Raw genomic sequence first — 57,671 nt, 5'->3', positions numbered from 1 at the left:
TCGGCACCGGGCATCCTGACCGCCGACATGGTCAAGACCATGGCGCCGGATCCGGTGATCTTCGCGCTGGCCAACCCGACCCCGGAAATCATGCCGGAGGTGGCGCGCGCTGCGCGTCCGGACGCGATCATCGGCACCGGCCGTTCGGACTACCCGAACCAGGTCAACAACGTGCTGTGCTTCCCGTATCTGTTCCGTGGTGCGCTGGACGTGGGTGCGACTGCGATCAACGAGGAAATGAAGATCGCCTGCGTGCGTGCCATCGCTGCACTGGCACGCCGTGCAGCCACCGACATGGGCTCGGCCTACGGCGGCGAGACCCCGAGCTTCGGCCGTGAATACCTGATCCCGCGTCCGTTCGACCGCCGCCTGCTGGTGGAACTGTCGGCCGCCGTGGCCCAGGCCGCGATGGATTCGGGCGTGGCCTCGCGCCCGATCGAGGACATGGGCGCCTACCGCGACAAGCTGGCCCAGTTCGTCTACCGCACCAGCCTGATGATGAAGCCGGTGTACGACCGCGCGCGCAGCGACAAGCAGCGCGTGGTGTACGCCGAGGGCGAAGAGGAAGTGGTGCTGCAGGCGGTACAGAACGTGGTCGATGACGGCCTGGCGCATCCGATCCTGATCGGCCGCCCGGAAGTGATCGAGTCGCGCATCGAGCGCCTCGGCCTGCGCCTGAAGATCGGCGAGAACGTTGAAGTCACCAACATCAACGACGACCCGCGCTTCAACGAATACTGGCAGTACTACCACGGCCTGACCGGCCGTCGTGGCGTGACCGTGGCCGCGGCGAAGAACCTGATGCGTTCGCGCCCGACCCTGATCGCAGCGGTGATGGTCGCCCGTGGCGAAGCCGATGCGATGCTGACCGGCATCGTCGGCCGCTTCCACAAGAAGCTGGGCTACGTGCGCAGCGTGCTGCCGCTGGAGCCGAAGGTCACCTCGACCTCGGCGATGACCGGCGTGATCAACCAGCAGGGCGTGTTCTTCTTCGTCGATACCCACGTGCAGGAAGATCCGACCGCCGAGCAGCTGTGCGAGGCGACCCTGCAGGCGGCCTATCGCATGAAGCTGTTCGGCATCGAGCCGAAGGTGGCGCTGCTGTCGCACTCCAACTTCGGCAGCCATGATTCGAAGGATGCGCTGAAGATGCGCCAGGTGCGCGAGCTGCTGCTCAAGCGCAACCCGCGCCTGAACGTGGATGGCGAAATGCAGGGCGACACCGCATGGGATGAAGCGCTGCGCCAGAAGCTGCTGCCGGGCTCGACCCTGCAGGGCCGCGCCAACCTGTTCGTGCTGCCGAACCTGGAAGCGGCCAACATCGCCTACAACCTGGTGCGCGTGTTCACCGACGGCGTGGCGATCGGCCCGATCCTGATGGGCGTGAACAAGCCGGTGCACATCCTGACCACCAGCGCGACCTCGCGCCGGATCCTGAACATGACCGCCATTGCGGCGGTCGATGCGCAGATCCGCAAGCAGATCGAAGCGGAAAAGAAGGCGTAAGCCTTCGTTCCGCTGCGATCTGCAGAAACGCGCCCTTCGGGGCGCGTTTCGTTTCCGCCCAGCGGAAACCGGATCGGGTAGCGCCGGGCCATGCCCGGCGAGCGCGCAGCGCGGCGCTTCTCGCATTCCGCCGGGCATGGCCCGGCGCTACCCGATGAATTGCAGTCCGGCGGTCATTTCCCTGCAACGCCGCTGCGGCCCAATACGCCCACGCGGCCCGGCCGTGGGAAGGGACCGGACCGGCCTTCCCACCCTGGGCCCGACCAACTTCCCATCGGCGAGGGTGTCATGCGCAATCGAGTGACGCGGCGGTACTTCCAGCAGCTGTTCGCGCTGTACGCCGGTTTCGTGCAGTCGCGCTGAGGCGCCGGCGACAGCGTGGGCGTCAGCGCCGCTTGCCGCGGCGTGCAGGGGCCGGCGGTGGAGCGTCGGAACGCGGCTTGGCGTACTGCGCCCACAGCGCCGGCAGTGCCTTGCCGGTGTGCTTCTGCCACAGCGCCGGTGCATAGCGGCCGTCGCGCAGGGCCTTGTCCAGTGCCAGCACCAGGCCTGGATGTTCGGCGTCGGCCCATTTCAGGAACGCACCGGTGACACGGTAGCCGCTGTCGAAGTTCTGCCCCTTCTCGACCTTGCCCGGCAGTGCCCAGCCCGCAGCGGCATTGTCCATGCCGTAGCGGTCGCGTGCGTAGTCGGCGATGCCCTCCACCAGCCAACCCGGCACCCGTGCGTCGCCATAGCCCGGATAGCCCTGCACGATGTGCATGGCCTCATGGGTGACCAGGTCGATGTCGTTGGGGTGCTGCGCCAGCCAACCCGGATTGATGGTGATCGTTGCGGCCTGGTCCTTGTCACCGACGAAGGCGATCCCGGTGTAGGCCGGGTCGATCACGATGCGCACCATCGACGGCGCGGCCGGGTGGAAGTCCGCACGTTCGCGCAGGTAGGCGAAGTAGAACGTATCGATCACCCGCTTGCGCTGCGGCGCGGCCAGCGCGCCACGGGCGTCCTGGTAGTTCAGCGTCACGCCGTCGCGGGTCAGCTGCGCATCAAAGGCCTGGGTCTGGCCGAAGCTGGAGAAGGAAAGGGCAACAAGGGCCAGAGGCAGCAGACGGTAGCGCATGGGGCTCATTGTACGGCGCTGGGCGCCAACAGTTCGATCTCCGCCAGCGGCAGCCGGCCCGGTGCGGCCAGGCGCAGCCGATACTCGCTGTAACGACCGGGTTTGGCGATGCGGAACGGTCGGGTCTGGCGGGCAGACTCGAAGGCTTCGCCGCTGCGCTGGTCGAGCACGATCCAGCGGCCGTTGCCACTGCGCGCTTCCAGCGTCCATTCGCCGCCCTGGATGCGGCCGTCACCGCTGGTGAGCGTGTACATGGTCGGCACGCCGTCGCCCAGGCCGGTCAGTGCGATGGTTGCGCCGCCGCCCAGGCCGACGGTCGTGGCGGCATCGTCGTCGACCAGCGCTGGCAGGGCGCGACCATCGGCCAGCGTCGCCTTGGCGCCACTGCCGAGCAGGTCGTGCAGCAGCTGCGGGCGCTGGCCCCGCGCGGTCAGCGAGCGCGGCACATCGTCCACGCCGCTGCCCCAGCGCGACGGCTGCGGCCCCATCACGAAGTCCAGCGTCGCGCCCTTGGCGATCAGCTCGTGCGGCACCCAGGTCTTCGTCCACGGCTTGCCATTGATCTTCAGCGACTGCACGTAGACGTTCTCGCGTGAGTTGTTGGCCGCGTTCACGGTCAGCACCGCACCGCCCTGCAGTTCCACCCTCGCATGTTCGAACGCCGGTGAACCGATCACGTACTCCGGGGCGCCCATGCGCAGCGGATACAGGCCCAGCGAGGCCAGCACGTACCACGCGGAGGTCTCGCCGTTGTCCTCGTCGCCCGGATAGCCCTGGCCGATCTCGCTGCCCACATACAGCCGCGACAGGATCTCGCGCACGTGCTGCTGGGTCTTCCACGGCTGCCCGGCGTACAGGTACATCCATGGGATGTGGTGCGCCGGCTGGTTGCTGTGCGCGTACATGCCCATGCGCACATCGCGCGCTTCGGTCATCTCGTGGATGGTGCCGCCGTAGGATCCGGCAAACGCGGGGTCGGCGGTTTCCGGGGTGGAGAAGAAGGCATCCAGCTTCGCTGCCAGCTTGTCACGGCCACCATAGAGCGCGGCGAGTCCTTCGCCATCGTGGGCGGCGGTGAAGGCGAAGGTCCAGCCATTGGATTCGGTGTAGTCGTGGCCCCACACGCGCGGGTCGTAGGCCTTGGCGTCCACGCGCCACTGGCCATCGGCCTTGCGGCCCTGGAAGAAGCCGGCGGCCGGATCGAACATCGTCGCGTAGCTGGCGGCGCGATGGCGGAAGTAGTCGGCCTCGGTGCTGTAGCGGTCGCGTGCGGCCGGCGTGGTCGCGCGCTTGGCCAGGGCCTCGGCCATGTTGGCGATGCCGAAGTCATTCAGTGCGCCTTCCATCGTCCACGACATGCCTTCGTGCACGTCCGCGCTGGCGTAGCCACGGAAGGTCGAGCGGTCCATGCCCTTGCGGCCGACATGGCGGTCGGGGGGGACCACGGTCGCGTTCTTCAGCGCGGCCGCGTAGGCCTCTGCCGGATCGAAGCCACCGACGCCTTTCAGCCACGCATCTGCAAATGCCACGTCCGAGCTGGTACCGACCATCAGGTCGGCGTAGCCCGGCGACGACCAGCGTGCGATCCAGCCACCGGCACGGTACTGCTCGATGAAACCCTGCACCATCTGCCCGGCATCGTCGGGCGTGAACAGCGCATAGGCTGGCCAGGTAGTGCGGAAGGTGTCCCAGAAGCCGTTGTTGACGAATACCTTGCCATCGCGCACGCCGGTGAAGCTGCGGTTCGCGCTGCCCTCGGTGTTGTCGTCGCTGGCGCTGGCCTGGTTGGCGTAGCGCCAGTCAGGCGCGGCCGCGCTGCCGGCATTCTCGTGGCCGGAGTTGGGATACAGGTACAGCCGGTACAGGCTGGAATACAAGGTGGTCTTCTGGTCGTCACTGGCATTGCCGATGTCGAAGCGGGCCAGGCGCGCGTCCCATGCATCCTGCGCACGGCCGGCCACGCTTTCCAGCGTGTCGGCGGCGGCGATTTCCAGCGCCAGGTTGTGACGCGCCTGTTCCACCGAGATCAGCGAGGTGGCGATACGCATCGTCACCTGCCGGTCGCTGCCGGCATTGAACTTGATGTAACCGGTCGGGCGGCCGGTGTCGAGGCGGCCGCTGCTGCGCCACGGCTTGTCGAAGCTGGCCACCACGTACATGCGGCTGGCGCCGTTGGACAGGCCACTGCGCGTATCGGTGTAGCCGCTGAGGGTCTGCGTGGCCGTGTCCAGGGTCAGGCCGCCACGCGCATCGACATTGTCGAACAGCAGGTTGGCGTCGCCGCCCTCGGGGAACTCGAAGCGGAACAGCGCGGCATGGTCGGTCGGTGCGATGGCAGCAGCGATGCCATTGTCGAAGCGCACGTCGTAGCGGTAGGGGCGCGCGCTTTCATGACGGCGGTCGAACGACAGCGCGCGCTTGCGGCGGTCGGCGTCCGGCACGCCACGGCTGGCCGAGGGCATCACCTGGAAGGTCTGGCGGTCGCCCATCCACGGGCTGGGCTGGTGGCTCAGTGCCAGCGCCTGCAGCTGCGGGCGGTTCTGCGCATCGTTCTGTTCGTTCCAGCGGTACAGCCAGTTCAGTGCGCCGGCGTCGGTCACCGGGGTCCAGAAGTTGAACCCGTGCGGCACCGCCGTGGCCGGGAAATTGTTGCCGCGCGAGAAGGTGCCGTTGGCCTGGGTGCCGCGGGTGGTCAGCACCCAGTCGGAGACGCGCTGCGGCCGCTGCCGCGGTTGGGCATCCAGGCGCACGTCATCAATCCAGCCAGAGACCGGCGCGCCCTCGGCGCTGGCCACCTCCAGCTCGATCGCCACCACGCGGCGGCCCTTCAGCGTGGGCACGTCGCCCAGCCGCACCGCCTTGCGGGCCCACTGTTGCGGGTACAGCGTCTTCGATTCGCCCTGCGCGCGCGCGCCGATCGCCACGCCATGCTGGTCGCGTGCCGCACCGGCCGAAACGCGGCTGCCATCGTCCAGCAGCAGGTCCAGCGATACATAGGTCGAGGCGACGGTGTCCTTGCCGACGATTTCCGGCAGCACCAGCCACGACAGCGTGGTATCGGCCTCGATGGGCAGGTCGGCCTTGAACAGTTCGCGCCGCGCGCTGCCGCCTTCGCTGCTGTAGCGCAGCGCATGCAGGCCGCTGTAGCCGGCATTGCGCTTGGCGGCGTAGGGCGCGGCCGGTCCATTGCCGATCGTGACCTGAAGCGCACCGGTGGCCTGCGCCGGGACAGGTTCGCCCGGTTCGAACGAGGTCTGCAGCCCCTGCGCCAGCACCGGCATCGCAGGGGTCGCACAGGCCAGGGCCAGGGCGAGCGGAAGCAGGGCGCGGCGCGGATCGGACAGGGTCATGCAAGGGTCTCCCGGAAGGGCTGGCGGCGGGCGAACCCGCATCGGCGGACACCACGGACAGCATCGCTCCGCCCGCCAGGCTGGCAGTGGAAGAGGCGATGCCGGTCCGGTGGGGGCGGGCCATGCGATCGGGTTGGATTGGGTGGGTCGGGGTGCGACCTGGCCCGATCCTGCAACAGCCGCCGCGCGCTGGCAAGTGCCATTTAGTTCGATCCAAATGCGGGAAATATCGCTGGAGTCGATTCTGGCGAGCGAACCTGCCGGAACGACCGCGAAATCCCCGGAATCACCGCCGCCCGGCGTGCGGCGGGGAGATGCGAGGCATCGGCGGCGGCGTGCAAAGGCCCGTTGCGGGGCAATGTCGTTGCGGCCCAGATGCTAGAATCACAGGCCTCGCAACCCGTTCACCGAATCCGCCATGAGCCATACCGCCACCGCGCCCGCCAACGCCGAGAAGCGCTACACCGTGCACCGCAGCGATCTGCCGTTGAGCTGCCCGACCCCGGAAATGGCGCTGTGGAACTCGCATCCGCGCGTGTACCTGCCGATCGAGGACGAGCCCAACGGCGAAGCGCAGTGCCCGTACTGCGGGTCCATGTTCGTGCTGGCCGACTAAACGGCGGCCCCTTCGATGCGCCGATTGACCGTGGTGCAGTTGCTGCCGGCGCTGCACTCCGGTGGTGTCGAGCGCTCGACCCTGGAAATCGCTGCGGCCCTGGTTGCCGCCGGCCATCGCGCGCTGGTGGTGTCTGCCGGCGGCCGCCTGGTGCAGCCGCTGCTGGACAGCGGTGCCGAGCACCTCACCCTGGATATCGGCCGCAAGTCGCTGCTGACCCTGCGCCATCTGCCGACCCTGCGCCGGCTGTTTGCCGAAGTTGGTGCGGACATCGTGCATGCCCGTTCGCGGCTGCCGGCCTGGTTGGGCCTGTACGCGATCCGCGCCATGCCCGCCGCACAGCGCCCGCATTGGGTGACCACCGTGCACGGGTTGAACTCGCCCAGCCGCTACAGCGCGGTGATGACCAGTGGCGAACGCGTGATCTGCGTGTCCAACACCGTGCGTGCCTACGTGCAACGCCATTACCCGACGGTGCCGGAAGAAAAACTGCGGGTCGTACCGAGAGGTGTCGACGTCAACCAGTTCCCGCGCGTGGCGCGCGCCGACCGCCGTCCGCGGCTGGCCCTGGCGGCCGACTACCCGTGGCTGGCGCAGGTTGAGGGCCCGCTGCTGCTGCTGCCGGGGCGCGGCACCCGACTGAAGGGCCACGCCCACGCGCTGCAGCTGCTGGCCGACGTGCGTGCCGCCGGCGTGCCTGCCCAGCTGTGGATGCTGGGCACCGACGAACCCGGGCGCGAGGCCTATGTGGCTGGCCTGCGCCGCCAGGCCGCGGCGCTGGGCGTGGCCGAGGCCGTACAGATCAGCACGCCTACCGTCCGCATCGCCCAGGCCTACGCCGCCAGCGATCTGGTGCTGCAGCTGTCGGACAAGCCGGAAGCCTTTGGCCGCACCGTGCTCGAGGCGCTGTCGGTCGGCCGCCCGGTGCTGGGCTGGGACCACGGTGGCGTCGGCGAACTGCTGCAGCAGCTGCAGCCCAGCGGTGCGGTGCCGCTGGGCGACGCGCACGCGCTGGGTGAACGTGCGCTGGCCCTGCTGGCGCAGCCGCCGTCCCTGCCGACCCGCATCCCGTTTACCCTGCAGGCCATGCAGCGCGACACCCTCCGCCTCTATGCCGATCTCGCCGGCTGACCCCGCTGCCATCGTGCGCGACGACCGTGCCGGGCGCTGGGCGCCCTGGTGGGTGCTGGCGTACGTGGCGATGTGGCCGCTGCCGGGCATTGCCGAAACCGTGCTGGGCCTTGGCGCGGTCTATGCTGCCGCGCGCATGGTGATGCGCCGGCTGCAGCGCCGCCCGCACCTGTTGAGCACGGCGGCGTGGGCGCTGACCTCGATCCTGTTCCTCGGCTACTGGCTGCCGCAGGCGTTTTCGGCCATCGATGCGATCGACCCTTCGGCCTCGTGGACCAAGGCGGCCGCCGGACTGCGCTACCTGCCCTTCATGTGGCTGGTGGCGATCGCGGTGGCCACGCCGGAACGGCGGCGCTTGACCTTCGGTGGCCTGGCGCTGATCACCGGCGTGTGGACGCTGGACGCGCTGGTGCAGGCGCTGGCTGGCACCAGCCCGTGGTTCTGGTCGCTGGAACACCTGAAGCTGGCCGTGAGTGGCCAGGCGCTGTGCCCGGCCGACGAAGCCGCACTGGCCGACCGCCTCAGTGGCGCGCTTGGGCCCTGCAATCTGAAATTCGGCCAGGTGCTCGCCAGCCTGTCACCGTTCCTGCTGCTGCCGATGGCGCGGCGTTTCGGCAATGCAGGGTGGTTGCTCGCCGCTGCGACACTGGGGTGCGTGCTGCTGCTGGCAGGTTCGCGCGCCTCGTGGATCACCTTTGTGCTGGTGCTGGCCTACAGCGGCGTGCGCCAGTTCGGCTGGAAGCGGCTGTTCCTGCTGGCCCTGGTGGCAACGCTGGGCACGGCTGGACTGGCAGCGGGCGTGCCGCAGCTGCGCGAGCGTGTCGCGCGCACGGCGCAGGCATGGAACGAAGACGGGCAGGGCGTTGACGAGGCGCTTTCGGGGCGCGCGCGCATCTGGACCGCGGCGGTGTGCATGATCGAGGAGCATCCGGTCAACGGTGTCGGTGCGCGCGGCTTCCGCGATGCGTATCCGGCCTGCGTGTCAGATGAGGGCCCCGCCGTGTGGGGCAACCAACCGGCGTTGCACGCCCACCAGATCGTGCTGGAAATCCTTGCCGAGACCGGCGTTCTGGGCCTGCTGCTGTGGTTGGCGGCGGTGGCGCAGGCCTGGCGGGCCTGGCGCTATGCCCCGGCGGCTGCACGTGATCGCGCCCGGCCGGCGATGCTGGCGCTGGCGGTCACGGTGTTCCCGCTCAATACGCACCTGGCGTTCTATTCCGCTTTCTGGGGTGGCCTGACGGTGCTGCTGGCTGCGTTGTTCGCCGGCAGCCTGCTGGCGCGGGACGCGGGCGACACGCCGACGGTGGTCTGATCGTCCATCCACCCATGGCGCGGCTCTACTGCATGTACCGAACGGAGCGTGCTTTGGTAGATCCACGCCATGCGTGGATGGAGCATTCCCGACGCAAATACCGGTCAACCACCACTACCGGTGTTTCCATGCGTATCGCACGCTGGAGGCATGGCCAGTCCCAGACTTCGCTACGGTCGGTATTCCCGATCCGGCAACGTGTACTCATTGACCACAGCAACCTTCGGCCGCGAACCGTTGTTCGCCGCTGCGGCAAACGTGGCGATCCTTATCGACACACTGCGCTTCGTAGAGCGCAAGGGCTTCAGCCATAGCCTCGCCTGGGTGGTTCATGCCCGACCATCTGCACTGGCTGATGGAGCTGCGCGGAGGAACCCTGGCCGAGTGCGTGGCCCTGCTCAAATCACGCAGCAGCCGACTGCTGAACCGACGATTGGAGCGACAAGGGCCGCTGTGGCAGCGCGGTTACCACGATCACGCCGTACGCAGCGATGAATCCCTTCATGAGAAGGCGATGTACATCATGGCCAACCCGGTCCGTGCGGGCCTGGCCAGCACGTTGGGTGAGTGCCCGCACGCATGGTGCCGTTGGCCGTTGTAGGTGCCGCCATGCGTGGATGAAACCCTCCCGCCGCACCGCTATTTGTAGAAATCACTCCGGCCGCCGGGCTGGCGCTTGAAGCGGCGGTGGATCCACAGGTACTGGTCGGGAGCCTCTCGCACCATCGCTTCGATGGCCTGGTTGACCCGGGTGGTATCGGCTTCCACATCCTCGCTGGGGAAGTTCTCCAGCGGCGCGCCGATCTTCAGGAAGTACTTTCCGCCTTCGCGCCGGTGGAAGTACGGAATCACCGCACAGCCGGTCATGCGCGCCAGCTGATGGGTGGCGGTGATGGTCGAAGCGGTGTGGCCGAAGAACGGCACGAATACGGTGTCTTTGCCCCGCATGTCCTGGTCTGGCGCGTACCAGAGGAAGCCGCCCTTCTTCAGGTGGCGCACGGTCGCGCGGATGTCCTCGTTGGCGAACATCGCCTTGGCATAGCGCAGGCGGCCGAACTTGACCGCCCACTCGTACACCGGGTTCTTGTGCTTGCGGTACATGCCGGAAAGATCGACGTAGTCGCACAGCAGGCGGCCGCACATCTCCAGGGTCATGAAGTGGCCGGAGACCAGCAGGACGCCGCGGCCTTCGGCCTGCATCTGCCGCAGGTGTTCCAGGCCTTCGACCCGTACCTGCGGGCGGATGCTGTCGATGCTGCCCCACCAGGCGCGGATGCACTCGAACACGCCGACGCCCAGCGCATCGAAACTGTCGCGCACCAGGCGCTGCCGCCACGCTTCGTCCTTCTCGGGGAAGCACAGCTGCAGGTTGACCTCGGCGGCGCGGCGGCGGCTGCCGAGCAGGCGCCAGGTGATCCAGCCGACGCCCCGGCCCAGCGCGCGCTGCAGCATCCACGGCAGGCGGGCGATGGCGAAGGCGCCGAACATGGCGGCGAACATCGGCCAGTTGCGCGGATCGCGCAGCGACGGGCGGACGGCGGTGGAGGCATCTGACATGGGGCCATTCTACCAAGGCGGCCGCGTGTCTTTCCCGGGGGGCTCCCGTATCCTTGCCGCATGCGTAAAGACCCTGTCGAATGGATCCTGCGCGGCCTGTACTCGGTCGTGCTCTATATCCTGCTGCCGATCACCGTGTACCACCTGGTCTGGCGCGGTTTCCGGGTCCGTGAGTACTTCCGGCGCTGGGACGAACGCTACGCCTCCTATCCGCAGCCGACCGGCCAGCCACGGGTGTGGCTGCACGCGGTCTCGGTGGGCGAGGTCAATGCCGCCGCGCCGCTGGTCAATGCCCTGCGCCAGCAGCGCCCGGACATCCGCTGGGTCATCACCACCATCACTCCGACCGGCTCCGAGCGCGTGCGTGCGCTCTGGGGCGACGCGCTGGACCATGTCTACCTGCCGTACGACGTGCCGGGCAGCGTCAACCGCTTCCTCGGCCATTTCCAGCCCAGCCTGGCGCTGATCCTGGAAACCGAGTTGTGGCCGAACATGCTGTTCGGCTGCCGTGACCGTGGTGTTCCGGTCTACATCCTCAATGCCCGGTTGTCGGCGCGTTCGCTGCGCGGCTACCGGCTGCTGGCCGCATTGATCCGCCGCGCCCTGCGCACCGTCACCTGCGTGGCCGCGCAGTCGCAGGACGATGCCGAGCGCTTCGTGCAGCTGGGGGCGGAGCCCGGCCAGGTGCAGGCACTGGGCAACCTGAAGTTCGACATCACCACGCCGGACGTGCAGGGCTTCGTCGAACAGTTCCATGCACGGGTGCCGGGCGCGCGCCCGGTATGGATCGCCGCCAGTACCCATGACGGCGAAGAGCAGACGGTGATCGACCTGCACCGCCGCCTGCGCCAGCAGCATCCGGATCTGCTGCTGCTGTGGGCACCGCGCCATCCCGAACGTTTCCCCAAGGTGGAAGCGCTGGCGCGCGAACAGGGCTGGAGCGTGGCGACCCGCCGCGTGGACCAGTGGCCGCACGCCGCCACAGACGTGTTCGTCATCGATACCCTCGGCGAGCTGATGCCGTTCTACGCCTGCGCCCAGGTCGCCTTCGTCGGCGGCAGCCTGCAGGCCATCGGTGGCCACAACCTGCTGGAGCCCGCTGCGATGGGAACCGCGGCGGTGACCGGCCCGCACCTGCACAACTTCGCGGAAATCTCCCGGCGCATGCGCGAGGCCGGTGCGCTGCTGATCGGCGAAGATGCGCAGGCGGTGGGCGACCTGCTGCAGCATCTGCTTGAAGATGCGCAGGCCCGCGAGGACATGGCGCGTGCGGGCTGCACGTTGGTCAGCAATGGCCGTGGCGCGCTGCAGCGCACGCTTGCGCTGGTCGCACCGCACCTGCCACCGGCACGCGATTGATCCCGGCAGCGCGGCGTCGGCGGCGCTGCGCTGCGTTGTCGTGATCAACTTCATCAATTCTGCTTAGCGACGATTTTTCTGTCGTTGCTGGACCGACCCTGCCGATGGCAGCGTGCCTGCCATCACATCGTGGCGCACGCAGCACCGATTCTGATTCCGCAGGACGACGCAGGCTGCCAGCCTGCTGTCGACCGCGCTTGGGCGGATATCAAGGGAACTTGCGATGGACGGCGACAGGGGCAGGGACGGCACCGGTGGGGCGCGCTTGGGGATGGACCACCTGGCTGTGGTGGCACTGACGTTGCTGGTGGGCGGCAGCGTGATCGCGCTGGTGGGCCAGCACACGGCGGCACAGGCTGGCCCCGCCATCGTACTGAGCCTGTTGCTGGCCGCACTGGGGGCTGGCCTGGTGCTGTGCTGCCTGCAGGATCTGGTGCTGCGACTGCCGGCGGCCGATGGCCTGTACGGGCTGCTGGCCGCCAGCTGGGGGCCACGGGTGGCCGTCGTTCTGGGCACGATCCTGTTGCTTGAGCTGACGGCGACCACGGCGGGCGCGGCACAGTCCATGGCCCGCCATGTACATGCGGTGCTGGCTACCGGAGGCCTCCATGCCAATGACTGGCTGCCCGTGCAGATAGCGGCGGCCGTGGGCCTGCTGACGTTGAGCGCGCTCGCGTTGCTGCCGCCGCGGGGTGTGGCCCTTGCGGCCTGTGCGCTGCTGACGGTGAAGATCGGTGTGGGGGTGTTGCTGCTGGCGCTGGCGGCACGTCACGTGCACTACGGGCATTGGATTCCCTGGCTGCCTCCGGCGACCGCGCCGTATCGCTTCGGGCTGGGGGGCGTGCTGGCGGCTGCGGTGCCGCTGCTGGGCATATTTGCCAGCGTGGGCCTGGCACTGGGCTTTCCTGCGCTGCGCCGCCAGGGTGCGATGTGGCAGCCGGCGGTGCTGGCGCTGGTCTCGTTGCTGGCGATGCTGCTGCTGATCGTGCTGGCAGCATTGCAGGCCGGGCTGGTCGAGTTTTCCGCGCTCGCCAGTACCCGGCCACTGGCCGTGGCGCTGCAGGTGCACCCCCAGCTGCAGTGGATGCTGCCATTGTTGCCCCTGGCCGGGGCAGCGGGCCTGGCCGCCCTGCAGTTGGTGCTGCTGATGCTGGCCGTCCGGTTGGCCACATCGTTGTGGCTCCGCGCAGCTGACGCGGCGGGACGATCCCGCACGCGCCTGAGCGCAATGGTGGTTGCGCTGCCGGCGGTGATGCTGGTGTTGTGGCTGCCGCAGGGCACCTTGCCGGCGCTGCCGGGTCCGGCAACGCTGGTGGTGATGGCGGCGCTGTGCCTGGCGGTGCTGCGGCGGCGTCGGGATGACACCCGGCAAGGCGCAGCCGGCTGCGGGCTGATGATGTCGATGCTGGCCCCCTTGGCAGCCGCGCTGTGCGTGCTTGCGGCGTTGGAACGCCTGCGCGCATGGCCGGGCTGACGGTTCGTGGGGCCACGCCGGGGGGGGCGCGCGTGTGGATGCAGCACCTGCAAAAAAGCCACCCTCGCGGGTGGCTTTTTCGTTGCAGGGGCGGCGACTCAGTGCGTGGTCGTGGCCGGGTTGCCCGCGTCCTGGGTCAGCAGTCGATTGACGTCCTGCAGTTCGGCCACGTCCAGCGCACCCAGCGACTGGCTCAGCAGCAGGCGGTTCTGCAGGAAGGTGTAACGGGCCTGGGCATAGTCCAGCTGCGCCGAGAACAGGATGCGCTGGTTCTGGATCACATCCAGCACGGTACGGGTACCGACTTCCAGGCCCACCTGCGAGGCGTCGTACGCGCTCTGTGCCGAAACCACCGCCAGGCGGCGGGCTTCCACTTCGCTGATGCCCTGCACCAGGGTCTGGTAGGCATTGCGGGTATTGCGATCCAGGGCACGCTTCTGCTGCTCGTAGCCGTCCTGGGCGATGTCACGCTGCGCCAGAGCCTGGCGCACGCCGGACTGGGTGGCGCCACCGGAGAAGATCGGCACGCTCAGGGTCAGGCCGATGCTGTTGGTGCGCGCATCCGGCGACAGCGAACCGGCACCGGTGCTGTCGCCCCAGGTGGCGCTCTTGCCCCAGCTGCCGCCCAGCGACAGGGTCGGGTAATGGCCACCACGGGCAGCCTGCACGCCGGCTTCAGCGGCACTGACCTTCAGCTCCTGCGCCTTCAGCGCCGGATTCTGGGTGGTAGCCTGCTGCACCAGCTCGTCGATGTTGCCGCGGTTGGCCGGCACTTCCGGCCGGAAGTCCGCCGGCAGGCCACGCAGGTTGGTCACCGGCTGGCCGGTCAGTTCGGTCAGGGCCTGGTAGTTATCGGCCAGGGTGTTCTGCGCAATGATGGTGTTGGCGCGCGCCTGGTCGTACTGGGCGCGTGCTTCGTGCACGTCGGTGATCGGCGCCAGACCCACTTCCAGGCGCTTGTCGGCGAAGTCGAACTGCTTCTTCGCGGCCGCTTCATTGGTCTGTGCGGCGTTCAGCGATTCGATCGCCACCAGCACATTGAAGTAGGCCGCCGAGGTGCGCACGATCAGGCTGTCGTTGGCCGACTCGAGGGTGAAGTCCGCTGCCTTGCTCAGCTCACGCTGCGAACGCAGATTGTTGATCTGGGTCCAGTTGAACAGCGTCTGGCTGCCGTCGATCGCGTAGGTGCGGCGCTTGTTGGTGAACGAGCCGGAATTGGCGTCGGCGTTCGGCTCGCTGCGCGTGCGGTTCAGCGTGGCCTGGCCGTTGATCTGCGGCAGCAGGGCGGCACGCGCCTGCACGGCGCCTTCCTTGTCGTACAGCCGGGTCGATTCGGCGGCCGACAGCTGCGGATCGCCGTTGCGGGCCATTTCGTAGACCTGCAGCAGGTCGGCGGCATGGGCGGACAACGGCAGCAGGGCAGTGGCCAGCGCAACAGCGAGGGATCGGCGGATCATTGCGGCTTCCTTGGACTCAGAGGTGGAACTGGGGGGCCGGGGCGGCACCACGCAGGTAATCGATATCGGTCTCGAACAGGGACTCGGAGCTGCCGTCGGCCTTGACCAGCAGGGCCTCCATCGCCGGCGAGCGGCCGTGGATCACGAACAGGCGGCCACCCGGACGCAGCCACGAGGCGAACTGTGACGGCACCACGTCGACCGCACCAGTGACACAGATCACGTCAAAGCGGCGTTCGGTCTGCCAGGACAGGGCATCGGCCACTTCCACGCGGACGTTGCTGCCCAGGCCGGAGGCGTCCAGGCGGGCACGCGCAGCGGCGGCCAGCTCCGGGTCGATTTCCAGGCTCAGCACATCGCGCGCCAGCGCGCCGATGCAGGCCGACAGGAAGCCGCTGCCCGTGCCGATTTCCAGTACTTCGTCACCCGGCTGTAGGTCCAGTGCCTGCAGGGTACGGCCCTCGATGACCGGCTTCATCATCTTCTGGCCGTGGCCGATCGGCAGTTCGACATCGGCGTAGGCCAGTGCCCGGTGCGCGTCGGCGACAAAGGCCTCGCGCGGCAGGCGGGCCAGGACGTCGAGCACCTTGATGTCCAGCACGTCCCAGGGACGGATCTGCTGTTCCACCATCAGTTCGCGGGCGTGGGCGTAATCAATCGTCATGAGGTTCAAATCCAGCGCAGTGGGCCGGCCATTTTACCGGTGCCGGAGGCCGGCGGCGCGCCCAGAGCATCAGCTGCCGGGGGCCGGGGTCGCAGTGCCGGAAGTCATCGCGACCTCCGGTTCGTTCAGTTTTGGTTATTCAGCCGGTCCGGCCCCTCGCGGCGCGTAGGCGCGCAGGAAGAAGTCGATGCTGGCGGTCACGTGGGCAACAGGGTCGCATTCCACGGGTGACAGTGGCATGCCGCACATCATATGCATGTGCACTTCGCCCTTGACGAGGGTCAGGAACTGCTCGCCGGCCAGAGCACAGTCGGTGATCTCCAGTTCGCCACGTTCGGCGCGGGCGCGCAGGAAATCGGCCAGCGCCTCGCAGGTACGCTCGGGGCCGGCTTTCCAGAACAGCGCGCGCAGGCGTTCGTCGGTCTCCGGCGCCATCATCATGCGCTGGATCGAGATCGCCGCGTCGGAGGTGATCAGCTCGAAGAAGGCCAGGCCAATACCTATCAGCTGGTCGCGCAGCGGGCCGTCCGCGTCGGCTACGAACAACGCGTCGGGCAGCATTTCAATGCACTTTGACTGCACCGCCTCGGAGAACAGCGTCTCCTTGTCGCCAAAGTGGCTGTACACAGTCAGCTTCGAGACGCCGGCCTGAGCGGCGATGGTGTCCATGCTCACGCCGGTATACCCCTGTTCGATGAACAGTGCCTTGGCTGCTTCAAGGATCGCCGCGCGCTTGCCGAGGTCCTTGGGGCGCCCGGGTCCGGCGGCCTTGGCAGCGGGCTTGGCCGACGGCTTGCGGGAAATGTGGGAACTCATCGCGACAATACTAGACCAAGCGGTTCGATATTTATACTATACCGGCCGGTTTATTAAATTGGGCCGGCAGTCGCGGCTCCCTCCTTAGTTGCAACCCTGCGTTTCAGGACGTTGACCGATGAAGATCGTGCGCTGGATGGGCGGTATGGTGTGGATGGCTGCGCTGGCAGCCTGTTCGGGGCAGGAACAGGCGCCACCGGCGGCCGTACCGGTGCTGGTGGTTCACCCCGGCGAGCAGGCCGGGCAGGCGCCGGCGGCGTTCCCGGGCACGGTGCGTGCCCGGCAGGAAAGCCCGCTGTCGTTCCGCGTTGGCGGCAACCTGGTCAAGCGCCACGTCGATGCCGGGCAACGGGTGAAGAAGGGCGACGTGCTGGCCGAGCTGGACGTGGCTGACTTCGCGCTGCAGGCCCGCGCCTCGCAGGCGCAGCTGGCGGCAGCCGAAGCCGATCTGGTGCGCGCCCGCGATGACCTCAAGCGTTACCAGGTGCTGGCCGACCAGCAGCTGGTCAGCCGCTCGCAGCTGGACCAGCAGTCCGCCGCGTTCAAGGCCGCGCAGGGCCAGGCCAACGCCGCCCGCGCCAACCTCGATGTGTTGCGCAACCAGGCCGGCTACGCACAGCTGCGCGCGCCGGCTGACGGTGTGATCGCCAGCCGCGAGGCCGAGGCCGGGCAGGTAGTGTCCGCCGGGCAGACCATCTTTAACCTGGCCGCCGACGGTGGCCGCGAAGTGCTGATCGACCTGCCCGAGGCCACCATCCGCGACTATGCGGTGGGCCAGCCGGTTGAGGTGGAGTTGTGGAACCGCCCCGGCCAGCGCCTGCCGGGCACGATCCGGGAGATCGCCGCCGCTGCCGATCCGCAGGCACGTACCTATGCGACCCGGGTCAGTCTGCCCGCCGATGCGCTGGCCGACGTCGAACTGGGCCAGAGTGCCCGCGTCTACAGCAGCGCCGGTCGCCACGGCACCCTGCAGCTGCCGCTGGGCGCGCTGCAGCGCGGTGCCAACGGTGCCGCCAGCGTATGGGTGGTCGATCCGGCCAACAGCACGCTGAGGGCCGCAACGGTTACCACCGGTGCGTTTGGCAGCGAGACGGTACCGGTGCTGTCCGGCGTGAACGCGGGTGACTGGGTGGTTGCTGCGGGTGGCCACCTGCTGCGGGCCGGTCAACCGGTGATCGCCGTGGACCGGCAGAACCGTCCCGTGCTGAAGCCGGCTACGCCGGCCGCTGCCGCCAAGGCCAGGGAGTAAGCCGGTGCGCCGCTTCAATCTTTCCGAGTGGGCGTTGTCCAACCGCCCGCTGGTGCTGTTTGCGATGCTGGCCTTCGCGCTGATCGGCGCATGGTCGTACAAGCATCTGGGCCAGTCCGAGGACCCGCCGTTCACCTTCAAGGCGATGGTGGTGCGCACGTTGTGGCCCGGGGCCACTGCCGAGCAGGTCTCGCGGCAGGTGACCGAGCCGCTCGAGAAGGCGCTGATGAATACCGGCGAGTACGAGTTCATCCGCTCGTACTCGCGTCCGGGCGAATCGCAGATCATCTTCATGGCGCGCGACAGCCTGCGCTCCAGGCAGATCCCGGACCTGTGGTACCAGGTGCGCAAGCGCGTGGGCGACATCCGCCCGACGCTGCCACGCGAGATCGTCGGTCCGTTCTTCAACGATGAGTTCGGCGACACCTACGGCAACATCTATGCGTTGACCGGCAAGGGCTTCGACTATGCGGTGATACGCGACTACGCCGACCGCATCCAGCTGGAACTGCAGCGGGTGCCCGACGTCGGCAAGATCGACCTGGTCGGCCTGCAGGACGAGAAGGTGTGGATCGAACTGTCCAACACTCGGCTGGCCACGCTGGGCGTGTCGATGCAGCAGGTGCAGCAGGCGCTGGCCGACCAGAATGCAGTGACCGGCACCAGCTTCTTCGAGACCGCCACCGATCGCGTGCAGCTGCGGGTGACCGGCCAGTTCAACGACATCGAAGCGATCCGCCAGTTCCCGATCCGCGCCGGTGACCGCACCGTGCACCTGGGCGACATCGCCGAGGTCAAGCGCGGCTTCGCCGATCCGGCGTCGCCGAAGATGCGCTTCATGGGCGAAGAGGCGATCGGCCTGGCGGTGGCGATGAAGGATGGCGGTGACATTCTCAAGCTCGGCGCCAACCTCGATGCCGAGTTCGAACGCCTGCAGAAGACCCTGCCGGCCGGCATGCAGCTGCGCAAGGTGTCCGACCAGCCGCAATCGGTGGAAGAGTCGGTCGGCGAGTTCGTGCAGGTGCTGACCGAGGCGGTGGTGATCGTGCTGCTGGTCAGCTTCTTCTCGCTGGGCCTGCGCACCGGCCTGGTGGTGGGCGTGACCATCCCGCTGGTGCTGGCGATGACCTTCTTCGTCATGCACTACTTCGACATCGGCCTGCACAAGATCTCGCTGGGTGCATTGGTGCTGGCGCTGGGCCTGCTGGTGGACGATGCGATCATCGCGGTGGAGATGATGGCCACCAAGATGGAGCAGGGCTATGACCGCCTGCGCGCCGCCAGTTTCGCCTGGGAGTCGACCGCGTTCCCGATGCTGACCGGCACCCTGATCACCGCGGCCGGCTTCCTGCCCATTGCCACTGCGGCATCGAGTACCGGTGAATACACCCGCTCGCTGTTCCAGGTGGTGACCATCGCGCTGGTGGTGTCGTGGATCGCAGCGGTGCTGTTCATCCCTTACCTGGGCGACAAGATGCTGCCGGACCTGTTCAATCCGCAGCCGCCGAAGCCGGGCAGCCTGTCCGCGCGCTGGCACGCCAAGCGCCAGCAGTGGGCCGACCGCTACCCGGCGCTGGCCAACCTGATCGCGCCGCCGCAGCACGGGCATGACCATGATCCGTACCAGCGCCCGTTCTACCGCAGTTTCCGTCGCTTCCTCGATGGCTGCCTGCGTCACCGCTGGTGGGTGATCGCCGCGACCATCGCGCTGTTCGTGTTCTCGCTGATGATGTTCCGCTTCGTGCCGCAGCAGTTCTTCCCGGATTCGACCCGGCCGGAATTGATGGTGGACATCGAGCTGGCCGAGGGCGCGTCGCTGCGCTCGACCCAGGCCCAGGCCGAGAAGCTGGAGAAGCTGCTGTCCAGCCGCGAGGGCATTGCCAACTACGTCTCCTACGTGGGCACCGGTTCGCCGCGCTTCTACCTGCCGCTGGACCAGCAGCTGCCGGCGACCAACTTCGCCCAGTTCGTGGTGCTGGCCAAGGACATCAGGTCACGCGAAAGCACCCGCGACTGGCTGCTGCACGAGGTGATCCCGAAGTTCCCGGACGTGCAGATGCGCGTGACCCGCCTGGAGAACGGCCCGCCGGTCGGCTATCCGGTGCAGATGCGCATCTCCGGCGAGCACATCGAGAAGGTGCAGGCGATCGCGCGCCAGGTCGAGGCCAAGGTGCGGGAGAACCCGCACGTGATGAACGTCAACCTGGACTGGAGCGAGCCGAGCAAGGTGGTGCGCCTGGTAGTCGACCAGGAGCGCGCCCGCGCGCTGGGCGTGAGCAGCGCCCAGGTCAGCCAGTTCCTGTCCAGTTCGTTGGCCGGGCAATCGGTCAGCGTGTATCGCGAGGGCAATCGCCAGATCGAGATGCTGCTGCGCGGGCCGGCCGATGAGCGCAACCAGCTGGAGCTGCTGTCCAGCCTGTCGATGCCCACCGCCAACGGTGGCAGCATCACGCTGTCGCAGGTGGCGACGATGGAGTACGGCTTCGAGGACGGCATCATCTGGCACCGTAACCGGTTGCCGACGGTGACTGTGCGCGCTGACATCAGTGATGGCATGCAGGCGCTGGACGTGGTGCATCAGATCCTGCCCACACTGGACGGCATCCGTGCCGAGCTGCCAAGTGGTTACCTGCTGGAAACCGGCGGTACCGTGGAAGATTCGGCGCGTGGCCAGAACTCGATCAAGGCCGGCATGCCGCTGTTCCTGGTGGTGGTGGCCACGCTGCTGATGCTGCAGCTGCGCAGCTTCTCGCGTGCAGCGATGGTGCTGGTGACCGCGCCGCTGGGCATCATCGGCGCGACCCTGTTCCTGCTGCTGTTCCGGGCGCCGTTCGGCTTCGTGGCGCTGCTGGGCACGATCGCACTGGCCGGCATGATCATGCGCAACTCGGTGATCCTGATCGACCAGATCCAGCAGGACATCGATGCCGGGCATGACCGTTGGCATTCGATCATCGACGCCACGGTGCGCCGCTTCCGCCCGATCGTGCTGACCGCACTGGCAGCCGTGTTGGCGATGATTCCGCTGTCGCGCAGCGCGTTCTACGGATCGATGGCGATCTCGATCATGGGCGGCCTGATCGTCGGTACGGTGCTGACCCTGGTGTTCCTGCCGGCGTTGTACGCGGCGTGGTTCCGGGTGAAGCCCGATGAATCCGGGGCGTGATGCCCCGGCGTCCACGGCCAGCGCCTCTGGCAGGTGCCAACCTTGGTTGGCACTGCTCGCGGTACCTGCTTTCTGTAGAGCCGAGCCACGCTCGGCTGCTCTTCGCGCGTTGATGGGATGAGTCGAGCATGGCTCGACTCTACACAAGCATCACGCAGGGCATGGATCTACCGCAGCTGCAGGCCGGTCCGTAGCACCGGCAGCAGCCATTCGACGAACACCTGCACGCGCAGCGCACGGTGCTGCCGATGCGGCTGCAGCAGGGTGACCGGCAATGGCTGTGCGACGTGCTGTGGCATCACTTCCACCAGCGCGCCGGATTGCAGCTCGGCCTGTACGTCGTAGCGCGGAATCTGTAAAAGACCCAACCCCGCCACACAGCACGCAATCGATGCCTCGGCGCTGTTCACACGCACCCAGCCAGGCATCGGCAGCGTGCGCAGTTGGCCGCCGTCCTGCCACTCCCACGGTTCCACCCGTGCCGTGGTCGGCGACGCGTAGTTCACCGCGCGATGCTGCGGCAGGTCGGCAGGATGCTGCGGCACGCCGTGTTCGCGCAGGTAGGCCGGCGCCGCGACGTTGGCAAAATCCAGTTGGCCCAGCGTGCGCGCCACCAGGCTGGAATCGCCCAGTTGGCCGACCCGCAGCACCGCATCGCAACCGTCTTCGATCAGGTTCACCGCGCGGTCGGTCATGCCCAGGTCCACTTCCACCTGCGGATACTGCGCGAAGAACCCGGGCAGCGCCGGTGCGATGATGCGGCGGCCGATGCGGCTGGGTACGTCGATCTTCAGCAGGCCCGACGGCTGGGCGTCGACCTGGAGGAACAGCGATTCGGCGTCTTCGACCTCGGCGATCAGGCGCAGGCAGCGGGCATGGAACACGTCGCCGTCGTGGGTGGTGGACACCCGGCGGGTCGAGCGCTGCAGCAGGCGGGTGCCGAGCCGCTGCTCCAGCTCCGCAATGGCTGCCGAGACCGTGGAGCGGGGCAGGCCGAGCTGGTCGGCGGCGCGGGTGAAGCTCGCGCACTCCACGACCCGGGTGAAGATGCGGAAGCGATCGATCCGGTCCATTGTTCGCTGGCTCTGGAAAGTTAAGTCAAAGTGGCGGGCTTTATCCGCATTTTCTGCACGATATCGTCGTCAGGGCAGGGTTGCCACCCCGGGCAGCCCCCTCCCGAGACCGAAGCCATGACCGAGCATTCCCTCAAGGGCAAGACCGTGCTGATCGCCGGTGGCGCCAAGAACCTGGGCGGCCTGATCGCCCGCGACTTCGCCGCACAGGGCGCCAAAGCCATCGTCATCCACTACAACAGTGCCGCTACCCAGGCCGATGCAGAAGCGACGGTAGCCGCGGTGCAGGCCGCCGGCAGCAAGGCGGTGGCCTTGCAGGGCGACCTGACGTCGGCGGCAGCGATGGAGCGCTTGTTCGCCGATGCCGTGGCCGCAGTCGGCCGTCCTGACATCGCCATCAACACGGTGGGAAAGGTACTCAAGAAGCCGCTGCTGGACATCAGCGAGGCGGAGTACGACGAGATGAGCGCGGTCAATGCCAAGGCCGCGTTCTTCTTCCTGAAGGAGGCAGGTCGCCACGTCAATGACGGTGGCCGCATCTGCACCCTGGTCACCTCGCTGCTGGGTGCGTTCACGCCGTTCTATTCCAGTTACGCCGGCACCAAGGCGCCGGTCGAGCACTTCACCCGCGCGGCGTCGAAGGAATTTGGTGAGCGCGGCATTTCGGTGACCGCGATCGGTCCCGGTCCGATGGACACGCCGTTCTTCTATCCGGCCGAGAGCGCCGATGCGCAGGCGTATCACAAGACTGCGGCGGCATTGTCGGCGTTCACCCGCACCGGGCTGACCGACATCGCCGATATCGTGCCGTGGATCCGCTTCCTGGTGACGGATGGCTGGTGGATGACCGGGCAGACGATTCTGGTCAATGGTGGGTACACCACCAAGTAACGCAGCCACGCACGGCGTGGGTCTACCAGTAGAGCCACCCCATGGGTGGCTGCGCACGATATCCGACGGGAAGCGCGCCACGCATGGCCTGGCGCTACCGGATCAGCCCAGCTTCGCCAGCACCGCGTCGGTCGCTGCCGCGGTGCTCACCGCCTTGCCCTTCGCAGCCAGATCAGCAGTGAACACGCCGTCATCCAGCACCGCATGCACGGCGGCTTCCACCGCGGCCGCTTCGGCTTCCAGCCCCAGCGAATGGCGCAGCAGCATCGCGGCGCTGAAGATTGTCGCGTACGGATTGGCGATGCCCTTGCCGGCGATGTCCGGGGCCGAACCGTGGATGGGCTCGTAAATGCCCACCGCACCCGGCTCGCCCAGCGAAGCCGACGGCAGCAGGCCCAGCGAACCGGCCAGCATCGAGGCCTCATCGGTGAGGATGTCGCCGAACATGTTCTCGGTGACGATCACGTCGTACTCGCGTGGCTTGGCCAGCAGGTGCATGGCCATCGAATCGACCAACTGGTGCTCCAGCGCCACGTCCGGGAACTCCTCGCGGCCGATGCGTGCGGCCACGTCGCGCCACAGGCGCGAGGTTTCCAGCACATTGGCCTTGTCCACCGAAGTGACCTTGCCGCGACGCTGCTGGGCCAGGCGGAAGGCACTGCGCAGCACGCGTTCGATCTCGGCCACAGTGTAGCGGCACAGGTCGCTGGCGCTGTCGGCGTCGCGGGTCTTGTCGCCGAAGTAGATGCCGCCGGTCAGTTCACGCACCACCACGAAGTCCACGCCCTGCAGCAGCTCGGCCTTGATCGGTGATGCGTGCAGCGCGGCTTCGTGGGTACGTACCGGGCGCAGATTCGCGTACAGGCCCAGCGCCTTGCGGATCGCCAGCAGGCCCTGCTCGGGGCGCACCTTGGCGTTCGGGTCGGACCACTTCGGGCCACCGACCGCGCCCAGCAGTACCGCATTGGCGGCCTGGCAGGCGGCGAGGGTCGACGCCGGCAGCGGTTCACCGTGGCGGTCGATGGCGATGCCACCGATGTCGTGCTCGCTGAAAGTGAAGGTGTGGTTGAAGCGTCCGGCGACCGCCTTCAGGACGGCAACTGCCGCGGCGGCCACTTCCGGGCCGATGCCATCACCGGGCAGGACAACAATCTCAGCGTGCATGCTCACTCTCGTAACGTTCGATTTCAGGGACACGGCCCAACAGATACCCCAACTGGTCGACGCCTTCCAGCAGGCAGGTCTGCGAGAAGCCATCCAGCGGGAAGGAATAGACGCGGCCAGCGGGGGTGCGCAGCTCGCGCGCAGCCACGTCGATGGTCAGCGCATCGTCCGGGCGCTGCATCAGCGCCTGCACGTCGGCCTCGTCCAGCACGATCGGCAGCAGGCCGTTCTTCAGCGCGTTGCCGCGGAAGATGTCCGCGATCTCGCTGCTGACGATGGCACGCAGGCCCAGGTCGGTCAGCGCCCACGGTGCATGCTCGCGCGAAGAACCGCAGCCGAAGTTGCGGCCCGCCAGCAGGATGCTGCGGCCGGCGTTGTGCGGCTGGTTGAAGGCGAAGTCGGCCACCGGCGAACCATCAGCTTGCCAGCGCCAGTCGTTGAACGCGTTGCGACCCAGCCCGGCACGCTCGGTGGTGGACAGGAACCGCGCCGGGATGATCTGGTCGGTGTCGATGTTGGTCTGGCGCAGCACCACGCTGGCCGAGGTCAGGGTACGGAAACCGGCCATCACGCCACCTCCTGTGCGAACAGTTCGCGGGTGTCGGCCACATGCCCGTTCACCGCGGCCCACGCGGCGCTCATCGGCGAGGCCAGCAGCGTGCGCGAACCGGGCCCCTGCCGGCCTTCAAAATTGCGGTTGCTGGTGCTCACGGCCAGCTGGCCGGGGGCGACCAGATCGCCGTTCATCGCGATGCACATCGAGCAGCCCGGCTCGCGCCATTCGGCACCGGCCGCGCGCACGATCTCGTGGATGCCCTCGGCTTCGGCCTCGCGCTTGACGATCTCCGAGCCCGGCACCACCAGCATGCGCACCCGGTCGGCGACGCGACGACCGCGCAGCACCTGCGCCACTTCGCGCATATCACTCAGGCGGCCGTTGGTGCACGAACCAACGAACACTACGTCCACCGGTGTGCCCGCCAGCGCCTTGCCGGCCTGGAAGTGCATGTAGTCCAGGCCCTTCTGCGCGGCGGCATCGTTGGCGGCGGGAATCGGCGCATCCACGGCGATCGCGGTACCCGGATGCGTACCCCAGGTCAGGGTCGGGCGGATGTCGGCGGCGTCGATGTGCACTTCGCTGTCGAAGCGCGCGCCGTCATCGCTGCGCAGCTGTTGCCAGCGCGCCACGGCAGCGTCGAAGTCGGCGCCCTTGGGGCCGCGCGGCGTAGCGGCGACGAAGTCGAAGGTGACCTGGTCGGGCGCGACCATGCCGGCGCGTGCACCTGCTTCGATCGACATGTTGCACAGGGTCATGCGCTGTTCCATGTCCATCGCTTCGATGGTGCTGCCACGGAACTCGATCACATGGCCGGTGCCGCCGTTGACGCCGATCACGCCGATGATGTGCAGGACCACATCCTTGGCGCCGACGCCGGGTGCCAGCGCACCGTCAACGGTGATCGCGAAGGTCTTGGCCTTGCGCTGCAGCAGGCACTGCGTGGCCAGCACGTGGCCGACCTCGCTGGTGCCGATGCCGAAGGCCAGCGAGCCGAATGCACCGTGGGTGGAGGTGTGGCTGTCGCCGCAGACGATGGTCATGCCGGGCTGGGTGAAGCCCTGTTCCGGCGCAATGACATGGACGATGCCGCGGTTGTCCGAGGCCATGTCGAACAGTTCGATGCCGTGCTCGGCGCAATTTCGCGCCAGGGTGGCGACCTGTGCCTCGGAAGCGGCGCTGGCGTAGGGCAACGTGCCGTCCGCGGCGGCCGGCAGGGTCGGCGTGGAATGGTCCATCGTCGCCTTGGTGCGGTCCGGCCGGCGCGGCGACAGGCCGCGCTCGCGCAGTTCGGTGAATGCCTGCGGTGAGGTCACCTCGTGGATCAGGTGCAGGTCGATGTACAGCACGGCGGGCGCGCTGTCGGATTCGGGAACCACCACGTGGGCGTCCCACAGTTTGTCGTACAGGGTGCGGGGTGCAGAAGTCATGCGTATGCCTGGCAGAAGTACGAAATAGCGAACATCAGTAAAGAAAGCGGAACGGTCAAGTCAACGACGGCGGGCGAGCACCCGCAGTCGCACGTAGTCGGCCAGCGGCTGGCCGGCGGCATTGCGTGGCAGGTCGGCCAGCAACGCGGTGGCAGCCTCGCGCACGGTGGCGCGGGCCTCGGCGGGCAGGTCATCCAGCAGCGGCGCGGCGAATACCCGCAGCCAGCCGGCCACGCCGGTCGGCAGTGGGGTCGGGCGCGGCGTGCATTCGATCAGCTGCACCTGGAAGCCATGCTGGCGCAGGCGGTCGGCATAGGCATCGGCGCTCGGGAAGTACCACTGGAAGGTGCTGGCGCCATGGCCGTGCGCCACGCGTGCGGCCTGCACGGCCGCGATGATCGTGGCCACGTTGCCATGGCCGCCGAACTCGGCGACGAAGCGGCCACCGGGGCGCAGCGCGCGGCGTACGCCTTCCAGCACGCGGTCCGGGGTGCCCATCCAATGCAGTGCCGCGTTGCTGAACACTGCATCGAACTCGCTGTCGAACGACAGTGCGTGGCCGTCCATCACCTGGGCATCGACACCGCGCGCGCGGGCGGCGATCACCAGTTCCGGCGAGGCATCCACGCCGTGGATGCGTGCGCCGCTCAGGGCCAGTTCGGTGCTGAGCACGCCATCGCCACAGCCCAGGTCGAGGATGCGCTCACCGGCGCGCGGATCGAGCAGGCGCGCGACCGCGCCACCGAGCAACGGTACGAAACCGGCATCGATCGCATAGTCCTGGGCGTTCCACTGCTGGCCAGCGGCTGCGGTAGGAGTGTCGAAGGCGCTCATCTCGGGTTCCTCAGGCGGTTGCGGGGGTGGGAACGTCGGTGCTGCTTTGGGCGGCGGCGTGGCGCTGGCGCAGCAGGCGGTTGGCCACGTCCAGCCAGGCCAGCGCGGAGGCTTCGATGATGTCCTTGCTCGTACCGGTGCCGTCGTACTCCACGCCGTCGTGGCGCACACTCAGATTGGCCTCGCCGCGGGCATCGGCGCCGATGCCCACGCTGTGCACGTGGTAGCTGTCCAGCATCAGCTGTACGCCGGTGGCGGCCGACAGCGCGCCGAACAGGGCATCGACCGGGCCGTCGCCCTGCGCGGTCTCGGCCACGCGGTTGCCGTCCGGGTCGGACAGTTCGACCAGCGCGTTGGCACGGCTGCCGACATCGCTGATGGTCATCGACGCCAGGCGGTAGCCCTGCGCGTTGGAGCCGCCCTGCATCAACGTCTGCAGGTCGGCATCGGTGACCACGCGCTGCTGTTCGCACAGGCCCTTGAACTGCTCGAACACCAGTTTCAGTTCGTCTTCGTCCAGCCAGAAGCCCAGCGCACGCAGGCGCGCTTCAACAGCGGCGCGGCCACTGTGGCGGCCCAGCACCATCTGCGAATCCTCCCAGCCCACGTCTTCCGGGCGCATGATTTCGTAGGTGCCGCGATGACGCAGCATGCCGTGCTGGTGGATGCCCGATTCGTGGGCGAAGGCATTGGCGCCGACGATGGCCTTGTTGCGCTGCACCGGCATGCCGACCAGGCGCTGCAGCAGCTGCGAGGTGCCGACGATGCGCGGGGTGTTGATCGAACTGTCCTGCTCGTAGAAGGCCTGGCGGACTTTCAGCACCATCGCGATCTCTTCCAGTGAACAGTTGCCGGCGCGCTCGCCGATGCCGTTGACGGTGCACTCGACCTGGCGTGCACCGCCCTCGATGGCGGCCAGCGAGTTGGCCACGGCCAGGCCCAGGTCATTGTGGCAGTGCGCGCTGAAGATCACGTTGGCGGCATTCGGCACATCGGCGACGCCGGCGATGACCTGCTGGAACATCGCGCGGATTTCTTCCGGCGTGGTGAAGCCGACGGTGTCGGGCAGGTTGATGGTGGTGGCGCCGGCGGCAATGGCTACGCGCGAGACTTCGATCAGGTAGTCCAGCTCGGTGCGGGTGGCATCCTCGGCCGAGAATTCGACATCGTCGATGTACGAGCGTGCCAGCGATACATGCTTGCGTACCGATTCCAGCACCTGCTCGCGGGTCATCCGCAGCTTGTGTTCGCGGTGCAGCGGGCTGGTGGACAGGAACACGTGCAGGCGCGGGTTGGCCGCAGCTTCCAGGGCACGCGCCGAGGTTTCGATATCGGCCTGCAGGCAGCGCGACAGCACGGCCAGGCTCAGGCTCGGGCGGCGCAGCTCACGGCCGATCAGGGCCATCGCCTCGCGGTCGGACTGCGAGCTGGCCGGGAAGCCGGTCTCGATGATGTCCACACCCAGTTCGTCCAGCGCACGCGCCATCACCAGCTTCTGCGGCGGGCTCATGCTGCAGCCGGGGGACTGCTCGCCGTCACGCAGGGTGGTGTCGAAGATGCGGATGCGCGGGGTGGTAATTCGTTCGATGGTGGTCACAGGGAAATCTCCTCGACAGCGGGTGCGGCGGCTTGCAGGGGGGAAGGGGAAGAGGTGGGGGACGCGAGGGCGCTGGCCTTGCCGGGCGAGCGTGGGGTTTCACTACGCCGTCGCCGTGGTTTCCGCGGCGGGCGCGGCCGGATGTCGGTGAGCAGGCCGGCCAGGACACCCGCATCGATATTCCCGCCGGACACCACCGCGCACTTGCGGCGGCCAGCGACACGGCGGCCTGCTGCCAGCGCCAGCGCACCGGCGCCCTCGGCGATGATGTGTTCTTCCAGTGCCAGCCGGACCAGGGTTTCACGCAGTTCGGCTTCGCGCACGATCACCACGTCGTCCAGCAGCGAGGTGCACAGGCGTCGGGTCAGGAATCCAGGGATCTTCACCCGCACGCCGTCGGCCAGCGAGGCGACGGGGGCGATCTCGCGCACGTCGCCGCGGATGGCGCGCGCCATTGAGTCAACGCCTTCCACCTGGGCGCCGATCACGCGCACGCCCTGTGATTTCAGCGCCAGTGCAACGCCGGAGGCCAGTCCGCCACCACCAATCGGCACGATCACCACGTCCGGTGCATGCGCGGCCAGCTCGATGCCGACCGTACCCTGGCCGGCAATCACATCGGCGTCGTCGAACGCGGACAGGAAGCGGTAGCCATGGCGCTGTGCCAGTTCGACGGCGAAGGCGTAGGCCTCGTCATAGCTGGTGCCATGCTGGCGCACGGTGGCGCCCCAGTGAGCGACCCCGGCGATCTTGGTGGCCGGTGCGCCATGCGGCATCACGGTGATGGCCGGGACGTCCAGGCGGTAGGCTGCCCACGCCACGCCCTGGGCATGGTTGCCGGCCGAGGCGCAGATCACCGGCCGGGTATCGCCGCGCTCGCGGCCGGCCAGCAGCGCGTTCAACGCGCCGCGCACCTTGTAGGACCCGGTGCGCTGCAGGTTCTCCAGCTTCAGCCAGGTGCCGAAGCGCTCGGCATGGTGCAGCGGGGTAGGCGGCAGGAAGCGGCGCAGCCGGGCCTGCGCCGCCAGTACGTCGGCGACGCTTACGTCGCCGACATCGCTTTCCTGGCTGGCATCAGCGGCCGGCATGGGCCACCAGCGGGGTGCAGGCGACCGCCGCATGCGGGCACGGGCGGCGAAGAAGACGCCTCCGTACCGGCACCGTGGTCACTACGGTACGGGTGTTCATACGGATGCTCCTTCCACGGCGGTGACCTGCACGGACACGCAGTCGTAGATCTTCTCGATCTGCCGGCACAGCGTTTCCGCCGGGCGCTGGCCATCCACCACCAGCTGCAGGTGCCAGCGGCCATCGTCGGCGGCCACCGGCGCACCGCTGATCGCACGCGGCGCGAAGCCACGGCGCTCGGCCATGCCGATCACGCGCAACAGCGCGCCTTCGGCCGGGTGCAGCACCAGGTCAAGCCGGTAGTGCATTTGGGATCTCCTGGCGGGCATGGGCGGGGTTGCTTTCCAGCATCGTGCTGTTGGCGGTGTTCGGTGGCACCAGCGGCCATACGTTGGCGCGTGCATCGATGGCCACGTGCAGCAGTGCCGGGCCGGGTTCGGCCAGCAGCGCGGCCAGGCCACCCTCGACGTCATCCCGCGCGTCGATGCGGGTGGCGGCAATGCCGAATACCTGCGCCAGCGCCACGAAGTCCGGGTTGTCGGACAGGTCGATCTCGCTGTAGCGCTCGGCGAAGAACAGCTCCTGCCACTGCCGCACCATGCCCAGCGAACTGTTGTCCAGCAGCACGATCTTCACCGGCAGGCGGCAGCGGGCAATGGTGGCCAGCTCCTGCACGTTCATCATGAAGCTGCCGTCGCCGGACACCAGCACCACGGTGCGATCGGGGCAGGCGAACTGCGCACCCATCGCGGCCGGCAGGCCGAAGCCCATGGTGCCCAGCGCGCCACTGGTCAGGTGGTTGCGCGGGTGGTTGAAGCGGCAGTGCTGGGCCACCCACATCTGGTGCTGGCCAACGTCGCAGGCGATCACCGCATCGGCCGGGGCCAGCTCGCTCAGGCGCTTCAGCAGCGCCGGGGCGTAGATGTGCTGACCCGGTGCGTCGTAGCGCGCGGCGAAACGATCGCGGTGCTGTGCACAGCGCTTGCGCCACGCCTCCTGGTGGGCCTTGGGGGAGGGGAAGGCCGCACGCAGGGCGCGGATGGCATGACCGACATTGCCGGGCACGGCGACATCGGCGCTGCGCAGCTTGGAAATCTCATATGCGTCCGCATCGATGTGAACGACGCGGGCGAACGGTGCAAACTCCGCCAGCTTGCCGGTGGCACGGTCGTCGAAGCGTGCGCCCAGCACCAGCAGCAGGTCGCTTTCCTGCACCGCCATGTTGGCCGCGCGGGTGCCGTGCATGCCCAGCATGCCCAGCGACTGCGGATGGCTGGCCGGCAGTGCGCCGAGGCCGCGCAGGGTCATCACGGTGGGGATGGCACTGGCCTCGACGAAGTCGCGCAGGTCCTGCACGGCATCGCCCAGCGCGATGCCGCCACCGGCGTAGACCACCGGCTTCTCGGCCGCCGCCAGCGCGGCGATGGCCTCGGCAATGGCGGCCTCGGCTGGCGCCGGCGGTGGTTCGACGCTGCTGGGCACATGCGCCGGCAGATGGCTGGCATCGGCCAGCTGCACGTCCTTGGGCAGGTCGATCAGCACCGGGCCGGGACGGCCCTCGCGGGCGATCCGGAACGCATCGGCCACCACGCGCGGCAGGTCATCGACGCTGCGCACCAGCCAGCTGTGCTTGACGATCGGCATCGTCAGGCCGAACACATCCAGTTCCTGGAAGGCGTCGGTGCCCAGCAGCGGCGTGCCGACCTGGCCGGTGATGCAGACCATCGGTACCGAGTCCAGCATCGCATCGGCGATGCCGGTGACCAGGTTCGACGCGCCCGGGCCGGAGGTGGCCACGCAGACGCCCACCTGGTTGCTGGCGCGGGCGAAACCGTTGGCGGCCAGCGCCGCGCCCTGCTCATGGCGTACCAGGATGTGCTTCAGCGACGAATCCACCAGCGCGTCGTAGAACGGCATGATGGTGCCGCCGGGATAGCCGAACAGCGTGCGGACGCCTTCGGCCTCCAGCGCCTGGGTCAGCCAGCGCGCGCCGTTGGGCGGCGCGCTGCGGTGTGTGGAAGAGTTCATGGGGGAACCTTGCAAAGCGGGTGGGGGAGGGCCGCGCGGTTACGCGGCCTGTCCTTGCAACCAGACCATCTTGGCGCGCAGTTCCTTGCCCACCTTTTCGATCGGGTGCTCCAGGTCGGCCTGCTTGAACCTGTTGTAGTTCGGCAGGCCCGCTTCGTACTCGGCCACCCAGTTCTTGGTGAAGGTGCCGTCCTGGATGTCCTTCAGCACTTCCTTCATGCGTGCCTTGGTGCTGGCGTCGATCACGCGCGGGCCGCTGACGTAGTCGCCGTACTGCGCGGTCTCGGAGATGAATTCCAGCATGCGCGAGATGCCGCCTTCGTAGAACAGGTCGACGATCAGCTTCAGCTCGTGCAGTACCTCGTAGTAGGCAATCTCCGGCTGGTAGCCGGCTTCCACCAGGGTCTCGAAACCGGCCTGCACCAGCGCCGACGCACCACCACACAGCACCGCCTGCTCGCCGAACAGATCGGTCTCGGTCTCTTCCTTGAAGGTGGTCTGGATCAGGTTGGCGCGGGCACCGCCGAGGCCGGCCGCATAGGCCTGGGCATGCTGCGCGGCCTTGCCGCTGACGTCCTGGTAGACCGCCCAGATGCACGGCACGCCACGGCCGATCTCGTACTCACGGCGCACCAGCGCACCCGGACCCTTCGGCGCGACCAGCACGACGTCCAGATCGGCGCGCGGCTCGATCATGCCGTAGTGCACGTTCAGGCCGTGCGCGAACAGCAGGCACGCCCCCTGCTTCATGTTCGGCGCCAGCACATCGTTGTAGAGCTTCTTCTGCACCATGTCCGGGGTCAGCACGGCGACCAGGTCGGCGTCCTTCACCGCATCGGCGGGCGCCACCACGGTGAATCCATCGGCCTGGGCCTTGGCTTCGGTCGGGCCGCCCGGACGCAGGCCTACCACCACGTCGAAGCCGGATTCGCGCAGGTTCAGTGCGTGGGCGCGGCCCTGGCTGCCGTAGCCGATGACGGCGATCTTGGTCTGGGGCAGGTCGTTGGTGCTCATGGGGGAGGTTCCTTGCGGTGGGAAGAAAAAAGAACGGCCGGTCGTCGAGGTGACGTGCCGGCCGGTCAGGGGAAAGCGGTGGAGGGGGCGCCGCGCATCGCACAGGCACAGCCACAGCCACCACGAGGCGTGGTGCTGCAGGTCCGGGTTGTGCGATGAGCGTTGGTCATGGTGGTTGCGTCTGAAACCAGGTCCTGAAATGAAAAAACCCGCACCGGGGCGGGTGCGGGTTTTTGAAGAGTTCCGGTGTGTCTGTTGCTTACACGCTGGCTCGTCCCGCACCTGTCGGTTGGGTAATAAGTACGAGCACAAGAATCGAACGCAGCGAGGCGGCGCCGGTGTCGGCGGCTTCGATGTGGGTTCGCGGTGGCGTGTTGTGATGCAGCATGTAATCGAGAGAAACACAGCCATTTCGGCGGTGTCAACCCTCGCGACAGATTTTCTTATCGGTTTCCGCGGCATCCAGCGGAATGGCTTGTGGCGCAAGGATGGTTGCCGTTGAAATTGTTTCGGTGAACCGGAATTCACTCCTTTCAGCGCGGTTTTTGCGCGGATTCCGGGCCGTTTTCGCCCTGGTGAGTGCGGCCCAAGGGCCGCGCCCACCGATAGGCCACGGCCCATGACCTCTGCCCGATACCGCATGAAGGCCGCAGCGGCGAAGATCGAGGGACCACCCTTCCACCGGAACCCGACCGTGTCCCGACGCCTTGCCCGCTCCCTGCTCGCCGCCGCCGTGCTGGCTGCCGTGCCTGCACTGTCCATCGCCGCCGACCGCATCACCGGCCACACCTTCGCCACCCGTTCGGAGGTGATCGCCCCGCATGCGATGGCGGCTACCTCGCAGCCGCTGGCCACCCAGATCGCGCTGGACGTGATGAAGGGCGGTGGCTCGGCGGTCGACGCGGCGATCGCGGCCAATGCCGCGCTCGGCCTGATGGAGCCGACCGGCAACGGCATCGGTGGCGACCTGTTCGCCATCGTCTGGGACCCAAAGACGCAGAAGCTCTACGGCTACAACGGCTCGGGCCGCTCGCCGAAGTCGCTCACCCTGGCCGAGTTCCAGCGTCGTGGCCTGAAGGACATCCCGGCCACCGGCCCGTTGCCGGTGTCGGTGCCCGGTGCGGTCGACGGCTGGTTCGCCCTGCACGACCGTTTCGGTCGCAAGCCGATGGCCGACAACCTGGCGCCGGCCATCCGTTACGCCCGCGAAGGGCACCCGGTGGCCGAGGTGATCGCCTACTACTGGGACCGTTCGGTGCCCAAGCTGTCGCAGTACCCGGGCTTCAAGGAGCAGTTCACGATCAACGGCCACGCCCCGCGCAAGGGCGAGATGTGGAAGAACCCGAACCTGGCCAGCACCCTGCAGAAGATCGCCGACGGCGGGCGCGACGCCTTCTACAAGGGCGAGATCGCCCGCACCATCGGTGACTACTTTAAGGCCAACGGTGGCTACCTGAGCTACCAGGACATGGCCGACCACCACGGTGAATGGGTCGAGCCGGTCAGCAGCAACTACCGGGGCTACGACGTCTGGGAGCTGCCACCCAACAGCCAGGGCATCGCTGCGCTTCAGATCCTCAACGTGCTGGAAGGCTACGATTTCTCGAAGATCCCGTTCGGCTCACCCGAGCACGTGCACCTGTTCGTCGAAGCGAAGAAGCTGGCCTTCGCCGACCGTGCGCGCTTCTACGCCGACATGGCATTCCAGCCGGCGCCGGTGCAGAAGCTGATCTCCAAGGAGTACGCCGCGCAGCGCCGGGCGCTGATCTCGATGGACAAGGCCTTGAAGGAAGTGCAGCCAGGCACACCGAAGCAGCTGGAGGAAGGCGACACGATCTACATGACCGTGGCCGACGCCGACGGCATGATGGTCTCGTTGATCCAGTCCAATTACCGCGGCATGGGCAGCGGCATGGCGCCGCCGGGATTGGGCTTCATCCTGCAGGACCGCGGCGAGATGTTCGTGCTGCAGAAGAACCATCCCAACGGATACGCACCGGGCAAGCGCCCCTTCCAGACGATCATTCCGGGGTTCATCACCAAGGGTGGCAAGCCGTATGCCAGCTTCGGCGTGATGGGCGGCGCGATGCAGCCGCAGGGCCATGCGCAGATCGTGATGAACCTGGTGGACTTCGGCATGAACCTGCAGGAAGCGGGCGACGCACCGCGCATCCAGCATGAAGGCTCGACCGAACCGACCGGGCAGGCCACGACGATGACCGACGGTGGTGAAGTGAATCTGGAAACCGGCTTCCCGTATGAAACAGTGCGTGCGCTGATGCGCAAGGGGCATCGCATCGTGTTCGCCGACGGCCCCTATGGCGGCTATCAGGCAATCATGCGCGACCCGGAGACGGGCGTGTATTACGGCGCGTCGGAGAGCCGCAAGGATGGGCAGGCGGCGGGGTATTGAGGTTTCCCGGCCACCGGGCTGAGCCCCCTCTGCGGTGATGGCAGTGATACGGGGCTTAGCCGGGCGGGTGGATCGTCTGGGGGCCGCTGCAAGTACGTCCATGTAAGCTCGGTCGCCGCATCCATGCGGCTCACGCCCCCAGCCAACCCACCCGCCCGGCCACGGACAGTTTCCGTGGCCGTCACCGCAGGAAAAGAAAAAAGAAGAGCAAGAGCAAAGGCAATGGCAACAGCCGCGCGCTGTGTGGCGGGGTCAGATCCGTTTTCCGAAGGAAAACGGATCTGACCCCTTCTTGTTTTCCGATACACATCTTCCACGCAAAGCGTGGAAAACCAACCGTTACCGGGAAACTGTCGGGGGTCACTTCATGGATGGGTTCACGGCGTGTCCTGCCCACCCACACCGCCCCACCCAACCAGCAGCAACCCAGAGCCGCCTTTGAATTTGACCTTGGCCCTTGCCTGAAAAAGCGGTGCAGCCGCAGGCTGCAAAACACCCTCAATCCTGATCGTGCGCGCGTGCGGCCTCGGCCTGTGTCTCCTCCTGCGCCGCCATCTCGCGTGCGATCCACGCATCGATCATGTGCCGCTGGCGCTGCGCCTGCCGCCGCTCGCGCGTGTATTCCTGGTCCAGCACCCGATACAGCGACACCATCACCAGCACCATCAACAGTGCGAATGGCAATGCCGCAATCGTGATCATGCCCTGCAGTGCCTCCAGGCCACCTGCGAGCAGCAACGCGCCCGCGATCAGCGCGATGCCCACGCCCCACGCGATCTTGTGCCTGCGCGGTGGTTCGCCCGCATCGTCTGTGGACATCGTGGCCAGTACCAGCACTGCCGAATCGGCCGACGTCACGAAGAAGATCATCAGCAGCACCAGCGCGATGCTCGACAGCAGCAACGGCAGGGGAAGGCTGTCGAAGAGGGTGAACAGCACCGTCTCGTAGCCGTTGCCCAGTGCCTGCACCAGGTCTGCGTGACCGAAGATCTGCGACCAGATTGCGGTGCCCCCGAAGACCGAGAACCAGAAGAAGCCCAACAGAGTTGGCGCAAGCACCACGCCTACCACGAACTCGCGAACACTGCGGCCGCGCGAGATGCGCGCGATGAACGAACCGACGAACGGCGCCCAGGAAATCCACCAGGCCCAGTAGAAGATCGTCCAGTCGGCCACCCAGGTACTGGACGAGAACGGCGACATGCGCAGGCTCATGGTCACCAGTTGGTTGAGATAGGAGCCCAGTGTGGTGGTGAAGGTATTGAAGATGGCGCCGGTCGGACCGAGCACCAGTACCAGTGCGAGCAGCAATGCCGCCAGCGCCAGGTTGACGTTGGATAGCCACTTCATGCCACGCCCGACGCCACTGAGCGTGGACGCCATGTACAGCACGAATGCCACTGCGATGATGGTCAACTGCAGCGGTACCCCCGCCTGAACACCGAAAACGCGCTCCACGCCGGCCGCGATCTGCACCGTGCCGAAGCCGAGTGCGGTTGCCACGCCGACTGCGGTGGCCACCACCGCAGAGATGTTGACCACCTTTCCGGCCCAGCCGCGATGGTGGCGACCGATGATTGGCTGCAGCATGTCGCTTATCTGACCACCGCCTTGGCGATTGAACTGGAACCAGGCCATCGCCAGGCCGATCAGCGCGTAGATCGCCCACGGGTGCAGGCCCCAATGGAAGAACGCATAGCGCATGGCGGCGCGCGCGGCGTCCATGCTTTCGGGCGCCAGCCCCTCCGGTGGCTTGCTGAAGTGCGAAATGGGCTCGGCGGCGCCCCAGAACACCAGGCCGATGCCCATGCCGGCAGCGAACAGCATCGACATCCAGCTGGCACGCGAGAACTCCGGCTCGGCATCTTCGCCACCGATGCGCAGGTTGCCGAAGCGGCCGAAGGCCAGGTACATCAGGAACACCAGCGCCAGGAACACGACCAGCAGGTACAGCCAGCCGACACTGCGGATGACCTCGGCCAGCATCGACTGGACCACGGTGTTGAAGGGACCGGGTGCAATACCGGCAAGCAGCACCAGCAGCAGAACCAGTGCGATGGAAACGCGAAACACCATGAAGGAGCTTCTCCGATCAAGGGATTGAGGGGAGCGAGCAGAGCTTGCAGCGAAGGGCCGGCGGCATGCAGCGCGAACCGGGCAGGGGCCGCGTCGGCGGCGAAGGAAGCATCGGTCGCTGGAGCGCGACGGACGTGCACGTTACTGAACGCGACGTCATGGTTCTGTTAACGAATATCGATTGGGGGCAACTCCGGAGGCGGGCGGTCTATGCTCTAATGCACGCCAAGAAGCGGGGGTACCGCGGCCAAGTGGCCACGGTTGAGACAGTCCCTTGGAACCTGATCCGGCTCATACCGGCGTAGGGAAGCTTTGCAATGCAGCCATTCCCGGACTCCGCCCAAGGAGCGTCCGGGCGCGGTCGCAGTGCGCCGCCGCTTCGTCCCTGACCTTCCTGGACGATGCCCGATGAACGCACAGCTCTCCGCCCTGCAGCAACAGGCCCAGCAACTCTCCGAATCCGTGACCCGGCCCATTCCCGGCTCGCGCAAGATCCACGTGCCCGGTTCGCGCCCGGATCTGCAGGTGCCGATGCGGGAGATTGCGTTGACCCGCACCCCGACGCTGTTCGGCGGCGAAGAGAATGCGCCGGTCACGGTCTACGACACGTCCGGCCCCTACACCGATCCGGGCGTGCGTATCGATCTGTCCGCCGGTCTGCCGGCACTGCGTCGCGGCTGGGTGGAGGAACGTGGCGATACCGAGCAGCTCGAAGGCCTGAGTTCGTCGTTCGGGCGTGATCGCGAGCACGACCCCAAGCTCGCTGCCGTGCGCTTCCCCGCACGCAGCCTGCCGCGCCGTGCACGGGCAGGCGCGAACGTCACCCAGATGCACTACGCGCGCCGCGGCATCATCACCCCGGAAATGGAATTCGTTGCCATCCGCGAGAACCAGCGGCTGGAAGCGATCCGCGATGCGGGCCTGCTGCAGCAGCACCCGGGCGAGGCGTTCGGCGCCTCGATCCAGAAGATCATCACGCCGGAGTTCGTGCGGGATGAAATCGCGCGCGGCCGCGCGGTGCTGCCCAACAACATCAACCATCCGGAAAGCGAGCCGATGATCATCGGCCGCAACTTCCTGACCAAGATCAATGCCAACATCGGCAACAGCGCCGTTTCCTCGGGAATCGCCGAGGAGGTAGAGAAACTGGTGTGGGCGATCCGCTGGGGCGGTGACACCGTGATGGACCTGTCCACCGGCAAGCACATCCATGAAACCCGCGAGTGGATCATCCGCAACTCGCCGGTGGCGATCGGTACGGTGCCGATCTACCAGGCGCTGGAGAAGGTCGATGGCCGTGCCGAAGCACTGACCTGGGAGATCTTCCGCGACACGCTGGTCGAGCAGGCCGAGCAGGGCGTGGACTACTTCACCATCCACGCCGGCGTGCTGCTGCGCTACGTGCCACTCACCGCCAAGCGGGTGACCGGCATCGTCAGCCGCGGGGGCTCGATCATGGCCAAGTGGTGCCTGGCGCACCACAGGGAGAATTTCCTGTACACGCATTTCGAAGAGATCTGCGAAATCATGAAGGCCTATGACGTGACCTTTTCGCTGGGTGACGGCCTGCGCCCGGGCTGCATCGCCGACGCCAACGACGCCGCGCAGTTCGGTGAGCTGGAAACACTGGGCGAACTGACGAAGATCGCTTGGAAGCATGATGTGCAGACCATGATCGAGGGCCCCGGCCACGTGCCGATGCAGCTGATCAAGGAGAACATGGACAAGCAGCTGCGTGAGTGCGGCGAGGCGCCTTTCTATACGCTGGGGCCGTTGACCTCCGATATCGCACCGGGCTACGACCACATCACCAGCGCGATCGGCGCGGCGATGATCGGGTGGTTCGGCACGGCCATGCTCTGTTACGTGACGCCGAAGGAGCATCTCGGCCTGCCCAATCGCCAGGACGTGCGCGACGGCATCATGGCCTATCGCATTGCCGCGCATGCGGCCGACCTGGCCAAGGGCCATCCGGGCGCGCAGGTTCGCGACAACGCGTTGAGCAAGGCGCGCTTCGAGTTCCGCTGGGAAGACCAGTTCCACCTTGGCCTGGATCCGGAGAAGGCCAAGGAGTTCCATGACGAGACGCTGCCGAAGGATGCGCACAAGCTGGCCCACTTCTGCTCGATGTGCGGCCCGCACTTCTGTTCGATGAAGATCACCCAGGATGTGCGTGACTACGCCGAGGCCGGCATGAAGGAGAAGTCGGAGGAGTTCCGCGCGGCTGGCGCAGAGGTCTACCAGCAGGGATGACGAGTAGCCGGGTGCCGGCCGCTGGCCGGCAGCCGGTTGTGCGGGGGCCGGGAAGCGTGCTGGCCAGCGGCCGGCACCACCGCTCATCACGCCGCTCCCCGCTATGCTCCGCGCATCACCCTGGGGGAAGGACACCATGCCTGTTGCCATGACCACCCGTTGGCTGGCCATCGCCCGCCGTCATCCTTCGGCCTGGCTGCTGGGTGCCCAGTTGATCGCGGTGCTGCTGTACCCCGCGCTGGACGACACCGCTGCCGGCCGCGCGGCGCTGGGCATGTTCGGCATGGCGGTACTGGGCCTGGCGCTGTGGGTGGTGCAGCGCAGCCCGCTGGGCACCTGGCTGGCACTGGTGCTGGCCATCCCGTCGGTGGTGTTCTCGCTGGCCGGTGCATTGCTCGACCGCAGCGCATTGCTGACCACCGCGCAGTTGCTGGAGAGCCTGCTGTACTTCTACACGGCCGGCGCGCTGATCGCCTACATGCTCCAGGACCACAAGGTCACCCGCGACGAACTGTTCGCCGCAGGCGCGACATTCACCTTGCTTGCATGGGCATTCGCGTTCGCATTCGCGGTATGCCAGCAGTGGTACCCGGGCAGCTTCCACGGCACCGGCGGAGGCGCGCAGCGCAGTTGGATGGAGCTGCTTTATCTCAGCTTCAGCTTGCTGTCTGGAGTCGGCTTGAGTGACGTCGTGCCGTTGCATCCACAGGCACGCGCACTGGTCATGCTGGAGCAGTTTTCCGGCGTGATGTACGTGGCTTTGGTGGTTTCGCGGCTGGTCGGATTGACCATGTTGCGGCGCATGTGAAAATGAACGCCAGATAAAAATTTCGCGCCCGAAAGGGCGCGAATGATGTCGCAAATTATGTGAATGCGTCGGCGAGAGAGAGCCTGATGTCGACCACGCGATAGGCGAGGTAACTTGCATAGGCTAGTATTAGCGCGCTCGATTGTTTTTGCGGTATGCGCCGATGCTTTGTGCGGAGTCTGGCTTTTCGCTGTTCCCAGGAAGGGGCGGTATCGAAGGCAAACACTGCCCGGGACCTGTCTCTACTGTGTAGCAGAAAATGAACAGCAGCGAAATCCAGCCCCCGGTATCCGATCGGATACGGATAGGAGAGTGCACCGTCACTCTGTCCTCGCGCGAAGTCGAGGTCGTCGGCGCGCGTCGCCCGCGCCGGCTGACGCCGAAGGCGCTGGGCGTGCTGCGCGTGCTGCTGCGGCAGCCGGGCCGCGTTGTCACCCGCGACGAGTTGTTCGCCGAGGTATGGCCGGACACGCTGCCGACCAACGATGTGCTGACCCAGGCCGTCACCCAGCTGCGCAAGGCGTTCAGCAACGACGACGACAACGGCCAGGCCTACATCGAAACCATCGCCAAGACAGGCTATCGGCTTCTGGTTCCGGTGCAGGTGCTGGACGATGCCGAGCCCGTGGCCGCAGGCGTCCCTGACGACGAAGGCATGGCCGCGCAGCCGGTGACCACTGCTGCGTTGCCTGCGCATCCACAGGCAGCGCGCCGCCGCTGGCGCCATATCCGTCGGCGCGTGCTGCTGGCGTTGGGCGTGTTGATGCTGGCCACGCTGCTGGTGTTGACCACGCTGCTGCTGCGTCGTGCACCGGCCGGCAGTTCGCCGGTGGAGGCTGCCGTGGAGAACGGTACGCGGGTGATCGGCAGCCCGCAGCGGCCGTATCGGTTGATCACCGCGACCAGCGGCTTTGAAACCTATCCCACGCTGTCACCGGATGGTTCGCTGGTGGCCTATGAGGGCGCCAACGAGGATGGCAACGGCGGTGGCGCGATCAAGCTGCAGACCTCCGGCAACGCGCCGGCGCGCCAGTTGCTGGCGCCACCGGCCGGTGCCGTCGATCGCTTCCCGAACTGGTCGCCAGATGGCCGCGAAATCGCCTTCGCGCGGTTCTCCGCCGACGGCGGCTGCCAGGTACTGATCGCCAGCGCCACCGGTGGCGCACTGCGCCAGGCCACACGCTGCGATGGCACGGAGCTGCTCAGTTTCGACTGGACGCCAGATGGGCGTGGCCTGGTGTTCGGCAGCATGGTCGGTCGCTACGCGCACCGTGGCATCCGTGTGCTGGACCTGGCCAGTGGCCAGTGGCGCGCGCTGGCCTACAGCGTCGATGAGGATGACTTCGACTACGCACCGCGGTATTCGCCCGATGGGCAATGGCTGGTGTTCGTGCGCAACCCGCAGCTGGGTGATCTGTGGCGGGTGCCGGCCGCGGGCGGTACGCCCGAGCAGTTGACCGATGAAGCGGCAGAGCTGCGCGGCTGGGCCTGGCTGGACGATGGCCGAACCATCGTCTTCGGTCGTCGTGTCGATAGCGAGGCGCGGCTCTATTACCTGGATGTCGAGCGGCACACGTTGCGCGATGCCGGCCTGGATGATGCGCAGTGGCCAGCGGTGTCGCGACGCGGTGGCATGCTGGCGTTCGTCCACCGGCGCGCGCAGTTCGGTGTGTTCAAGGTGCCGATGCAGGGCAGCGGCACGCCCGAGCGCCTGTTCGCCTCCAGTGGCCGCGATGGACAGCCGATGGCAGCGCCTGATGGCCGCCAGCTGGTCTTCACCTCCGATCGTTCCGGCAGCTTCGCCCTGTGGTGGGCGGACATGCAGCGGCCGGATTCGCTGCGTCCCATCGAAGGGCTGCGGCCGGAAGCGCGGCAGGCACCGGACTGGTCGGCCGACAGCCGGCAATTGCTCGTGGTTGGCCGCGATGCGCATGGCCGCACGGTGGTCTATGAAATCGCGCCACGCGATGAACGCCTGCAACCCTTGCCGGTTCCGGCCGAACAGCCGTTGCAGGCACTGTATGGCGCCTCGCCGCAGCAGCTGTTTGTGGTCGAGCGCGATGCCGACCAGCGCACGCGGTTGAGCCTGTTCGATCGCAGCGTCCAGCCCTGGCGCCGCTTGGCCAGCATCGATGGGGTGTCGCAGGCGCGCTTTGACCGGAGCAGTGGCCGCGTGTTGTTCACCCGCTTGGCCGCCGGTGGCCTGTGGTCGGCGGATGCCGCGTTGTCCCCGACCAGCGTGCAGCAGATCAGCGATGACCGGCCCAGCCGCTGGCGATACCGGGCCTGGACCGTGACCGGCAACAGCGGCATCGGCTACCTTGGTACCTCGACCACGTGTGGCACCACCTTCGTGCGCATCCAGCCCGGCCGCGAGGAGGCGGAACGCTGCCTGGACGCAGAACGGCTCAGCGCCGGCAACGGGCTCAGTGCCAGCGCCGACGGAAAGGACCTGTTCGTGGCGATGGCGGTCAGCGATGGCGCTGACATCGGCGTGATGCGGTTGCCCGAACGCCCGCCTGCACTGTTTCCCGCATTCTCCAAGTTGTTGTTGTTCAAGGGAAACGGGCCTTCGTAATTTCTTCGTCGGGATCTCGTAGCGAATTCGTGGCGATCTCGTCGGACCTTCCTGACGCGGTGCCGCCTGATTTGGCAAAACGGAGTCCTGTACTAGGCAAATCCGTGGTGCCCCCATGCGTCAACTCTCGCTGGCCGATCGCGGCCAAACTGTTTCCCTGGACCGGTCGCTCGACGAAGTCGCACCGACCTGCCTGGGCGTGGCCCGGCTGGGCAGCCTGCAGACCGCCGGCTCCAGCTTCACTGTCTGGATGCAGGTGCGTGGCAGCTCGTGGGTCGAGGCCAAGGAAGGGCGCTTCCGCCTGCGCCAGGGCGAGTGGATCGCCTTCGAGAAGGAATCGCGGCCGCTGGTGCAGGCCGGTCGCAACGGGTTGTGCGTCGGCCTGAACCTGAACATCGAAGCGCTTCGCGTGCTGACCGAGATGGCCGACTGCGGCCTGTATGCAGGTCGTGGCCGGATGAACCGTACTGATGCCCGCGTGGCGCTGCGCCTGTGGCGCGATGCGCTGGCCAGCGGCCAGCCGGCGCAGGCCCTGCGCCCGCTGCTGCTGCACCTCGCGGGCCTGCAGCGTGGCCTGGCCGACAACGTGCAGCGCTGCCCGGGCCGCTCGCGCAGCCGCAAGCGCCAGGTGTTCGGCCGCATGCAGCGCGCGCGCCTCTATCTGGAAGGCAACAGCCACCGGGTGGTGCGCATCGTCGAACTGGCCGAGCTGACCAACTTCTCCAGCTGGTACCTGTCCAAGACCTTCCAGAGCCTGTACGAGGAAAGCCCGCAGTCGCTTTCGGCACGACTGCGCCTCGAACGCGCCGCTGATCTGCTGCGCGACACCGACATGATGGTGGGCGAGGTCGCTGCCGCCAGCGGTTTCGACAACTGCTGCAGCTTCGCGCGTGCGTTCCGCGCCCGCTACGGCCAGTCCGCATCGCGCTTCAGGGAGAACGGCGGCTTGCTCCCGCCACAATCCGCAAAGTCTCCGGTTGGTTCGCGCAAATACAGCGCTGCAACGCAATCGTAACGTGCTGGGGTGTTTTAACACGCTGCTAACACGTACCTTGGAGAGATTGATGAACGTTCGTAATCCCGCAGTGCGGTTCGGCTTGCTGCCGGCCGGCATTGCGCTGGCGCTGGCGCCGGCCTTTGCTTCCGCCCAGGAAGCAAAGGGCACCACCGATCTGGACCGCATTTCGGTCACCGGCTCGCGCATCCGCGGCGCCTCGGTGGAAACCCAGCAGCCGATCCTGACGATGACCCGCGAATCCCTGGAAAAGCAGGGCTTCTCGAGCGTCGCCGACGTGCTGAACAACCTGACCTCGGCCGGCTCCCCGGCCATCTCGCGTTCGGAGTCGCTGGCTTCGGGCGAGAACGTGGGCGGCTACTACGTCGACATCCGCAACCTGGGCGCCCAGCGCACCCTGGTGCTGATGAACGGCAAGCGTCTGGGCGCAACCACTGCGGGCTACCAGGATCTGAGCCAGATCCCGATGTCGGCCGTTGAGCGCATCGAAATCCTGAAGGACGGCGCCTCGTCGATCTACGGCTCTGACGCCATCGCCGGCGTGGTCAACGTGATCACCCGCAAGAACTTCGACGGCGGCGAAGCCAACGTCTACGTCGGCCAGTACGGCAAGGGCGACGGCGACACCGAAACCTATTCGATGACCCTCGGTGCCCGCGGCGAACGCGGCAGCCTGACCCTGTCGGCCGAGTACTCGAAGCAGGATCCGGTGTGGGCCAAGGACCGCTGGTACAGCCGCGACGGCTCGTTGGGTCCGAACTCGACCTCGGCCACCTGGAGCCCGATCAGCCAGAACGGCAGCTGGTGCAACCCGACCCAGGTCAACTGCGGCGACTCCAAGCAGGCTGTCTGGAAGACCCTGAACGCCGGCGGCAACCCGAAGAACCCGAATGACTACCATGTCATTACGCCGGACGAATTCGCCAACTCCAACGAGCAGATGACCCTGCTGACCGGTGTGAAGCGCAAGTCGGTCTACATCAACGGCACGTACGACTTCACCGATTCGATCAGCCTGAACACCGACGTGCTCTACAACGAGCGCCAGACGTTCCAGCAGATCGCCGGCTACCCGTTCCAGTCCAACTCCTTCGGCACCCCGCTGGAGGGTTCGAGCGCCTTCAACCCGGTCGGCCAGGACGTCAGCTTCCGTCGCCGCCTGTGGGAAGTGCCGCGTACCACTGACAGCCAGCTGAAGACCCTGCGCTTCGCTCCGACCCTGACCGGCTTCTTCGAGCTGGGCGGCAAGACCTTCGACTGGGACGTCGGCGCGCTGTGGAACCGCAACGAGTCGATCAAGAGCAACCGCGGCGACATGAGCCTGATCGCTGCAGGCCAGGCCCTGGGCCCGTCGTTCATCGATGCCGGCGGCGTTGCACGCTGCGGCACCTCGGCCAAGCCGATCCTGGGCGACTGCCGCCCGTGGAACCCGCTGCTGCCGTACGGTGTTGATGGCCAGGGTTCGCTGGCGAACCAGGAGCTGCAGGACTTCCTGTTCCCGACCTTCACCACCCGCGGCGTCACCAAGACCACCAGCTTCACCGCCAACCTGTCCGGTTCCATCGTGACCCTGCCGGCCGGCGACCTGGGCTTCGCGCTGGGTGTCGAGCACCGCAAGGAAGAAGGCAATTACGTGCCGGACGCCTTCGCGCAGTCGGGCCAGTCCACCGGCCTGGGCCAGAAGCCGACCCGCGGCCAGTACGATCTGAACGAGGTCTACCTCGAACTGAACGTGCCGCTGCTGGCCGACATGGCCTTCGCCAAGGAGCTGACCCTGAACGTTGCCAGCCGTTACTCGGACTACAGCAACTTCGGTGGCACCACCAACAGCAAGTTCGGCCTGACCTGGCGTCCGCTGGATGAACTGCTGGTCCGCGGCACCTACGCCGAGGGCTTCCGCGCTCCGACCATCAGCGACCTGTACGGTGGCCTGAGCTCGAGCTTCGAGTCCTACATCGATCCGTGCGGCGTGAACGCCCCGGGCAGTGTTGCCGGCAATGCCGCGTGCACCGCCGCTGGCGCTCCGGCCAACTATGTGCAGCTGGGCCAGGGCAACCTGCCGTGCTCGACCCTGCCGTGCCAGTCGGGTGACCAGTTCGTCTCGGGTGCCAACCCGAACCTGAAGCCGGAAACCTCCAAGAGCACCACTTTCGGCCTGGTGTGGAGCCCGCGCTGGGTGCAGGGCCTGGACGTCTCGCTGGATTGGTACAAGTACGAAATCAGCGACATGATCATCGCTGACAGCGTCGACCGCATCCTGCGTGACTGCTACGTGCTGGGCAACTCCGAGCGTTGCTCGAGCGTGACCCGTGCGGCTGACGGCCACGTCAGTGCGATCACCTACGGCACCGCCAACCTCGGCAAGATGGAAACCGAAGGTTACGACCTGGGCATCAAGTACCGCCTGCCGGAACTGGCCATCGGTCAGTTCAGCATCGACTGGACCACCAGCTACACCGCCAAGTACGACGAGCAGGGCCAGAACAGCGCGGGTGACAACATCATGATCGGCCGCGTCGGCGAGCCGGGCCTGTTCCGCGTGCGTTCGAACCTGGGCGTCAACTGGCAGTACGGCGATTTCGGTGTGAACTACACCGCGCGCTACTACTCCGGCATGAAGGAAAGCTGCATCTCGCTGGCTGATGGCTGGTGCGATGCGCCGAACCACATGGCCAATGGCGAAACCGATCCGCTGCGTCACACCGGCTCCAACACCTTCCACGACCTGCAGGTCAGCTGGAAGGCGCCGTGGGATGCGACGATCGCCCTGGGTGCGAACAACGTGTTCGACCACAAGGGTCCGCTGCAGTACTCGGCTCCGAACTCGGCGTTCGCCTACTACGGCGGCTTCGATGTGGGTCGCTTCCTGTACATGAAGTACACCCAGCGCTTCTGATCCATCGAAGTGCGGTAGCAACACGGGGAGGGCGGGCCGCAAGGTCCGCCCTCTTTTATGTAGGGGAATTCCGGAAACTGTTGGAAGGTGAGCGCAGTCACGGTCCTGTCGTGTCGCAATCGACACAGTCAGGAGGTCCAATACCGGACGCTTGCATGTGGAGAGGGATATGAAGAACACGTTGCTGCGCCAGGCATCAGCCGCTGTACTGATCTATGCGGCGCTGGTGGGCGCGGTGTTCGCGCAGGGCCTCGGGGTCTGTGGTGGCGGGCTTTATTGCGAAGAGTTCCGCCAGCAGTGCCTGGCCAGTGGCAAGTCACCGGTCATCTGCGAGTCGCAGTATCGGCGTTGCGTGCAGGATGCCTGCGGTACCCGCTGACATGGGAAGGGCGCACCGTGTGGGTGCGCCCTCTGTCGTCAGGACATCATCCAGCACGCTCAGGCGTCGCTGGGCACCAGTCCCATCAGTGCATTGGCGTGCTCGCGCCATTGCGGCAGTTTGTTCAGCACGCCTGCGCGCTGCAGGTAGTCCTCGTCCACCGGATCGCCATTGACCAGCGCCAGGGCCACGTGCACCGCGCCGGTCACCCAGAAGCTGCGGGTGTTGGCGCGCTGCGGCTGCAGGTGGAATGCCACCGCTTCGATGATCGGCATCGGCAGGCCCCACAGGCCCAGCAGGTAGGCGCCGGCCTCGGCATGGCCTGGGCGGGTATCGCCGGCTAGCGCGGGCTCGCTGCGCTCGTTGCGCACGCCGGGCAGCAGCAGGCCGATGTCGGCCAGCAGTGCGGCAGTCGCCCCCAGTTCGGCGCTGGACTCGGGCAGCAGGCGTGCGGCCAGCCGGGAGGCGAGCAGTGCGCGCTGCTGCAGTGAGTTGCGCTCGGCAGCCGACAGCGTCGGCGCGGAGAACACTTCGCTGGCCAGCACCAGGTCACGCAGCGTGGCCAGGCCCAGCCGGGTGACCGCGGTGCGCAGGTCGGCAATGGTGCGGCCCTGGCTGAAGAACGCCGAGTTCGACAGTTGCAGCACCTTGGCCGCGATGGCCGGATCGGCGGCGACCAGCTTGGCCACATCGGCACTGTCGGTATCGTCGTCATGTTCCAGGGCCTGGGTCAGGCTCAGGTACAGGTGCGGTGGCGATGGCAGTTTCTCGATACGGCCGATGGCATCGCGCAGGCGCGGGCTGTCCAGCACTTCGCGCAGTTCTTCCAGGCTGGTCAATGCCTCCAGCAGCACTTCCGGTGCCAGCGGCAGCGGCAGGAAGCGGTGGGCGACACCGATCAGGCGCGCCGGCGGCGGGCGGTTGCCATGGTGTGCATCGACCAGCGCGATGCGGATGGTTTCCGGGCGCAGTGTCCGGATCTGGCCCAGCAGCGTGGTGGCATTGAGATCGGGCAACTGCGGGCAGACGATCACCGCGTCCACGCCCTGCGTGGCCACCGCGGTCATCGCGGTCTGGCCATCGGCGGCGGTCAGCGGTTGCCAGTCTTCCCCAAGATCGGCAATGAATTCGGTCAGCTCAGCCGGCAGGCTGGCTGCATCCCCAACAAGCAGAATACGCACGACACATTCCCCTGGCTGTCTCGACGATGGATGTCGATGACGTGTGAAGTGACGCAATTTACCTAATACGGCAGCAAGAGTGATGTGCCGTCATCATGAAACGTGACCCGCATCGCTCCGGCGGGGTATCGCCGGAGCGATCCGGTTCAGGCTCAGGCCTTGCTGTCGAGATGGCGCTGGTGCGCCTCGATCAGGATCTGCTTGGCCTCAGCGGCGCCACCCCAACCGTCCAGCTTGACCCACTTGCCCTTCTCCAGGTCCTTGTAATGCTCGAAGAAGTGGCCAATGCGCTCCAGCCAGTGGCTCGAGACCTGGGCGATGTCTTCGACGTGGGCGTAGCCGCTGAAGATCTTCGAGACCGGCACGGCGAGGATCTTCTCGTCGCTGCCTGCCTCATCGCTCATCTTCAGCACACCGACCGGACGGCAGCGCACGACCGAGCCCGGCACCAGCGGCAGCGGCAGCACCACCAGCACGTCGGCCGGATCGCCGTCGCCACACAGGGTGCTCGGCACGTAGCCGTAGTTGCACGGATAGCGCATCGGGGTGGACAGGATGCGGTCGACGAAGATCGCGCCGGTTTCCTTGTCCACTTCGTACTTCACCGGCTCCGAGTCCTTCGGGATCTCGATGATGACGTTGATTTCTTCCGGCGGGTTCTTGCCGGGCGAGACGAGTTCCAGGCCCATGGTGTGCTCCAGGTGGGGATATAGACGGATAGCTCACCATTTTATGCCTTTGCCGGGCGCTGTGCAGGGTAGGGCTGGGCCGACCTGCGCGCCCGCCCCTGGCGGAGCGGGTGGGGCGGGGTTTCCCGATGGGTTCGACCCGGTCCCCGCGGCAGGCTGGACGTCCTTGCCAAGGAGACTTGCCATGAACTGGAACCGCTTGGGCTGTTGTGCCTTGCTGCTGCTGGCGCCGCTGCCCGCGCTCGCGCGCGGGTTGCATGTCAACCTGATTGACTATCCCTCCGACGAGGCCGGATGGGACCGTGCCTTTGCGCTGGAGGACGCGGTCGCCGGCGAATTCGCCGCATGGTGTGCCGACACCTTGTGTGAAGGTGATTACAGCAACTACCGGGTGATGGAGTTCCGCTGCGCCGTGCTCGCCCACCGCGGCACCGTGCAGCGCTGTGTCTGGGTGGTGGCCGCCAGCGAGCTGGAGGTTGAGCCCGACACGGGACACGTGCGGATCGACAACGGGAGCTGGGTCTGTCCGGTCGAAATGCAGCCCGGGGTGCCCGTCGACGCGTTCTACGCCTCCCTGGAAGCGCCGGGTGGCCTGATCGCCCCTCTGCCCGGGCTTGGCCATGGTCTCTTCGATGGGCTGCCTGAATGCCTGCGCACGCAGGGGAGGGTGGGCTGATGGGGAGCTTCCGTAGATGCTGGCTGTTGTGTGGCGTGCTGTCTGTCAGCCTGCCGTGCGCCGGTGTCGCGCAGGCTGCGCCTGCGTTCGTCGATGCGCGGGATTACGCCGGCCCGGGGGGCGGCCACGAGCGTTTCCTTGCTGCTGAGCGGCAACTGGTGCGTGGCTTCGATGAGGTATGTGGCGATACCTTCTGCGAGGGCGAGTACATCAATCTGTGGGCCATGCGCCTGCGCTGTTCCGTGGACCAGGCCACGGGGGTGGTTGTCCAGTGTGTATGGACCTTCGCCGGTAGCAACACCAGGGTAAAGTCCAGCGGCCTGATCACGGTCAACCGCGGACGCTATGCCTGCGTGCTGCCGCTGGCAACCGGAACACGCCTGGAAACCCTGTTGCAGGTGTGGGAAACGGGGGAGGGGTTCGATGCGTTGCACGCGCCGCTGCCCGGCACGACTGCCAATACGTACGACGCACTGGTTGATTGCCTGTAGCTCCGGCAACGATACGAATGTGACTTATTCGCATTAACGGAGTAGCATGCGCGGTGCCTCCCGTCTGTCGTCCCGGCTCCGCGCATGTCCTCCAATGCTGCCTCCCTCACTGAGCTGCTGATCCGCGAGCGGCCCGCGCTGCTGCGCCGGGTGCAGCGCATCCTCGGGGGCGACAACGGCGCCGAGGACGTGATCCAGGCGGTCTGGTTCAAGGCCCGTGGGGTCGATGACAGCCAGGCGATCGGCAACCCGCGGGCCTATCTGTATCGGCTGGCCGCCAACCTTGCCACTGACCACGGCCGCGAATCGAGCCGCCGCAACCGGCTGCTGGCCGACCACTACCTGTGGGGGGCCGACGAGGTGATCTCCACCGAGGAGCAGGCCATGGCACAGGATGAGCTGCAGCGGGTGCTCGATGCGGCGGGTCACCTGCCGGAGCCGACCCGCACCATCTTCCGGCTCAACCGCCTGCAGGGCCTCACCCAGGCCGAGATCGCACGCCGCCTGGGGGTGTCGGTGACCACCGTCGAGAATCATGTGCGCTCCGCGCTGCAGCGCCTGGCCTGGGCGCGCAGCGGTCGATGAGCGCGCCGGCTTGGGGCTGGCCTTCGCGCAGACGTCTTGATCACTGGACCGTGGATGCGGTCCAGTTCCCCCGCCTGCGCTTGAATGCGCCTGTCCGCCAGCCGATGAGCCCGCCGAACATGCAGCCCGCCGCCAATGACGATGCCCTGGCCGAACAGGCCCGGGACTGGATCGCGTGGCTGGCCTCGGGTGACATCAGCGATGCACGCATGCAGGCGTTCGAGCACTGGCTGCAACAGCCGGGGCACCGCAGGGCCTTCGAACATGAGCGCGCGTTGTGGCGCAGTGTCGGGCCGCGCCCGCAGGCCGCCGGGGCCAGCGGACGGCGTCGGCCGCATCGACTGCGCTGGGCGATGGCTGTGGCGGCAATGCTGGCGATGCTGGTGGCATGGCCGGAGGCGTGGCTGCGCCTGCAGTCCGATCATCGCAGCACGCATCAGGTGCAGCACGTGCGGCTGCCCGATGGTAGTCGGGCGGTGCTGGATGCGGACAGTGCGATTGCCGTGCGCTTCGATGCGAACGCCCGCGAGGTCGAGCTGCTGCGCGGGCGCGCCTGGTTCGAGGTAAGCCCGGATGCACAGCGGCGTTTCAGCGTGCGCGCCGGCAATGGCCTGGTCGAGGACATCTCGACCGCGTTCACCGTGGCGCGTGGAGACGAGGGGGTGGAAACCCAGGTTGGGCAGGGCAGGGTGCGCGTGGCCAGCCCGGCCGACGGTGGCTGGACCTACCTGCAGCAGGGGCAGCGTGCCGTCTACACTGAACGTGGCGGGGTCATGCGACGGGCTGACGTGACCGCCGACAGCGTCGGCGCCTGGCGCCAGGGCGAGCTGCTGCTGGAGCAGGCCAGCGTCGCCGATGCGGTGCAGTGGGTCGGGCGCTATCGCGCGGGACCGACCTTCGTGCGCGGTGATCTGTCACGTCTGCCTGCAGTGAGTGCTGCGTTGCGCATCGACCGCCCGGAGCAGGCATTGGATGCACTGGCGGCAACGGCAGGTCTTCAGGTTACTCGTCTTCCATTCGGCGTCGCCATCGTGCAGTAGCTCCACGCCACGCGTGGATGGCCGTATCTGTGCCGACCAACGGTCGGCACCCACCGCCACCGGCCGACCAACGGTCGGCAACCACCGCGCACCGTCGGCATCCCCTGCGACCACAAATCGCTCTTGGGGTTGTCGCGTGCCCAGCCGTCTTACCCGGCGAACGTACCCGCCGTCGCCACGTACGTCGCCGTGTCCGCCCGTGTTGCGGATGACGCCGCGTTCGCGGCACCGATTACCTGACAGGTTCTTCCATGTTCGACTCCCACCGCTCGGGCCGCGTACTGCGCCCGTCCCGTCTGTGCATTGCGTTGCTTGCCGCCGGGCTGGCCAGCACGACGCCACCCGCACTGGCGCAGAGCGCCCGCAGCGACCACGCGGTCGTACTGCGCTTCGAAATTCCTGCACAACCGCTGGATGAGGCGCTGCGCAGCTACATGCGCCAATCTGGCGTGCAGGTGGTGTACCCCGCATCGCTGGCACACGGCGCAACCTCCCACGCGGTCAGCGGCAGCCTGTCGGCCAACCAGGCGTTGCAGCATCTGCTGCAGGGCAGTGGCGTGGCGGTGCGCCGGGTCAGCGCCGATGCGGTCACTCTGGAGGCAGCAACGCTGGTGCGGGCCGATAGCGGTGTGATCGTCACCGGCACGCTGAGTGTGGCCGGCGACCGCGTCGACAGTGGTGCGAACAACGATGAAGCACGCCTGCTCGACAGCTACCGCAGCGTGGGTTCGACCACCACGCTCGACCGCGCGCACCTGGAGCGCTTCCGCGGCACCTCCAACGGTGACATCGTCAAGGGTGTGGCCGGTGTCACCGCCGGTGATCCGCGCGTCGGCAATGGCTTCGACGTCAACATCCGTGGCATCCAGGGCCAGGGCCGCGTACCGGTGATCATCGACGGTGGCCAGTCCAGCATGGATACCTACCGCGGCTATGCGGGCCAGTCACAGCGCACCTACCTCGACCCCGACCTGATCTCCAGCCTGACCATCACCAAGGGCCCAAGCCTGCAGGCCAACGCCTCCGGTGGCATCGGCGGTATGGTCGAGATGGAGACGCTGAAGATCGGTGACGTGCTGCGCGAGGGGCGCGACTTCGGGGTGCGCGTGCGCGGTGGCCTGGCCAATGGCAGTGCCAACAACCTGCCGTCCTACAGTGCGACACCGCGCACCGATCGCAGCGCCACCGGCAGCCAGTTCTTCAACGTGGCCGGTGCCGGTCACTGGGACCGCTTCGACCTGGTCGCCGCCTACGCTTACCGGGACAACGGCAACTACTTCTCGGGCCGGCATGGCTACGATGATTTCCCGCAGACCCGTCGCACGCTGGCGCCGCTGAATCCGCCGCGCACTGAAGTGTTCAACACCTCCTCGCGTTCGAAGTCGGCGCTGCTCAAGGGCACCTGGCGCATCGACGACGCGCAGACGCTGGAAGCGGGCTACCGCCGCTACGAAGGCACCGCCGGCGAGATCATGGCCTCGCAGATCATCCGCGTCGACCGTGACCGCATCCCGCAGTGGGACCCGGGCCACGTCGACATGGACAGCTACACCCTGCGCTATCGCTTCGATCCGGACAGCGAGCTGATCGACCTGCGCGTCAATGCAGCGTACACCGACACCGACAGCGTGATGTACAACAGCCTGACCGGCATCACGCCGTGGTACTTCGACCGCCGCACCGAGTGGTACGACGCGCCCAGCTTCAGTGGCGATCCCGGCTACAAGGATGCCTACCGGAACCCGCTGCGGCAGAAGCGCTTCAACCTGGATGCCAGCAACACCTCGACGTTCGACACCCGCGCCGGTGCGTTCACGCTCGACTACGGCCTGTCCTACAGCGACGAAGACATCGCCCCGGGCAGCTCGGGCCCGATCAAGCACGACGACCTGGTCAACAACCGCTTCCTGCGCAACGCCGAGCGCAAGGAATACAGCGCCGTGGCCTCGCTGAAGTGGCAGCCCGATGAGCATTGGGAACTGCTGGCCGGCGGCCGCTGGAACCGCGTGGAGGTGCATGACCGCAACCGCCTGGCCACGCCCGATGCCTATGAGGTGCAGGGCCAGTACCGCTACACCGAGCTGCTCAACGGCAACCCGGCACTGCCCTCGTGGCGCGCCAAGCGCATCGCGTTGCTGAACTGGTATCCGGATGCCAATGGCAATTTCACCCAGGAATCGCTGCTGGCCTCGCCGTACAAGAAGGGCACGGTGGGCGACATCGGTGGGTGGAACTTCTATGACGCCGGCAAACCGCAGGATCTGGAAGTGCCGGTCAGCTGGACCTGGTCGCCGCCGATCCGCCGCCGTGACACCGCGTTCTCGCCGACTGCCAGCGTGGCCTACCGCTTCAGCGAAGACACCCTGGTCTACGTGAAGTACGCCGAAGGCACCAAGCTGCCGAACCTGTTCGAGACCACGCTGGGCCTGTTCACCGCCGCCAAGCCGGTGGATGAGCTTAAGCCGGAGCATGCGCGCAGCTGGGAAATCGGTGCCAGCACCCTCCGCTATGACCTGTTCACCGCCGGCGACCGCCTGGCGCTGAAGCTGGCGTACTTCGATACCCGCATCGACGACCTGATCACCCGTGACTACCGCACGCTGTCGGCGGGCCTGATCCGCAACGTCGACCAATTCAAGGTCTCGGGCATGGAATTCCAGTCCAGCTATGACAGCGGCAAGGTCTTCGCCGACCTGTCCGCGCATTACTATTTCAAAGCCAAGACCTGCGCGCCGGACATCGCCGCCGAGCGCCGGGCCTATGGCGCACAGCGCAGGAACGATGAGCTGGCCCACACGCCCAACTGCGTGGACGGCGGCTTCGAGGGGTCGTACACCAACACCCAGAACCCGCCGCGCTACATGGTCAACCTGACCCTGGGCTCGCGCCTGTTCGACGAGCGCCTGACCTTCGGCACCCGCATGGTCCACAACGCTGGCCCGATCAGCAAGCTGGACAAGGACTGGAACGTGGGCCTGTCGGCGATCCAGCAGCTGTACCGGCCAACCACGCTGGTGGATCTGTTCGCCAGCTGGCGCTTCAACGACCAGCTGTCGGTGGAAGCCGGCGTGGACAACCTGACCGACCGCTATTACCTGGACCCGCTGGCCCTGGGCGTGATGCCGGCACCGGGGCGCACCGCAAGGCTGGCGTTGACCTGGAAGTACTGATCTGCGGGGTCGGATCCCTTTCCTGCGGAAGGGCTCTGACCCCAGCGGGAGACAACGATAGCGCCGGGCCATGCCCGGCGCCCCCATCAGGGCACTTACAGCCCGCTCGACGCCTTCACCGCATCTTCGTGCAGCGACTCGTTCAGCTCATCCACCACGGTGGTCCATGCCGCATCGGCCTGCAGCGACTCGGACAGGAACTGGCGCTGGGCATCATTCCAGTACGGCGCCTCGACCACTTCGACGTCGGTGGCCAGCTGGTGCTCGCGGATGAAGCGGGCGATGCCCTCGGCGCTGGCGTCCAGGCCCAGCTGCAGGAACAGGTTGGTCATGCGCGGTTCGGTGGTGATCATCGTCGGTTCCGGATGGACAAGGGGATGGCCCATTATCGGTGTAGACGGCCTTGGGGAAAGCCCCGTGGCAGACGTCTACAGCAGGACGACCCTCCTGGCATTCCCCCATGAACGCACACATCGCTCCCGAAGACAGCCGCAGCCTGCGGCTCAAGGCCGCCACCCGCGACAGCCACGGTGCGCTGGACAAGCGCATCATGGCCGGTGACATCTTCGCCGACCGCAGTAACTTCGCCCGTTTCCTGCGCGTGCAGTATCGCTTCCACCGCAGCATCGATGCGCTGTATGCCAACCCTGCGCTGGACGCACTGCTGCCCGATCTCGATGAGCGCCGTCGCTTGGCACAGATCGCACGCGACCTGCAGGACCTGGAGCAGACCCTGCCAGGTGCAGACATCGACCCGCTGCCCTCGGACCTCGCGCTGCCGACTGCGTTGGGTTGGCTGTACGTGGCCGAAGGCTCCAATCTGGGCGGCACCATCCTGTACAAGATGGCGGCCAAGCTCGGCCTGAACCGTGATTTCGGCGCCCGCCACCTGGCCGCCCATCCCGATGGCGCAGCGCGCCACTGGCGCGAGTTCACCGCTGCGCTGGACGCGGTGCCGCTGAGTGCCGAGCAGGACCAGCAGGTGATCGATGCAGCCGACGCTGCGTTCCGCAGCGTGCACCGCCACGTCGAAGTGGAATTCGCCTGATGCGCGGCGCGCGCCCACAGGTGCAGCGCTGATGCGCTGGCTCTGGTTCGCGCTGGGCTGGCTGATGGTCGGCCTCGGGGTGATCGGCGCATTGCTGCCAGTCATGCCGACCACCATCTTCCTGATCCTCGCGGTGGGCTGCTTCGCGCGCAGCTCGCCGACGTTCGAGCAGCGCCTGCTGGCGCATCCACGCTACGGCCCGTCGCTGCGGCTGTGGCGCGAGCAGGGCGCCGTGTCGGGCAAGGGCAAGGCGTTTGCCAGCGCAGGCATGGCGGCGGGCTTTGCCCTGTTCTGCTGGGGCGCGCATCCGTCGTGGCGCCTGTTGCTTGGCGTGGGCCTGTTCTTTGCTGCCAGCGCCGGTTACGTGCTCAGCCGGCCGGCACCGCGACCGGAGCCCAATCCGGTCGTGGAAGTGGACGACGCCAACGATCCTCGCGCGGCCCGCCGCCGCGCCGCATCCCCCGATACCGCTGGAACCCGAGACGATGCTGCCTGCTGACCGGGCCCGGGCGGTGGCCGCCATCGGGGTCGGATCCCTTTCCGCAGGAAAGGGATCCGACCCTGTCAAGCCTGCCATCCGCGCGTCGCGTGGATCTACAGCAGCGGCACCAGCAGCAGCGCCACGATGTTGATGATCTTGATCAGCGGGTTGATCGCCGGGCCGGCGGTGTCCTTGTACGGGTCACCAACAGTGTCGCCGGTCACCGCGGCCTTGTGCGCTTCGCTGCCCTTGCCACCGAAGTGGCCATCCTCGATGTATTTCTTGGCATTGTCCCAGGCGCCGCCGCCGGTGGTCATCGAAATGGCCACGAACAGGCCGGTGACGATCGTGCCGATCAGCAGGCCGCCCAGTGCGCGCGGCCCCAGCAGCAGGCCGACCACCACCGGCACGGCGACCGGCAACAGCGAGGGCACGATCATTTCGCGGATCGCCGAGCGGGTCAGCATGTCCACCGCCTTGTCGTACTGCGGCTTGCCGGTGCCCTGCATGATGCCGGGAATCTCGCGGAACTGGCGGCGCACTTCTTCCACCACTGCGCCTGCCGCGCGGCCGACCGCTTCCATCGCCATCGCACCGAACAGGTAGGGAATCAGGCCGCCGATCAACAGGCCGATGATCACCGTGTGGTCGCTGAGATCGAAGCGGAATTCCTGGCCGGGATTGGCTGCCTGCAGGTTGTGGGTGTAGTCGGCGAACAGCACCAGTGCCGCCAGCGCCGCCGAGCCGATCGCATAGCCCTTGGTCACGGCCTTGGTGGTGTTGCCCACCGCATCCAGTGGATCGGTGATGTCGCGGATCTCCGAAGGCAGCTCGGCCATTTCGGCGATGCCACCGGCGTTGTCGGTGATCGGGCCGTAGGCATCGAGGGCGACGATCATCCCTGCCATCGACAGCATGGCGGTTGCGGCAATGGCGATGCCGTAAAGGCCGCCCAGTGCGAATGCGCCCCAGATCGCCGCACACACCGCCACCACCGGCAGCGCGGTGGATTTCATCGAGATGCCGAGGCCGGCAATGATGTTGGTGCCGTGGCCGGTGGTCGAGGCCTGCGCCACGTGCTGCACCGGCTTGTACTGGGTGCCGGTGTAGTACTCGGTGATCCACACGATCAGGCCGGTCAGGACCAGGCCGATCAGCGCGCAGCCATACAGCGCCGTCGGTCCATGCACGTTGTCGGACATCAGTCCGGTGGTGATCGGGTAGAAGGCGATGGCGGCCAGCACGCCGGAAACGATCACGCCCTTGTACAGCGCGCCCATGATCGAGCCGCCGGGCTTCACCTTGACGAATAGCGCGCCGATGATCGACGCGATGATCGACACGCCGCCCAGTACCAGCGGATACAGCACGGCATTGGCACCGGCTTCGGCCAGCATCAG

The 57,671-nt window shown here is 67.1% G+C and carries 44 protein-coding genes, 1 pseudogene and 1 riboswitch (2 of these 46 cut by a window edge); of the genes and pseudogenes, 24 read left to right on the top strand and 21 right to left on the bottom strand.

Annotated elements, in window-relative coordinates:
- On the top strand, positions 1 to 1,506 hold the 3' portion of the coding sequence (locus AC2A1N_RS15520; RefSeq protein WP_061479574.1) for an NADP-dependent malic enzyme. 786 nt of this gene lie to the left of the window's left edge; only the last 1,506 of its 2,292 coding nucleotides appear in the window; the start codon falls outside the window, past its left edge; the stop codon is at positions 1,504 to 1,506.
- A 385-nt stretch (positions 1,507 to 1,891) separates the two neighbouring features.
- Here AC2A1N_RS15520 and AC2A1N_RS15515 read toward each other — a convergent pair whose 3' ends face one another.
- Both AC2A1N_RS15515 and AC2A1N_RS15510 read right to left on the bottom strand, forming a co-directional pair.
- Entirely contained in the window at positions 1,892 to 2,635 is a 744-nt protein-coding gene (locus tag AC2A1N_RS15515) for a basic secretory protein-like protein (RefSeq protein WP_032954509.1), read from the bottom strand.
- Positions 2,632 to 5,976: a GH92 family glycosyl hydrolase gene (locus AC2A1N_RS15510; RefSeq protein WP_061479573.1), complete on the bottom strand. Its 3,345-nt coding sequence runs from the start codon at positions 5,974 to 5,976 to the stop codon at positions 2,632 to 2,634. The genes AC2A1N_RS15515 and AC2A1N_RS15510 overlap by 4 nt, the downstream gene beginning before the upstream one ends.
- A gap of 418 nt (positions 5,977 to 6,394) precedes the next feature.
- Between AC2A1N_RS15510 and AC2A1N_RS15505 the strand changes: the two genes are divergently transcribed.
- From AC2A1N_RS15505 to AC2A1N_RS15490, 4 genes and pseudogenes are all read left to right on the top strand, one after another.
- Entirely contained in the window at positions 6,395 to 6,592 is a 198-nt protein-coding gene (locus AC2A1N_RS15505; RefSeq protein ID WP_061479572.1) for a zinc-finger domain-containing protein, read from the top strand.
- Between the two features lie 15 nt (positions 6,593 to 6,607).
- Complete coding sequence (locus AC2A1N_RS15500) at positions 6,608 to 7,723, top strand: glycosyltransferase (RefSeq protein WP_061479571.1); 1,116 nt, start codon at positions 6,608 to 6,610, stop codon at positions 7,721 to 7,723.
- Positions 7,704 to 9,035, top strand: a complete 1,332-nt coding sequence (locus tag AC2A1N_RS15495) for an O-antigen ligase family protein (RefSeq protein WP_061479570.1) — start codon at positions 7,704 to 7,706, stop codon at positions 9,033 to 9,035. The genes AC2A1N_RS15500 and AC2A1N_RS15495 overlap by 20 nt, the downstream gene beginning before the upstream one ends.
- Positions 9,036 to 9,185: 150 nt before the next feature.
- Positions 9,186 to 9,636: pseudogene (locus tag AC2A1N_RS15490) on the top strand (REP-associated tyrosine transposase).
- Between the two features lie 38 nt (positions 9,637 to 9,674).
- Here AC2A1N_RS15490 and AC2A1N_RS15485 read toward each other — a convergent pair.
- Entirely contained in the window at positions 9,675 to 10,592 is a 918-nt protein-coding gene (locus AC2A1N_RS15485) for an LpxL/LpxP family Kdo(2)-lipid IV(A) lauroyl/palmitoleoyl acyltransferase (RefSeq protein WP_061479569.1), read from the bottom strand.
- Between the two features lie 60 nt (positions 10,593 to 10,652).
- On the opposite strand from AC2A1N_RS15485, the gene waaA reads away from it, so the two are divergent.
- Both waaA and AC2A1N_RS15475 read left to right on the top strand, forming a co-directional pair.
- A complete protein-coding gene (gene waaA / locus AC2A1N_RS15480) occupies positions 10,653 to 11,951 on the top strand; it encodes a lipid IV(A) 3-deoxy-D-manno-octulosonic acid transferase (RefSeq protein WP_061479568.1) in 1,299 nt (432 codons plus the stop codon).
- A gap of 223 nt (positions 11,952 to 12,174) precedes the next feature.
- On the top strand, positions 12,175 to 13,425 hold the full coding sequence (locus AC2A1N_RS15475) for an amino acid transporter (protein WP_154351394.1): 1,251 nt from the start codon (positions 12,175 to 12,177) through the stop codon (positions 13,423 to 13,425).
- 98 nt (positions 13,426 to 13,523) lie between these two features.
- Here the strand turns inward: AC2A1N_RS15475 and AC2A1N_RS15470 are convergent, their stop codons facing one another.
- The 3 genes from AC2A1N_RS15470 to AC2A1N_RS15460 all read right to left on the bottom strand — a co-directional run bounded on the left by AC2A1N_RS15470 (position 13,524) and on the right by AC2A1N_RS15460 (position 16,362).
- Positions 13,524 to 14,882, bottom strand: a complete 1,359-nt coding sequence (locus AC2A1N_RS15470) for a TolC family outer membrane protein (protein ID WP_061479566.1) — start codon at positions 14,880 to 14,882, stop codon at positions 13,524 to 13,526.
- A 16-nt stretch (positions 14,883 to 14,898) separates the two neighbouring features.
- Positions 14,899 to 15,546: a protein-L-isoaspartate O-methyltransferase family protein gene (locus AC2A1N_RS15465; RefSeq protein WP_049416694.1), complete on the bottom strand. Its 648-nt coding sequence runs from the start codon at positions 15,544 to 15,546 to the stop codon at positions 14,899 to 14,901.
- A gap of 135 nt (positions 15,547 to 15,681) precedes the next feature.
- Positions 15,682 to 16,362 (bottom strand): TetR/AcrR family transcriptional regulator, encoded by a 681-nt coding sequence (locus tag AC2A1N_RS15460; RefSeq protein WP_061479565.1) that lies wholly within the window; start codon positions 16,360 to 16,362, stop codon positions 15,682 to 15,684.
- A gap of 118 nt (positions 16,363 to 16,480) precedes the next feature.
- On the opposite strand from AC2A1N_RS15460, the gene AC2A1N_RS15455 reads away from it, so the two are divergent.
- The gene (locus AC2A1N_RS15455; RefSeq protein ID WP_061479564.1) at positions 16,481 to 17,611 is read left to right on the top strand and encodes an efflux RND transporter periplasmic adaptor subunit; all 1,131 of its coding nucleotides are present in this window, start codon (positions 16,481 to 16,483) and stop codon (positions 17,609 to 17,611) included.
- A gap of 4 nt (positions 17,612 to 17,615) precedes the next feature.
- The gene (locus tag AC2A1N_RS15450) at positions 17,616 to 20,777 is read left to right on the top strand and encodes an efflux RND transporter permease subunit (protein ID WP_484372798.1); all 3,162 of its coding nucleotides are present in this window, start codon (positions 17,616 to 17,618) and stop codon (positions 20,775 to 20,777) included.
- A 167-nt stretch (positions 20,778 to 20,944) separates the two neighbouring features.
- Here AC2A1N_RS15450 and AC2A1N_RS15445 read toward each other — a convergent pair whose 3' ends face one another.
- Positions 20,945 to 21,850: a LysR family transcriptional regulator gene (locus AC2A1N_RS15445; protein ID WP_484372796.1), complete on the bottom strand. Its 906-nt coding sequence runs from the start codon at positions 21,848 to 21,850 to the stop codon at positions 20,945 to 20,947.
- Between the two features lie 117 nt (positions 21,851 to 21,967).
- On the opposite strand from AC2A1N_RS15445, the gene AC2A1N_RS15440 reads away from it, so the two are divergent.
- Positions 21,968 to 22,741 (top strand): SDR family oxidoreductase, encoded by a 774-nt coding sequence (locus AC2A1N_RS15440; RefSeq protein ID WP_138952542.1) that lies wholly within the window; start codon positions 21,968 to 21,970, stop codon positions 22,739 to 22,741.
- A gap of 102 nt (positions 22,742 to 22,843) precedes the next feature.
- On the opposite strand, the gene leuB is transcribed toward AC2A1N_RS15440, so the two are convergent.
- The 9 genes from leuB to ilvC all read right to left on the bottom strand — a co-directional run bounded on the left by leuB (position 22,844) and on the right by ilvC (position 32,492).
- A complete protein-coding gene (gene leuB, locus AC2A1N_RS15435) occupies positions 22,844 to 23,905 on the bottom strand; it encodes a 3-isopropylmalate dehydrogenase (protein ID WP_088496830.1) in 1,062 nt (353 codons plus the stop codon).
- Complete coding sequence (gene leuD / locus AC2A1N_RS15430) at positions 23,895 to 24,473, bottom strand: 3-isopropylmalate dehydratase small subunit (protein WP_111201712.1); 579 nt, start codon at positions 24,471 to 24,473, stop codon at positions 23,895 to 23,897. Before leuD ends, leuB begins: the two co-directional genes overlap by 11 nt.
- Positions 24,473 to 25,891, bottom strand: a complete 1,419-nt coding sequence (gene leuC, locus AC2A1N_RS15425) for a 3-isopropylmalate dehydratase large subunit (protein WP_061479558.1) — start codon at positions 25,889 to 25,891, stop codon at positions 24,473 to 24,475. Before leuC ends, leuD begins: the two co-directional genes overlap by 1 nt.
- A gap of 60 nt (positions 25,892 to 25,951) precedes the next feature.
- Entirely contained in the window at positions 25,952 to 26,725 is a 774-nt protein-coding gene (locus tag AC2A1N_RS15420) for a class I SAM-dependent methyltransferase (protein WP_061479557.1), read from the bottom strand.
- 10 nt (positions 26,726 to 26,735) lie between these two features.
- Entirely contained in the window at positions 26,736 to 28,322 is a 1,587-nt protein-coding gene (locus AC2A1N_RS15415) for a 2-isopropylmalate synthase (protein ID WP_061479556.1), read from the bottom strand.
- Positions 28,319 to 29,410 (bottom strand): threonine dehydratase, encoded by a 1,092-nt coding sequence (locus tag AC2A1N_RS15410; RefSeq protein WP_053499063.1) that lies wholly within the window; start codon positions 29,408 to 29,410, stop codon positions 28,319 to 28,321. Before AC2A1N_RS15410 ends, AC2A1N_RS15415 begins: the two co-directional genes overlap by 4 nt.
- Before the next feature lie 96 nt (positions 29,411 to 29,506).
- On the bottom strand, positions 29,507 to 29,758 hold the full coding sequence (locus tag AC2A1N_RS15405) for an ACT domain-containing protein (RefSeq protein WP_005419108.1): 252 nt from the start codon (positions 29,756 to 29,758) through the stop codon (positions 29,507 to 29,509).
- Positions 29,742 to 31,478, bottom strand: coding sequence for an acetolactate synthase 2 catalytic subunit (gene ilvG, locus AC2A1N_RS15400; RefSeq protein WP_061479555.1), 1,737 nt, complete (start codon positions 31,476 to 31,478; stop codon positions 29,742 to 29,744). The genes AC2A1N_RS15405 and ilvG overlap by 17 nt, the downstream gene beginning before the upstream one ends.
- A 39-nt stretch (positions 31,479 to 31,517) precedes the next feature.
- A complete protein-coding gene (ilvC, locus tag AC2A1N_RS15395; RefSeq protein WP_061479554.1) occupies positions 31,518 to 32,492 on the bottom strand; it encodes a ketol-acid reductoisomerase in 975 nt (324 codons plus the stop codon).
- A 694-nt stretch (positions 32,493 to 33,186) separates the two neighbouring features.
- On the opposite strand from ilvC, the gene ggt reads away from it, so the two are divergent.
- Complete coding sequence (gene ggt, locus AC2A1N_RS15390) at positions 33,187 to 34,905, top strand: gamma-glutamyltransferase (protein WP_484372791.1); 1,719 nt, start codon at positions 33,187 to 33,189, stop codon at positions 34,903 to 34,905.
- A 498-nt stretch (positions 34,906 to 35,403) separates the two neighbouring features.
- Here ggt and AC2A1N_RS15385 read toward each other — a convergent pair whose 3' ends face one another.
- Complete coding sequence (locus tag AC2A1N_RS15385) at positions 35,404 to 36,981, bottom strand: BCCT family transporter (protein ID WP_061479553.1); 1,578 nt, start codon at positions 36,979 to 36,981, stop codon at positions 35,404 to 35,406.
- 224 nt (positions 36,982 to 37,205) lie between these two features.
- Positions 37,206 to 37,307, top strand: a riboswitch (TPP riboswitch).
- A gap of 82 nt (positions 37,308 to 37,389) precedes the next feature.
- Here AC2A1N_RS15385 and thiC point away from each other — a divergent pair.
- The 6 genes from thiC (at position 37,390) to AC2A1N_RS15355 (ending at position 46,910) form a co-directional block, all read left to right on the top strand.
- Positions 37,390 to 39,234 carry a phosphomethylpyrimidine synthase ThiC gene (thiC, locus tag AC2A1N_RS15380; RefSeq protein ID WP_484372789.1) on the top strand — a complete coding sequence of 615 codons (1,845 nt, stop codon included), beginning with the start codon at positions 37,390 to 37,392 and terminating at the stop codon, positions 39,232 to 39,234.
- Between the two features lie 136 nt (positions 39,235 to 39,370).
- On the top strand, positions 39,371 to 40,042 hold the full coding sequence (locus AC2A1N_RS15375) for an ion channel (RefSeq protein ID WP_061479551.1): 672 nt from the start codon (positions 39,371 to 39,373) through the stop codon (positions 40,040 to 40,042).
- Between the two features lie 259 nt (positions 40,043 to 40,301).
- The gene (locus AC2A1N_RS15370; RefSeq protein WP_061479550.1) at positions 40,302 to 42,620 is read left to right on the top strand and encodes a winged helix-turn-helix domain-containing protein; all 2,319 of its coding nucleotides are present in this window, start codon (positions 40,302 to 40,304) and stop codon (positions 42,618 to 42,620) included.
- Positions 42,621 to 42,735: 115 nt separating this feature from the next.
- The gene (locus AC2A1N_RS15365) at positions 42,736 to 43,635 is read left to right on the top strand and encodes a helix-turn-helix transcriptional regulator (protein ID WP_061479549.1); all 900 of its coding nucleotides are present in this window, start codon (positions 42,736 to 42,738) and stop codon (positions 43,633 to 43,635) included.
- Positions 43,636 to 43,684: 49 nt separating this feature from the next.
- Complete coding sequence (locus AC2A1N_RS15360) at positions 43,685 to 46,531, top strand: TonB-dependent receptor (RefSeq protein ID WP_061479548.1); 2,847 nt, start codon at positions 43,685 to 43,687, stop codon at positions 46,529 to 46,531.
- Between the two features lie 169 nt (positions 46,532 to 46,700).
- Complete coding sequence (locus tag AC2A1N_RS15355; RefSeq protein ID WP_484372786.1) at positions 46,701 to 46,910, top strand: hypothetical protein; 210 nt, start codon at positions 46,701 to 46,703, stop codon at positions 46,908 to 46,910.
- Between the two features lie 59 nt (positions 46,911 to 46,969).
- On the opposite strand, the gene AC2A1N_RS15350 is transcribed toward AC2A1N_RS15355, so the two are convergent.
- Together AC2A1N_RS15350 and ppa are read right to left on the bottom strand one after the other, a co-directional pair.
- Positions 46,970 to 48,091 (bottom strand): HDOD domain-containing protein, encoded by a 1,122-nt coding sequence (locus AC2A1N_RS15350; protein WP_049413685.1) that lies wholly within the window; start codon positions 48,089 to 48,091, stop codon positions 46,970 to 46,972.
- Positions 48,092 to 48,243: 152 nt separating this feature from the next.
- Positions 48,244 to 48,780, bottom strand: coding sequence for an inorganic diphosphatase (ppa, locus tag AC2A1N_RS15345; RefSeq protein WP_005410935.1), 537 nt, complete (start codon positions 48,778 to 48,780; stop codon positions 48,244 to 48,246).
- A 184-nt stretch (positions 48,781 to 48,964) separates the two neighbouring features.
- On the opposite strand from ppa, the gene AC2A1N_RS15340 reads away from it, so the two are divergent.
- The 5 genes from AC2A1N_RS15340 to AC2A1N_RS15320 all read left to right on the top strand — a co-directional run bounded on the left by AC2A1N_RS15340 (position 48,965) and on the right by AC2A1N_RS15320 (position 54,742).
- Positions 48,965 to 49,456, top strand: coding sequence for a hypothetical protein (locus tag AC2A1N_RS15340; protein ID WP_061480508.1), 492 nt, complete (start codon positions 48,965 to 48,967; stop codon positions 49,454 to 49,456).
- On the top strand, positions 49,456 to 49,947 hold the full coding sequence (locus AC2A1N_RS15335; protein WP_061480507.1) for a hypothetical protein: 492 nt from the start codon (positions 49,456 to 49,458) through the stop codon (positions 49,945 to 49,947). The genes AC2A1N_RS15340 and AC2A1N_RS15335 overlap by 1 nt, the downstream gene beginning before the upstream one ends.
- An 84-nt stretch (positions 49,948 to 50,031) precedes the next feature.
- Positions 50,032 to 50,532 (top strand): RNA polymerase sigma factor, encoded by a 501-nt coding sequence (locus AC2A1N_RS15330; protein ID WP_061480506.1) that lies wholly within the window; start codon positions 50,032 to 50,034, stop codon positions 50,530 to 50,532.
- Between the two features lie 104 nt (positions 50,533 to 50,636).
- Complete coding sequence (locus AC2A1N_RS15325) at positions 50,637 to 51,572, top strand: FecR family protein (RefSeq protein WP_180870931.1); 936 nt, start codon at positions 50,637 to 50,639, stop codon at positions 51,570 to 51,572.
- Positions 51,573 to 51,823: 251 nt separating this feature from the next.
- A complete protein-coding gene (locus AC2A1N_RS15320; protein WP_484372782.1) occupies positions 51,824 to 54,742 on the top strand; it encodes a TonB-dependent receptor in 2,919 nt (972 codons plus the stop codon).
- Between the two features lie 95 nt (positions 54,743 to 54,837).
- Here AC2A1N_RS15320 and AC2A1N_RS15315 read toward each other — a convergent pair whose 3' ends face one another.
- On the bottom strand, positions 54,838 to 55,095 hold the full coding sequence (locus tag AC2A1N_RS15315; RefSeq protein ID WP_005410930.1) for a DUF2789 domain-containing protein: 258 nt from the start codon (positions 55,093 to 55,095) through the stop codon (positions 54,838 to 54,840).
- A 107-nt stretch (positions 55,096 to 55,202) separates the two neighbouring features.
- Between AC2A1N_RS15315 and AC2A1N_RS15310 the strand changes: the two genes are divergently transcribed.
- Both AC2A1N_RS15310 and AC2A1N_RS15305 read left to right on the top strand, forming a co-directional pair.
- Positions 55,203 to 55,790: a biliverdin-producing heme oxygenase gene (locus AC2A1N_RS15310; RefSeq protein ID WP_484372780.1), complete on the top strand. Its 588-nt coding sequence runs from the start codon at positions 55,203 to 55,205 to the stop codon at positions 55,788 to 55,790.
- A 31-nt stretch (positions 55,791 to 55,821) separates the two neighbouring features.
- On the top strand, positions 55,822 to 56,289 hold the full coding sequence (locus tag AC2A1N_RS15305) for a YbaN family protein (protein ID WP_134968684.1): 468 nt from the start codon (positions 55,822 to 55,824) through the stop codon (positions 56,287 to 56,289).
- 95 nt (positions 56,290 to 56,384) lie between these two features.
- Here the strand turns inward: AC2A1N_RS15305 and AC2A1N_RS15300 are convergent, their stop codons facing one another.
- Positions 56,385 to 57,671 carry the 3' portion of a sodium-translocating pyrophosphatase gene (locus tag AC2A1N_RS15300; RefSeq protein ID WP_061480502.1) on the bottom strand. It continues 741 nt past the right edge of the window, so the window shows 1,287 of its 2,028 coding nt (coding positions 742-2,028); its start codon lies beyond the right edge, outside the window — the gene reads right to left on this strand; the stop codon is at positions 56,385 to 56,387.

The sequence above is a fragment of the Stenotrophomonas maltophilia group sp. SKK55 genome (genome assembly GCF_057179845.1).
This window is presented reverse-complemented; position numbering and strand designations above follow the sequence as displayed.

Bases quoted from the DNA above. Each gene is read 5' to 3' on its own strand.
- AC2A1N_RS15365 (WP_061479549.1), top strand. From the start codon at position 42,736: ATGCGTCAACTCTCGCTGGCCGATCGCGGCCAAACTGTTTCCCTGGAC.
- AC2A1N_RS15445 (WP_484372796.1), bottom strand. From the start codon at position 21,850: ATGGACCGGATCGATCGCTTCCGCATCTTCACCCGGGTCGTGGAGTGC.
- leuD (WP_111201712.1), bottom strand. From the start codon at position 24,473: ATGGCCGGTTTCCGTACCCTGACCTCGGCCAGCGTGGTGCTGCGCCAG.
- AC2A1N_RS15360 (WP_061479548.1), top strand. From the start codon at position 43,685: ATGAACGTTCGTAATCCCGCAGTGCGGTTCGGCTTGCTGCCGGCCGGC.
- AC2A1N_RS15325 (WP_180870931.1), top strand. From the start codon at position 50,637: ATGAGCCCGCCGAACATGCAGCCCGCCGCCAATGACGATGCCCTGGCC.
- AC2A1N_RS15320 (WP_484372782.1), top strand. From the start codon at position 51,824: ATGTTCGACTCCCACCGCTCGGGCCGCGTACTGCGCCCGTCCCGTCTG.
- waaA (WP_061479568.1), top strand. From the start codon at position 10,653: ATGCGTAAAGACCCTGTCGAATGGATCCTGCGCGGCCTGTACTCGGTC.
- AC2A1N_RS15455 (WP_061479564.1), top strand. From the start codon at position 16,481: ATGAAGATCGTGCGCTGGATGGGCGGTATGGTGTGGATGGCTGCGCTG.
- AC2A1N_RS15495 (WP_061479570.1), top strand. From the start codon at position 7,704: ATGCCGATCTCGCCGGCTGACCCCGCTGCCATCGTGCGCGACGACCGT.
- AC2A1N_RS15420 (WP_061479557.1), bottom strand. From the start codon at position 26,725: ATGAGCGCCTTCGACACTCCTACCGCAGCCGCTGGCCAGCAGTGGAAC.
- AC2A1N_RS15370 (WP_061479550.1), top strand. From the start codon at position 40,302: ATGAACAGCAGCGAAATCCAGCCCCCGGTATCCGATCGGATACGGATA.
- thiC (WP_484372789.1), top strand. From the start codon at position 37,390: ATGAACGCACAGCTCTCCGCCCTGCAGCAACAGGCCCAGCAACTCTCC.
- AC2A1N_RS15310 (WP_484372780.1), top strand. From the start codon at position 55,203: ATGAACGCACACATCGCTCCCGAAGACAGCCGCAGCCTGCGGCTCAAG.
- ilvG (WP_061479555.1), bottom strand. From the start codon at position 31,478: ATGAACTCTTCCACACACCGCAGCGCGCCGCCCAACGGCGCGCGCTGG.
- leuC (WP_061479558.1), bottom strand. From the start codon at position 25,891: ATGACTTCTGCACCCCGCACCCTGTACGACAAACTGTGGGACGCCCAC.
- AC2A1N_RS15460 (WP_061479565.1), bottom strand. From the start codon at position 16,362: ATGAGTTCCCACATTTCCCGCAAGCCGTCGGCCAAGCCCGCTGCCAAG.
- AC2A1N_RS15510 (WP_061479573.1), bottom strand. From the start codon at position 5,976: ATGACCCTGTCCGATCCGCGCCGCGCCCTGCTTCCGCTCGCCCTGGCC.
- AC2A1N_RS15485 (WP_061479569.1), bottom strand. From the start codon at position 10,592: ATGTCAGATGCCTCCACCGCCGTCCGCCCGTCGCTGCGCGATCCGCGC.
- AC2A1N_RS15440 (WP_138952542.1), top strand. From the start codon at position 21,968: ATGACCGAGCATTCCCTCAAGGGCAAGACCGTGCTGATCGCCGGTGGC.
- ilvC (WP_061479554.1), bottom strand. From the start codon at position 32,492: ATGAGCACCAACGACCTGCCCCAGACCAAGATCGCCGTCATCGGCTAC.
- AC2A1N_RS15515 (WP_032954509.1), bottom strand. From the start codon at position 2,635: ATGAGCCCCATGCGCTACCGTCTGCTGCCTCTGGCCCTTGTTGCCCTT.
- AC2A1N_RS15335 (WP_061480507.1), top strand. From the start codon at position 49,456: ATGGGGAGCTTCCGTAGATGCTGGCTGTTGTGTGGCGTGCTGTCTGTC.
- AC2A1N_RS15505 (WP_061479572.1), top strand. From the start codon at position 6,395: ATGAGCCATACCGCCACCGCGCCCGCCAACGCCGAGAAGCGCTACACC.
- AC2A1N_RS15410 (WP_053499063.1), bottom strand. From the start codon at position 29,410: ATGCCGGCCGCTGATGCCAGCCAGGAAAGCGATGTCGGCGACGTAAGC.
- AC2A1N_RS15355 (WP_484372786.1), top strand. From the start codon at position 46,701: ATGAAGAACACGTTGCTGCGCCAGGCATCAGCCGCTGTACTGATCTAT.
- ppa (WP_005410935.1), bottom strand. From the start codon at position 48,780: ATGGGCCTGGAACTCGTCTCGCCCGGCAAGAACCCGCCGGAAGAAATC.
- AC2A1N_RS15340 (WP_061480508.1), top strand. From the start codon at position 48,965: ATGAACTGGAACCGCTTGGGCTGTTGTGCCTTGCTGCTGCTGGCGCCG.
- AC2A1N_RS15385 (WP_061479553.1), bottom strand. From the start codon at position 36,981: ATGGTGTTTCGCGTTTCCATCGCACTGGTTCTGCTGCTGGTGCTGCTT.
- AC2A1N_RS15475 (WP_154351394.1), top strand. From the start codon at position 12,175: ATGGACGGCGACAGGGGCAGGGACGGCACCGGTGGGGCGCGCTTGGGG.
- AC2A1N_RS15470 (WP_061479566.1), bottom strand. From the start codon at position 14,882: ATGATCCGCCGATCCCTCGCTGTTGCGCTGGCCACTGCCCTGCTGCCG.
- AC2A1N_RS15305 (WP_134968684.1), top strand. From the start codon at position 55,822: ATGCGCTGGCTCTGGTTCGCGCTGGGCTGGCTGATGGTCGGCCTCGGG.
- AC2A1N_RS15330 (WP_061480506.1), top strand. From the start codon at position 50,032: ATGTCCTCCAATGCTGCCTCCCTCACTGAGCTGCTGATCCGCGAGCGG.
- leuB (WP_088496830.1), bottom strand. From the start codon at position 23,905: ATGCACGCTGAGATTGTTGTCCTGCCCGGTGATGGCATCGGCCCGGAA.
- AC2A1N_RS15500 (WP_061479571.1), top strand. From the start codon at position 6,608: ATGCGCCGATTGACCGTGGTGCAGTTGCTGCCGGCGCTGCACTCCGGT.
- AC2A1N_RS15375 (WP_061479551.1), top strand. From the start codon at position 39,371: ATGCCTGTTGCCATGACCACCCGTTGGCTGGCCATCGCCCGCCGTCAT.
- AC2A1N_RS15315 (WP_005410930.1), bottom strand. From the start codon at position 55,095: ATGATCACCACCGAACCGCGCATGACCAACCTGTTCCTGCAGCTGGGC.
- AC2A1N_RS15465 (WP_049416694.1), bottom strand. From the start codon at position 15,546: ATGACGATTGATTACGCCCACGCCCGCGAACTGATGGTGGAACAGCAG.
- AC2A1N_RS15405 (WP_005419108.1), bottom strand. From the start codon at position 29,758: ATGCACTACCGGCTTGACCTGGTGCTGCACCCGGCCGAAGGCGCGCTG.